Genomic DNA, 57,671 nt, shown 5'->3' on the forward strand with positions numbered 1-57,671 from the left:
ATGCACATTGAAGGTGATATGTTTAAATTAAGAAATCAAATTGGTGAAATTCAATTTACAGATTATTCATTTGCTTTGAGAAGCACTCTGAACTATTATATAAAAAAACAAACTTCTTATGAAAGTATCTGATTTTATAGCTGCTTTTTTGGTAAAAAAAGGAATTAAAAGTGTTTTTGAGTTATCAGGCGGTATGATAACGCATATACTCGATTCATTGAATCAAAAAACAGATATCAATATCATTACCATGCACCATGAACAAGCTGCCGCATTTGCAGCAGAAGGTTATGCGAGAGTAACTGGATTACCAGGAATAGCTCTAGCAACATCTGGTCCAGGTGCCACTAACTTGCTAACAGGGATTGGAAGCTGTTTTTTTGATTCAACTCCAGCTATTTTTATTACCGGACAAGTCAATAGACACGAATTAAAAGGAGATAGAGGAATACGACAATTGGGATTTCAAGAAACTGATATCGTTTCTATGGCAACACCCATTACTAAAGCATGTTTTCAGGTCATCGATCCTAATGATATTCCAACAATTTTTGAAAGAGCTTTTAGAATAGCATTAGAAGGAAGACCTGGACCTGTTCTCATTGATATTCCTATGGATGTTCAACGCATTCAAATAGAGCCTGAATATTTTCAAACTGAAAAAGAGGAATGTTCAGAAATAGATTCCATTGTTTTAGGAAATTTAATTGAAGAAATAAAGAAAGCCAAACGCCCCCTAATTTTGGCTGGCAGAGGAATTAAAGCCAGTAATAGCCAAAACCTTTTTGATCAATTTATAGAGAAAACCCAAGTCCCAGTAATTACAACACTTTTGGGATTGGATGTCATCAATTATGATGATGTTCTACGTGTTGGATTTATTGGAAGTTATGGTAACCGATGGGCAAATATTGCTTTTGGAGAATCTGATTTGTTGATTGTTTTGGGAAGTAGGTTAGATATTAGACAAACTGGCGCTGATACTAAATTTATAGAAGACAGAAAAATTTATCATATTGATTGCGAAAAAGCTGAAATAAATAATAGGGTAAAAGGATGTGAAGCGATTGTAACAAATTTAAATGTGTTCTTTGATAAATTTGGAAAAGCTGCTTCAAAAAGTTCTTTTGCTTTACCTGATGCTTGGATGAATCATATTCGTGATTTAAAAACAAAAAGTCCAGACATCAAAGAACTAAGCCCAAAAGGAATTAATCCAAATATTTTTATGCATTCGCTTTCTAGCCAATCACAAAAGGCAAAAGCTTATTTAGCTGACGTGGGCAGCCATCAAATGTGGGCAGCACAATCATTAGAAATCGGAAAAGATCAACATTTTTTAACATCTGGTGGAATGGGAGCCATGGGTTTTTCTTTACCGGCAAGCATAGGTGCGTGTATTGCATTGGATAAAAAACCTGTCGTGGTTCTTATAGGAGATGGTTGTATGCAACTTAATATTCAAGAATTGCAGACGATTGTACGAAACAAACTTCCTATTAAGATAGTTGTTTTAAATAATAGAACATTAGGTATGATTAGACAATTTCAAGATAGCTATTTTGAATCTCGCTATCAATCTACTTATTGGGGTTATGATGCTCCTGATTTTGAAAAAGTTGCCATTGCGTATGGAATTGACGCAAAAACTATCGAAAATCCTGATGAAATCACAAATGCAGTTGATTGGTTATGGAATCATGAAAACGAAAATAAACCACAGTTATTACAGGTCTTGATAGACCCACATACCAATACTTATCCCAAAATTGCTTTTGGAAGACCAATTACTGAGATGGAACCTTTTGCAAAACCAATTGCAATGGAGTCCACTTAATTTTTTACTTTAATCACTAAATTTAAATTTTATATGTTACAAAACATAACAAATCCCATTCTTCTCAATAGCTTAAGAGAAATTGCCAAAAAGAAATCGACACAAATAATTGTTGCTGGAGAAAATTATATTCCTGTAACAGGAAAAGTTTTAGATGAAGAGGATATATTAATGGGGGTAGATGCCGCATTAGATGGTTGGTTAACAGCAGGTCGTTTTGCTAACAAATTCGAAGACGATTTTGCAAAATATTTTGGTGCCACTAAGGCTTTATTGGTAAATTCAGGCTCATCAGCAAATTTGGTTGCTTTTTATGCTTTGACTTCTCCAAAATTAGGCGAACGTGCTATCAAACCTGGTGATGAAGTAATTACCGTTGCTGCCGGATTCCCTACTACAATAAATCCAATTATTCAGTTTGGGGCGATTCCTGTGTTTATAGATATTGATATCGCAACTCATAATGTGAAAGTAGAACTTTTAGAAGCAGCAGTAAGCTCAAAAACAAAAGCGATTATGATAGCCCATTCATTAGGAAATCCTTTTGATTTGGATGAAGTAATGCGTGTGGCTAAAAAATACAATCTCTGGGTGGTAGAAGATGATTGTGACTCTCTTGGGGCTACTTATAAAGGACAAAAAACAGGCACTTTTGGCGATATTTCCACTTTTTCATTTTATCCTGCACATCATATTACTATGGGCGAAGGAGGAGCGGTATTAATAAATAATCCTGAATTATCTAAACTAGCCGAAAGTTTTAGAGACTGGGGTCGTGATTGTTATTGTGAACCTGGAAAAGACAATACCTGTGGATGTCGTTTTGGACAACAACTTGGAACCTTGCCCTATGGTTACGATCATAAATACACTTATACACACATTGGTTTCAACCTAAAAGTGACCGATATGCAAGCTGCTTTTGGAGTATCTCAAATCAAAAAAATAGATGGATTTGTACAAAGAAGACGTGAAAATTATGCTGCTTTATATGAACGAATGAAAGAGTTTCAAGAAGTCTTTATTCTACCAGAACCAACTCCAAATTCTGACCCCTCGTGGTTTGGATTTCTATTGACACTAAGAGAAGGGAATGCTGCCGACCGCCATATGTTAGTGCAACATCTTGAGGAGAAAAAAATTGGTACTCGTTTGTTGTTTGGAGGTAACTTATTGCGCCAACCGGCTTACGCCAATATTAAACACAGAGTAGTTGGCGATTTGACTAATACAGATATTATTATGAATCAGTCTTTTTGGTTGGGAGTATGGCCAGGATTAAATGAGTCACATTACGATTATATAGCCGATGTAATTAGAGAATATTTGAACTCATAATTTAAGAAAAATGCTAAGAATAGAGAATAAATTAGAAATAGTATTTATTACATACAATAGATCTAAATTATTAGGAAATACTTTAACTCAATTTTTAAGTTCTCCATTTAAAGATTGTAAATTAACAATCCTAAACAACTGCTCTACGGATAATACTATTGAAATTTACAAAGCATTTAGTACTAAATTTTCAAACTTAAATCTTGTTACTAATAAATACAATATTGGCGCTAATGCTAATATAATGAGAGCTGTAGAAGTCGTTGAATTAGATTATATTTGGATAGTTTGCGATGATGACTCTTTTAATTTTTATGATTGTGATGATGTTATTGATTGCATAATTAATGAAAAAGCCGAGTTGATTAATATGGGAGCGCATGATGATTATGTTTGGTCTTTTGGTGGTAGAAATGAATTAGTCAAAAATTTGCACCAAGAAGGCTATCCTTTTTTTAAAGCATCTTCATTTGTTCCTAATAATTTATTTAAAATAGAAGCTTTTTTACCCTTCATAATTAGCGGATACAAAAACATTCCCAATATGTATCCACACATGCCTTTTTTACTTTCTTTTTATTCGTCTAACAAAAATATTTATATTGCAAATAAACGAATTGTTATAGCATATACAGGAACACAAGACTATAATCAAAAAGATTCTACTCAGGGCTGGCTAAACACATCTAAATTATTAAACAACAGATTGGATGTTAATAAATGTTTTTTTGACCAAAGAAAACATAAAAATTATTTCAACCAAATTGAGATATTATTGGCCTGTTCTTTTAAATCATTTTATGGCAAGTATCACTATAAAACTATTCCTGGCATTTTTAAAATAGTATCACCTTCCCAAAAAATAATTTATATAATTTTGGTAATACCTTACATTATTATTCGGTTTTTAGTTTCAACTATCAAAAAAAGTAAACCTTGAAACCAATTTTTAAATTTTGGTTTATAACATCTCACCTAATACAGAAAAGTAAAATCTAAATTAATTACAATAATCAAATGGACCTCAACCAAGAAATCCAAAACGCCTTCGAAATCATACAACAAGGCGGCATTATCCTCTACCCGACTGAAACCGTTTGGGGAATAGGCTGCGATGCCACAAACCCAGAAGCTGTCGCTAAAATCTATACGCTCAAACCTTTCCGCCCTGTCTGACTACAACTAGGACACTCAAACAACGAGCTGAAACCCAATTTATGATTCGCCTGATGAATGGCGATAAAAAAATAACTATCCCATTTATAACAAATAAAAAAAGAAACACTATTTTTGTAATATAAACACTTAATCATGAATACTGTAAACTTAAATTTACATCAGATATTAAAAACAGATTTCAAACTATCCGATGCAAAAGCGAAAGAATTTGTTGATGCTATAAGGGAAGAAGTTCACAATGATATTAAATATGAAAACTCAGATTTTAAAAGTACTGTTAAAGAAGACTTTCTGAAATTGGAATTAAAATTTGAACAAGTAAATACCAAAATAGAATCTGTAAAAGTGGAAATAAAAGAAAGCAAAAATGACATGCTTAAATGGTTTGTCGGAATGTTTTTTGCATTGGCATTAATGATTATGGGATTGTATCTAAAAAAATAATTTTCAAAATAAAACTTAAAAAGTTTGAGATAAGGTTTCTTCCTTAGCTCAAACTTTTTTTTTAAGAAATTAATAAAGATACTAAGTCTTAAATTTAATTTGCTCCAAATATTTAGAATACAAATAAATATCTTCGTACCACATAAAAAATTATAATGGACATCAACCCAGAAATCCAAAACGCATTTGAAATAATTCAACAAGGCGGCATTATCCTCTACCCGACTGATACCGTTTGGGGAATAGGCTGCGATGCCACAAATCCTGAGGCTGTTGCCAAAATCTATACGCTCAAACAACGAGCCGAAACCCAAAGTATGATAGTTCTGATGAATGGCGAAAAAATGATGTACAACGTTTTCAAAGAAATTCCAGAAGTGGCTTGGCAAATTATCGATTTATCCGAGAAACCAACGACATTAATTCTTGATAAACCCCGAAATGTGGCTGCCAACTTAATTGCTTCCGATAATACTCTAGGAATTAGAATCGTCAAAGAACCCTTTTGCTTTAAATTGATGGAGAAAATGAAAAAACCACTGGTTTCGACTTCTGCAAATATCTCTGGTCAGCCTACTCCTATTGCTTTTAAAGATATTAATCCCGAAATTATAAAAGGTGTGGACTATGTTGTAAATTTGCACCGTGATAAAATTGGAGGAAAACCGTCTACGATTATAAAAATAACGAACGATTCTCAGGTAAAAGTGATTCGGAAGTAAAAAAGATAGCCACGAATTCACAAATTTTATTCAAAACAAATTGAAATAAATTCGTGAATTCGTGGCAAAAAAGATACGAAAAAATGGCAGAAATACTATACAAAGAAGAAAGCTATCAAATAATGGGAATTTTATTTGAAGTTCACAGCAATTTAGGTGGTGGCTTTTCAGAAATTGTATACAAAGATGCTATAGAATATGAGTTTAAAAATTTGAATATTCCTTACGAAAGAGAAAAGGAATATTCTGTAAATTATAAAAACATTATTTTAAACCATAAGTTTTATGCCGATTTTGTTTTGTTTGATTCTATAATTTTAGAAATAAAATCAAGCGAAAACCTTCACCCAAAACATTATTCACAATGTTTAAACTATTTAAAAGTTTCAAACAACAGGTTGGCTATTTTAGCCAATTTTAATTCTATATCTTTAGAGCATAAACGCATAATTAGATAAATAAAATTCGTGAATTCGTGGCAAAAAAAATGAACTACAAAGAATCCTTAAATAATAAAATCTTCGAAGTAATATCTCAAGCTTCCCAAGAACTTAACATCGATAGTTATGTGATTGGTGGTTTTGTTCGGGATTATTTATTAGAACGAGATTTCAAAAAAGACATTGATATTGTTGCCGTGGGCAGCGGAATAGAACTCGCTTTGAAAGTTTCGGAATTGCTTCCCAAAAAACCAAATGTTCAGGTTTTTAAAACCTACGGAACCGCCATGTTGCGTTTTGAAGATACCGAAATCGAGTTTGTTGGTGCTAGAAAAGAGTCCTATCAGTTTGATAGTAGAAATCCATTAGTTGAAAATGGAACCCTTGAAGATGATCAAAATCGTCGGGATTTTACCATTAATGCTTTGGCAATTTCTTTAAAAAAAGAAACTTATGGAGAATTATCGGATCCTTTTAACGGATTAGAAGATTTGAAAAATAAAATTATCAGAACGCCACTTGACCCAGATATTACTTTTTCTGATGATCCTTTGCGAATGTTGAGAGGCATTCGATTTGCCAATCAATTGGGATTTCGAATTGAAGAAAGTTCTTTGCAATCCATCACAAAAAATGCTGAAAGAATCAAAATAATTTCAGGCGAAAGAATTGTGGATGAGTTAAATAAAATACTTTCGACCGACAAACCTTCAATTGGCTTTTTGCTATTGTATAAAACGGGACTTTTAGATATTATTCTTCCTGAATTAACGGCATTGAATCAAGTGGAGGAAATCGAAGGTCAAACACATAAAAATAATTTTTATCACACTTTAGAAGTCGTTGATAACATTTGCCCTAATACAGATGATGTTTGGTTACGCTGGTCTGCATTATTACACGACATTGGCAAAGCACCTACAAAACGCTTCAACAAAAAACAAGGTTGGACATTTCACGGGCATGAATTTCTAGGTGGAAAAATGGCAAAGAAAATATTCGAAAGATTGCATATGCCTCTGAATCACAAAATGAAATTTGTACAAAAAATGGTCATGATGAGTTCAAGACCCATAGTACTTTCGCAAGATTTAGTTACCGATTCTGCTGTGCGCCGTTTGGTTTTTGATGCAGGAGAGGATGTCGAAAGTTTGATGACTTTATGCGAAGCTGATATAACAACTAAAAACCCAACTAAATTCAAGAAATACCATCAAAATTTTGAGATAGTTCGAAAGAAAATAGTCGAAGTGGAAGAACGAGATCATGTTCGTAATTTCCAACCTCCAATTACCGGAGAAGAAATTATGGCTATTTTTGATTTAAAGCCCTCTCGTGAAATAGGAATTCTTAAAGAAGCTATAAAAGAGGCTATTTTAGAGGGTGAAATACCCAACGAATATCAGGCAGCTTATGATTTTGTTTTGGTAAAGGCCGAAAAAATAGGTTTGAAAAGAGTAACAAATTAGTATTTCATTATAATTTGTTTGATACTAAAATTTAAATTATGTACTAATTTTGCATTTCAATCTAAATGATGAGAAAATATTTTTTAAAATCAGCAAAAATTTCGCTAGTTCTTGTTTATCTGGTAATTTTTGCTGGTGCATTTGTTAGACTCACTGGATCAGGAATGGGTTGTCCTGATTGGCCTAAATGCTTTGGCTATTATATCCCTCCTACACAAGAAAAAGAATTATTTTTCGCAGCCGAAAAAGAATATTCTGAGGGTCAAGTGATTATAAAAGACCAAATGCTATTAGTATCCAAAAATGATTTTAAATCAACAGACAGCTTTGATAATAGCAATTGGGAAAAATATGCCAAACACGATTATGCTATTTTCAATGTCTGGCATACTTGGATTGAATATATCAATCGATTGTTTGGAGCCTTAGCCGGAATTGCCTGTTTTATTACATTCATACTCTCATTTGGCTATTTTAAAGAAAACAAAACTCTTGTAATTAATTCGTTTTTAATATGTGTATTAATGGGTTTTCAAGCATGGCTTGGTAAAACTGTAGTAGATTCGGTTTTAAACCCATTTAAAATAACAACACATATGTTAGCTGCATTATTGATTGTTGCCCTTCAATTGTATTTGATTTTCTCAATTTCAAAAACAATAACAAAATTGTTTTTTAATACTAAATTTCATAACATTCTATTGGTTGCTTCGACACTAACGCTAGTCCAAATTGTTTTAGGAACTAATGTTCGAGAGCATGTAGATACTATTTATGAAACTGGAGTCCCAAAAGTATTTTGGTTGCAAAACCCTAGTGTTTCGTTTTATATACACAGATCTTTTTCGATTGTCGTGCTATTAACTAATGTATATTTATTTTTTTGTAATAAGAAACTTGGATTAGGATTCAAAAAACTAAATTGGATATTATTGTTGATATTTATTGAAATTTTATCGGGAATCTTAATGTACTATTTTGATTTTCCATTTGGTTCACAAACCCTACATATCGTTATAGCAACGCTATTATTTGGTTTTCAATTCTATTTGATTTTAGAATCAAATAGAACAAAATCAGTAAAATAAATTATCTTTACCACTGACTATATTGTCACATTTTTTTGTTAACGCCTTAAATGTCTAAACTTGCAAAAGCAGATAAATTTTTAGATTTATCAGATTATGGAAGACCTATTGGGAAATGGTTTGCCAATCAACTAAAAAACACCCTGTTTACACCCATACATGTAACGCTGCTCTTTGGAATTGCTGGCCTGATTGCCATTTATTGTATTTTGCAAAATCATTACTTTTTAGCTAGTTTTTTTCTCATTTTAAAGTCGATTATCGATGCGGCAGATGGTGAATTAGCACGAATAAAAAATACTCCATCTTACACTGGAAGATATCTTGATAGTGTGTTCGATATCTTTCTTAATTTTATGTTTTTAATGACTATTTGTTATGTGTCAAAAACATCATTTTGGCTAACTCTAATTGCGTTTTTTTGTATCCAATTACAGGGCACTTTATACAATTATTATTATGTTATTTTAAGAAATAAGTCGGTAGGAGGAGATTCAACAAGTAAGATTTTTGAATACAAATCACCCAGAGCTTTACCTGGCGAAAGTCAAAAATCAGTCGATACGTTGTTCGAAATTTACACTGTTGTTTATGGTACATTTGACAAAATAATTCACACTTTTGACCATAACGCCTACAAGGTAAAAACTTTTCCAAACTGGTTTATGACATTCATTTCTATATATGGTTTGGGTTTTCAATTGTTGATTATTGCCATAATGCTACCCATGAATTGGATTGAATATATTATACCATTTTTCATTCTTTATACTTTCTTTGTTTTTGTATTAATTGGAATTAGAAAGGTATTTTTTAAGGTTTAAATCATCATAGATATAATCTATATATAAGTCATAAGATACTGAATTCCATATATTTTATATGTATTTATATAAAATTATAGTTTAATTTAAAATCTCATGAAAAAAATATAAATCACAAACTACTTTTTGCATAATTTAGTTGTTATATCAATTCAATATTTTAAAAAAATCGTTATCTTTTTAACATATCTTTTAAAAAAAAAGAATAAGTACTAATTAATTTTCTTCTATATTTATCTTCAATTAGCTTGTAGTTTTATGAAAACCGAAAAAGAAAAAATGATTGCTGGAGACTATTATTTAGGAGGTGATTCTACGTTAGTCAAAGACCGTCGAAAAGCAAAAAACTTACTCCACAGACTAAACGTCATTGAATATAGAATTACCAAAAAAGCAAAAGAAATTATCCGAGAATTAATTCCAAATGCTGGAAAAAATATTTACATAGAACCACCATTTTTTTGCGATTATGGCTATAACATTTTTTGTGGTGATAATGTATATTTTAATGTGAATTGTGTGGTTCTTGATAGTGCTAAAGTCACCATAGGCTCTAATGCTTTTTTTGCCCCTGGAGTTCAAATATATACCACATCTCACCCAATTGAAGCTGCCTTGAGACAAACACACGAAAATGCTTTACCCATTACCATTGGTAATGACTGCTGGATTGGTGGCAATGCTATCATTCTTCCTGGCATTACCATAGGAAACGGCTGTGTTATTGGTGCAGGTTCTGTGGTTACAAAAAATATTCCTGACAATTCGTTAGCAGTAGGAAATCCCGCTAAAATCATTCGAAAGTTAAATGATTGATTTTTTAAGTATAAATCTTTTCAACAAATATGAAATCTGTCCCAAAACTTCGGGATAAAATCTAAAATTATATTTTACCTTTGACTATTCAATAAAACACAAATTATGGTTTATAAATTTAGAGTAATTCTCGATACCGAAGAAGACATTTTTAGAGACATTGCAATACTTGCCAACGATACATTAGAAGATTTACACAATGCTATTTTCAATTCTTTTGGTTTTGATGGTATGGAAGTCGCTTCTTTCTTCACTTGTGATAATACTTGGAATCAAGAGGACGAGATTCCTATGTTTGATACCGGAGATATTCCTGGTGAGCAAAAAACGATGAGTGATTATTTACTCTCTGATATTCTAGATAAAGAAAATACCAAAATAATATATGTGTATGATTTTATCAGCATGTGGACTTTTCTGGTAGAACTGGCAGCAATTGAAGAAATAACTACAGGAAATACTTATCCAGAAATGCTGTTTTCTGTTGGTGAAATGCCAGCCGAAGCTATGGAAAAACATTTCATTGCCGATGACGAAGAGGAAGATTATAACGAATTTGAAGATGATTTAGACGAAGATGATCTAGACATGTTCGAAAGTGATGATAGCTTTGAAGATTTTGGATTCGAAGAGAACTGGAATTAAAAAAAGGGTTTAAAGGTTTAAGGTGGTTTAAAAGTTTAATATCGTTTATATGGCTACAATAACAAAATTCGAAGATTTAGAAATTTGGGAAGAGGTAAGAAGACTTTCAAAAGAAATAATTTTCATATCTAAAAACACTGAACTAAATAAATATTTTAAATTTAATGCTCAAATTAAAGACTCGTCAGGATCTGTAATGGATAACATCGCTGAAGGGTTTGAAAGGAATGGAAACGCTGAAATCCGCCAATTTCTATCCATAGCTAAAGGCTCAGCTGGAGAAACCCGTTCTCAATTATATAGAGTTTTCGACAATGAATATATTGATGAAGAAAAATTAAAATATTTAGTTACTGTGTATGAAAATTGAGTATTAAAATTCACAATTTCATCACTTACCTAAACAAAAAAGACTTCAGAGGTACAAAATTTATAGACCCACAAACCCCAAACTCTTAAACAAACTTAAACTTTTAAACAATTTTAAACGAAATTAAATAATCTTAAACCTTTAATGATAAACCTTTTCAACGCCCATATCGATACTTTATCCATTCATAGAGTAGGAAACAAAAGTCGCAACGAAGCACTTTTTTTATCGGAACAATCTTTTAATTTGAATGACGAAATCGTTCCGTTAATGAAAGAGTATTTCCTCAAACCTTTTAGAGAAAAGGAAGAAAACTATTTTCAATTTGCACATGAAGTTGATTTAGAATACAATGACATGTACACATTAGCTTCGCAACTATTTGAAAACCCAAGTTGTTTACACGAAGTTTCTAAAAAAATCACAACTCATTTATTCGAACAATCCAATCATCCACACATCAAAAATGGCGAGGTTTATATTGCCTATTTGACTAACATGAATATCGACAATACCATAGTTGATGCTATTGGGATTTTTAAAAGTGAGATTCAAACCGACTTTCTGCAATTTGAAGAAAAAGAATCTAACCTTGAAATGATACTTCAACAAGGTATTAATCTTAGCAAATTAGACAAAGGCTGCTTGATTTTTAATTACAAAAAAGAGGAAGGTTATAAAATATTAACTGTTGACAGTAATCGTTATGATGCAAGGTATTGGTTAGAACATTTCTTATCGGTTGATGCTTTTGAAGACGAAAATTTTATCACTAAAAAATATCTTAAATTCTGTCAAGGCTTTGCCAAAGATGTTGTTTTTCCTGCCGAAGACAAGAAAGAAGAAGTAATGTTTATGAATCGTAGTGTAAATTATTTTGCAAAAAATGACCAGTTTGAAGAAAGTAATTTCTTGAATGAAGTTTTAGATAATCCCGATTTAATTCCGGAATTTAAAAATTACAAAGTAGACAAAGGCGAGAAATACAGTATTGAAGATGTGACTACATTCCCAATTGCTAATGCAGCTGTTTCTGATGCCAGAAAGTCAATCAAAAACGTTATTAATTTAGATACCCATATTCAAATCAAGTTAGATTTTATTAACCCAGAAAGCGCCGAAAAATTTGTTGAAAAGGGTTGGGACGAAGAAAAACAAATGTATTACTACTTAGTCTATTTTAATAAAGAAGTAAAAAACTAGACTGTCAATAAAATAACTGATTTTATCAATCCTCAATCACCTAGGTAGTTGAGGATTTTTTATAAAAAACCATCTCGAGGGATAGCTCCAGGGGTATTAGCAAAATAAAAGCGACAGATTCACAGATTTTAAAAAATCTATTTTAATCTGTGAATCTGTGACAAAAAAACCGAAGTAGAGCTTTGAGGAACTAAACCTAAAAAAGATTAAAATATAAGTTTTATATTACATTTTAATAAAAATATTGCGTTTAAACGATAAAATGATTCGCTTTGACTGATTTTTACATAAATTTGTCTTCACTAAATGTCTATTATAAATAATCTGATTATGAACACAATAGCGATATCAAGGTTAATTTTTAGTAAAAAAATTATTTGTCAGCTATTTGGTCATAGATTCGTAACAACTAAAAACATCACAAAAAACATAAAAGAATTTAAATGTACAGTATGTAATCTTGAGTTAACAAACACAGAAAAAGGACAGAGAATATTTTTAACTCCTGAATTAAAAGATATCAATGAAACTCTAGCCAAATTTAACAAAAGACGAATGATAAAAACTCATTAGTAATACCCCAAATAACCTAACTATTTACATTTTATCCATTTTAAAAATAAAATTATGCTAATCCTACTAATCTCCTATTGTTGTTTACATTTAAAACAAAAATACAAAACATTAAAATCAAGTGCTAAATCAGAAACATTAGTATCTTAACTTAAGATTATAAAAGTTTATTTAAATATATTAATGTTTTTAAAATTTAATATAATATATTCAAAAGCAGCATTTAAAACCTCCCCCATTGTTTTAGCAGTTTTAAAGCTAACATCATTTGTATAATCAAATAATTCTAGCTTAAGTTTTTCTATATGCAATTCTGGAGCAATAGTATCATTACTCATGATTTTTAATAATTTCTGAATTCTATTACCTGCAGAATGGACTCTTTTGGCCAACGCGGCTCTTTCTTCATTTTTATATTGCTCTATAGAAGTGGCTTGTAATTTTTTTTTGACTAACTGAACCATTGGAAAATTCTCTTTAAAAAATTGTGGCCTATAAAATTTAAATTTTCCTTCATAACACTGTTGGTCAAAATCAATAGGTCGAATTCTAAAAACAACTTGGTCAAAATCATGAATTGGCAAAACAACATAATTATAAGCCCTCATATCTCCCAGAAGCCTAATCATGCAACGTTCATTAAACTTTACAAATTCTTTTGCAATTTGAGATTTTTCAGTTTCAGCACATTTTTCTAGCAATGTTTCCATAAATACGTCGCCAGGAATACCAATAATATGTTCTTCGATTAAGGTATCATCATGAACTAAAAAATTTATTTTGTCTGGAGATAAAATATGCTCTAGCTCAAGTCCATAAATTCTAGAAGCATCAGCTTTTTTGATATAAAAATGCACGTAATTATCATTGAGAATATTTCTAACTTTAATCCTAAAGGGTTTCGAGTTTCCAAAAGTACAATAATCAATGGCATCAATATTTAAGTATTTTATTATTTCTAAATTCCCATCTGAATGTAATAAAGAATAGACTTTTTTTAAATTCAAATCAATTTCGCTCCTCTCATGTTCATTATAAAAAACACGAGCCCATAAAGTATCTTTCTCGTTTTTATCATATACATTTATTGAACCAGAAAAACGCAACAAATCATCATAACAAACCGATACTTTAGAAATTCGATCATAACGTTCTAAATATTCGAAAAGAGATTGATTTATTGGGTAGGTGATTTTTTTTAGCTGAACTGAAGATTCACTCATTTTGAATATATTTAATGCAAATTTACGCTAAATTATAATTCAACTGTAACAAAAACAATGCTTGAACGTTCTATTAATAATAAAACCAATAAATAGAAAAAACCATATATCTTCCTCATTTATTGATTATTTAAAAAAAGAGATTTATTGTATATTTGTGAGGTATGAAATGTTTAAAAATATTTTCCCATTTTGCAATTATATGCTGCTCCTACTCAAACGCACTAGGGCAAATTACTGTAAAAGATGATAAATCAGCAGATGAGTTAGTTTCGATTTTAACTAACAATAGTCCCTGCATAATTGTTTCTCCCGCATCCGTTAAAGGAGACACATTTACACCTGGAAAAAATAGTTATGGTTATTTTAACAAATCAACTAGTGGCTTTCCTTTTTCGGAAGGTATTATACTTAATACCGATAGTGCAACAAACGCAATTGGTCCCTATAATTCGGGAGATAGTGGAGGAGGAAAACCTTCTTGGTCAGGAGATACCGATTTAAATTCAATTTTAGGAATTAGCACTGTAAACGCAACGGTATTAGAATTTGACTTTGTTCCATTAACGAATTACATTAGTTTCAACTATATATTTGCTTCAAATGAATACCAGCTCTATTTTCCTTGCTATTATTCTGATGGATTTGCTTTTTTAATTAAGGAGAATATTTCTGGATCTACTTATAAAAATTTGGCGGTTATACCTAATTCTTTCACACCTGTATCGTCAAAAAATATTCATCCAATTATAAATGATTATAGCGATAGTACCGGTTTTTACAAAGGTTGCCCTTCAATAGCTGAAAATTATTTTAATGGGTATAATACTAATATAAGTCCAATAAATTATAGTGGACAAACCAAAGTAATGAAAGCGACAACATCAGTTATTGCTAACCAAAGTTATCATATAAAATTAGTAATTGCAGATGATAGAAACATTCGTTTTGACTCAGCTATTTTTATTGAAGCAGGAAGTTTTGAACCAAAAATAGACTTGGGACCAGATCAATTATTAATTACAAATAACCCTGTGTGTTTTGGAGATCCTTTTGTATTGGATACAAAATTATCCCCAACTTACACATACAAATGGTTCAAAAATGGTGATACCACCCCAATACCTGGTGAAATATATCCTACCTTAAATGTAACTGATTCAGGAACCTATTCTGCTTCAGTAGATATTGGTTCTGGGTGTATTGCTACTGGTGAAATTAAAATTGAATTCGCCCCTCTAATAGTTTTGAATCCTATTAATGAAGGTAAATGCGATGAAGATGGGTCTGGAACTGCAACTTTTGATCTAACTAAAGTGGAAACGAAAATCAAAAACCTTGATCCCAAAATAAGTACTGTAACGTTTTATGAAACTCAGGCTGGAGCTGTATTATATGACCCTATTGTAAACCCAGGCTCTTTTGTTAAAACTTCAGTCACAGACCAAGAAATTTATTATGAAGTAAGAAGTATTTACGACTGTACTGCAGTATCGACCATAACGCTAACAACACAATCAAGTAATTTTATTCCTGGAATTGGTAAACCACCAATGGTAAACGATTTTTTGGGTAATGATAATTCAGTGGAATTAATTCCACCATCAACAGCTGGTCCTTATGAATTTTCATTAGACGGAATTAATTATCAAGCATCTAATGTATTTACTGGTCTCTCTATTGGAAATTACACAGCTTATATAAGAGATACTATTACCTGTGAATATAGTATTTATGAATTAACTATTCTCGATTATCCTAAATTTTTCACCCCAAATGAGGATGGATATAATGATAACTGGGAAATAAAAAACTTGGATTTATTTCCAAAAGCTATAGTTTCTATTTTTGACCGCTTTGGAAAATTAGTAGCACAAATAAATACTTTAAAAAATTCATGGGATGGTAAGCTAAATGGTATTAAATTACCCTCAGATGATTATTGGTTTTCCCTAAACTTTGGGGACGGAAAAATAGTAAAAGGTCACTTTACGTTGAAAAGATAATTTTTCATTTTTTTTAAAATGCTGTGTTCAACTCATAAGTGCAACAAACTTATTATTTAGAGTTTCAATTGGACTAAGGTAATTAAATTTTCTTATAGGTCTGTTATTAATTGATAATTCTACTTGTTTAATTCTTTCATTAGTTACATTTCGTAAATCAGTTTTCTTTGGAAAAAATCTTCTAATTACACCTATTCTATTTTCTACAGTTCCTTTTTCTTGCGAAGTATATGGTGTTGTAAAATAGGTTTTTAGATTAAATCTATTGGCGATTTCAGTATGTCCAGCAAACTCTTTTCCGTTGTCAAATGTGATTGATTTTAAATAACTCGAATTGAATATGGAGAGTCTTTCTATTATTTTCTGTGTGACTTCTAATGATGTTTTTCCCTGCAACTTATCTATCATGGTAATTAACGTAGTTCGGTCTGTAAGGACTAGTAATTCTGATTTGTGGTCTTTTCCCATCATTAAATCTGCTTCTAAATCTCCAATTCTTTTTCTTTGTTCAATAACTGCTGGTCTTTCACTTATATGCTGACGGTTTAGAATTGCTCCTCGTGTGTCTTTTATATTTCCTCTTTTTTGTCTCCTTTTACCATGTTTCAATTCTTGATAAAACGTCTTAAAAAGTTTATTTTCTAGCCTATTAGTATGTTTTGATTCCCATATCCACTTATATATTGTTTCATGGCTAACGGTAATCTTTCCTTCTAATTTCCAGCGCTTTGATATTAATTCTGGACTCCATTTATCCAGAGTCATTTTATCAAATATAGCTTGCTTTAAATCAGGAGTTAATAAAACCCTTTTGTGTTTTTCCTTATGACGATTACGAGTTTTTCGCTCTGCATTTGCAGCACAGTATTCGCCAGAACCTCTTCCTCTTTTGGGTATGGATCTTTTTAATTCCCTACCAATTGTACTACGGTGAACACCTAGCTGATCGGCTATCTTTGTTTGATTAAAACCAGCTTGTAATAGAGCTTCGATTTGGTATCTTTGCTCAACGGTTAGTTGTTTATATTTTTTCATGCAAGACAAATTTAGGCTTTTGACCTTAAACACTTGGGGGATAACTCCAAGTGTTTTTAATTTTATCTGTTGCACTTATAGCTTGAACTTACAAATAAAAAAAACCACTCAAAAGAATGGTTTTAGTTTATTATGAAAATACAGATTAGAATTTGAATCTTTTTCTATCCGTTTCTGTCAAATATATTTTACGCAAACGAATCGATTTTGGTGTAACCTCAACATATTCGTCTTTCTGAATGTATTCTAAAGCTTCTTCTAATGAGAAAATGATTGGAGGAATAATTCTAGCTTTTTCATCATTTCCAGACGAACGCACATTCGATTGTTTTTTCTCTTTAGTCACATTCACACACATATCATCTCCACGAGAGTTTTCTCCAATTACTTGACCTTCGTAAATTTCGGCATTTGGCTCAACAAAAAACTTACCACGATCTTGTAATTTATCGATAGAATACGGAATCGCTTTTCCTTTTTCCATAGAAATCAATGACCCTTTGTTACGTCCAGAAATCTCTCCTTTGTAAGGCTCATATCCTATAAAACGGTGTGCCATAATGGCTTCACCGGCAGTAGCAGTCAATAATTGATTACGCAATCCAATAATTCCACGAGATGGAATATTAAATTTCACAACCATACGTTCGCCTTTAGTTTCCATAGAAAGCATTTCACCTTTACGCAAAGTAACAAACTCAACTGCTCTTCCCGAAAGCGTTTCTGGTAAATCGATGGTTAATTCCTCAATTGGTTCGCATTTTTTACCATCAATTTCTTTGATGATAACTTGTGGTTGACCAATTTGCATTTCGTATCCTTCTCTTCTCATCGTTTCGATAAGAACCGACAAGTGCAATACGCCACGACCAAAAACCATAAACTTATCTGCAGAATCGGTTTCACCCAATTTCATGGCTAAATTTTTCTCTAATTCTTTTGTTAATCGATCTCTAATATGACGAGAAGTTACAAATTTACCTTCTTTTCCAAAGAAAGGTGAATCATTAATGGTAAACAACATACTCATGGTAGGTTCGTCGATATCAATGGTTTTTAAGGCTTCTGGATTTTCAAAATCGGCAATAGTATCTCCAATTTCAAACCCTTCAACTCCAATAATAGCACAAATATCACCTGCAATTACTTCTTGCACTTTTTTACGCCCAAGACCTTCAAAAGTGTGTAATTCTTTAATTCTAGATTTTGAAATAGCTCCATCTCTTTTTACCAAAGAAATTGGCATTCCTTCTTTCAAAACACCTCTTTCTAATCTTCCAATTGCGATACGGCCTGTAAATGCTGAGAAATCTAATGATGTAATCAACATTTGAGGCGTTCCTTCAGAAACTTTAGGGGCTGGAACATTTTCAATTACCATATCCAACAAGGCTTCCACATTATCAGTTATGTTATCCCAATGATCTGACATCCAGTTATTTTTAGCCGAACCGTAAACCGTTGGGAAATCCAATTGCCACTCTTCAGCACCTAATTCAAACATTAGGTCGAAAACTTTTTCATGTACTTCTTCTGGAGTACAGTTTTCTTTATCTACCTTATTAATTACCACGCAAGGTTTTAAACCTAAGTCAATCGCTTTTTGCAATACAAAACGCGTTTGAGGCATAGGCCCTTCAAAAGCATCTACTAATAAACAAACTCCATCAGCCATATTTAGCACTCTTTCAACTTCTCCACCAAAATCGGCGTGACCAGGAGTGTCAATAATGTTGATTTTGGTTCCTTTATAAACTACCGAAACATTTTTTGAAGTAATAGTAATACCTCTTTCGCGCTCAAGGTCATTATTATCAAGGATTAAGTCGCCTGTATTTTCGTTGTCACGAAATAATTGACAGTGATACATAATTTTATCAACCAAAGTGGTTTTACCGTGATCGACGTGAGCAATAATTGCAATGTTTCTAATAGCTTCCATCTGTTTTTTTTTGAAGTTGCAAAGGTACACTTTATTTTAATATAAAATATACATAGAATTTAATAGTTTACAGTATAATAACTTTAAAGAATTTTAACTTTAAAATGCTACAACATTAATTTTCTAACATATAATATTGAAATATTTATTTATATTTGAATAATGAAAAACAAGAATAATAAAGTACTATTTATATATATTTTCACATCACTGTTATTGGTGCTTATTTTTAATGCAATCCTTTTAAAATATACTATTAACCCAATTTTAATTTTAGTTAAAGACATTCTATTTGTTTTGGTAATCGCTTTGATTACAAAAATAATTTTAACCAATAAAGAAATTAGGTACAATAAAATTTTTAAAAGGCTTATTGACACCAATACTAAAATTAAAGAAATTAACGAACTAAATGATATTGTATCTAAAGCTACAAGTGATATAATTAGAGACTGGAGGATTCAAGAAGATAACATTATTTGGAGTAAGGGCGTTTTAGACGTTTTTGGATTCAATGAAAATCAAATTGGAAACAACTGTTCTTGGTGGTTTGAGAACATTCACCCTGAAGACAGTATTAAAATGTCAATAAGACTGTATTCCTTATTAGAACAAAAAACGGAACGATGGCAAGATCAATATCGATTTAAGTGTTCGGATGGAACCTATAAATTTGTTTTGGACAGAGGTTATATTATGAAAGATAAAAACGGAAAATCTATTAGGATGATAGCCGCCATTCAAGATATAACGAAACAAAAAGAAGAGGAACAAAGGCTTAAATTGCTTGAAACAGTAATTACCAATACCAGAAACTCAATAATTATTACAGAACCAAAATCATTTGAGGGCAACATACCAAAGATTGTTTATGCAAACCCTGCTTTTTTTAATATGACTGGTTACTCTACAGATCAAATAATAGGTAAATCTCCAAGTCTTTTTAATGGTCCTAATTCAGATGACAAAGAATATAAAAAACTAATTACTGCAATTGAAAGTGAAAAAGAATGCGAAGTAGAAACTATAAGCTACAATAAAAACAAAGAATCATATTGGGTTAACTTTTCTATGATTCCTGTAATTAATACAGATGAAGAATTAACACACTGGATTTCGATTCAAAGGGACATTACTGTTGAGAAAAAGCAAGAGGTTGAAAAAGAACAGCTAATTAGCGAACTAACAAGAAACAATAAAGATTTAAAACAATTTTCATACATTACTTCTCATAATCTTAGAGCCCCTTTGTCTAATTTAACTGGACTTCTAAATTTACTTGAAGATATTCAAATAGAAGACCCTGAATTGAAAGAAATATTAGATGGGTTTAATAAATCTACCCATCATTTAAATGAAACTATTAGCGATTTGGTAAAAGTAGTTGTAATCAAAGACAATCTTTCAATTCAAAAAGAAGACGTTAATTTAAATGACATCTTTGAGAATGTATTTAGCCAACTAGATTTTCTTATCGGAATTCATAAGCCAATTTTGAAAATTAATTTTGAAAAAGCAGCTATCATAAATACTAATAAAGCCTATCTTGAAAGTATTTTATTGAATTTATTAACGAATTCATTAAAATATAAATCAGACAAACACCCACTAAAAATAAATATTTCAACTAAAAAGGATGGGGAAGATACAGTTTTGACATTTCAGGATAATGGAATTGGAATTGATTTAGTTAGAAATGGAGAAAAGATTTTTGGACTTTACCAGAGATTTCACACTCATGTTGAAGGTAAAGGATTAGGATTATACTTAGTGAGATCTCAAGTAGAAACTATGGGAGGTAAAATATTTGTTGATAGCGAAGTCGACAAAGGAACTACTTATACAATTACATTTAATAACAAATAAAAAAAATGTTAGATAAAATTTTATGTATAGATGATGACGCAATAACTTTAATGTTATGCAAAATGATTATTGTAAAGAATTCATTTTCTAAAGAAATTGCGACCGCTTCTAACGGGGAAGATGCCTTAAATTACTTTAAAGCACTCCAAAAGAATCGTATTGAAGCACAGTCAACAATACTTCCGCAATTAATTTTTTTAGATTTAAACATGCCAATTATGGGAGGATGGGAATTTATAAATGTTTTTAGCACAGATGAATTTTCAGAATTCCATTCCATAAAAATTATAATTTTATCCTCAACCATTGACCCCTCTGATTTAGAAAAATCAAAAAAATACCCTATGGTTTTAGATTTTTTATCAAAGCCTATTTCAAAAGAAATGTTAGGATATATTAAATCTAAAATTTAATCATAAAAAAAGCCTCAAATACTTGAGGCTATTTTATGATTAAACACAAAACAATTACAATTTAGCAACGTGTTTTGTTAATTTAGATTTCAAATTAGAAGCTTTGTTATCATGAATGATATTCTTTTTTGCTAATTTATCAATCATCGAAATTACACTTGATAATTTAGATGTTGCATCAACTTTATCCGTAGCTATTCTTAATGCTTTAATTGCATTACGAGTAGTTTTATGTTGGTATCTATTTAAAACTCTTTTTTTCTCGTTGCTTCTAATTCTCTTTAAAGCTGACTTGTGATTTGCCATTTTCTTAAATGATTTTTTCTTAAATTATTTTTTTTGTAGTCCCTGGGGGAATCGAACCCCCCTTACCAGGATGAAAACCTGGCGTCCTAACCGATAGACGAAGGGACCAAACTTCTGTAATGCGGATGCAAAAATACAACTATTTTTTAGACGTACAATAGTAGAGGCAAAAAAAAAAATATTTTTTTAATATGCCTTTGCAAACAACACTCTTCCAATTGAAGAATTTCCAGTAAATACACAGTTTCCAGCTTGATTAACCCTGTCTAAGGGTGTGCATCTTATAGTAGCTTTTGTTAAATTCTTAATTTTTTCTTCAGTCTCTGGTGTTCCATCCCAATGAGCTGACAAAAATCCACCTTTACTTTCTAAAACTTCCTTAAACTCCTCAAAACTATTGACTTCCGTAATATGAGTGTCTCGATAAATCAATGCTCTATTGAATAAATCTTCTTGAATTTGATTTAATAAATTTTTAATATATGTAGCAATTCCATCCTTAACAACAGTGTCTTTTGTCAAATTATCTCTTCTAGCCACTTCAAAAGTTCCATTTTCAAGATCTTTTGGTCCAATTGCAATTCGAACCGGAACACCTTTTAACTCCCATTCAGCAAATTTAAATCCTGGTTTTTGCGTAGTTCTGTTATCGTATTTAACCGAAATATTTAATTTTTTAAACTCTTTTACCAGAAAATCTACCTCAGTTGTAATCTGCTCTAATTGCTCATCATTTTTGTAAATTGGCACAATTACAACTTGAATTGGAGCTAAATTTGGTGGTAGAACCAATCCTTGATCATCGGAATGTGTCATTACTAACGCACCCATTAATCGAGTAGAAACCCCCCATGAAGTTCCCCAAACATAATCTTGTTTTCCTTCAGAATTAGCAAATTTAACATCAAAGGCTTTCGCAAAATTCTGACCTAAAAAATGTGATGTTCCAGCCTGTAGCGCTTTACCATCTTGCATCAAAGCTTCAATACAAAACGTTTCTTCAGCTCCAGCAAAACGCTCTGATTCTGTTTTCAATCCCTTAATAACTGGAATTGCCATAAAATTCTCTGCAAAATCAGCGTATACATGCATCATTTTTTCAGATTCTTCGATAGCTTCTGATTTTGTTGCATGCGCCGTATGCCCTTCTTGCCATAAAAACTCTGCCGTTCTAAGAAACAAACGAGTACGCATTTCCCAACGAACCACATTAGCCCATTGGTTGATTAGCAAAGGTAAATCTCTGTAAGATTGCACCCAACCTTTATAAGTAGACCAAATTATAGCTTCACTTGTAGGACGAACTATCAACTCCTCTTCTAATTTAGCATTTGGGTCTACCATTAACTTTCCTGGATTATCAGGATCGTTTTTTAATCTATAATGAGTAACAATAGCACATTCTTTAGCAAAACCTTCTGCGTTTTTTTCCTCGGCTTCAAACATACTTTTGGGAACAAACAAAGGGAAATAAGCATTTTGATGTCCTGTTTCTTTAAACATTCGGTCTAATTCAGCTTGCATCTTTTCCCAAATTGCATATCCATAAGGCTTGATAACCATGCAGCCTCTAACTCCTGAATTTTCGGCTAAATCGGCTTTAACCACCAGCTCGTTATACCATTTTGAATAATCTTCTGCTCGTGTAGTAAGGTTCTTGCTCATATTGAATAGTTTGGCACAAATTTTGTTTTATCTTTTTTAACTAAATAGTTCCGCAAAACTAACTATTTTTGTAATGTGCAACAATAAAAAAACGCAGATATGAAAACTACTATTACTTTTTCCGCAAAAACAGCACTTTATTCCTATATTGGTGTATTAAGTATTTTAATTTCATCTTGTAGCTCATACCAAAACAGTTCCTATTATGATACTGACGGTATTTATGGAAATACCGAGGTTAGAAACATCGAAAAAAGAACTACTGAAAATGTAACCCAAAATACTTCGAATAATAAATACAAAGAATATTTCAATTCTTTGCAAAACGAAAATTTATCTAGTGGATTATTTAACGATGTACAAAATGATAATATTATTAATTCAAACAATGCTGATGCAAATCGTGAATACAACAACCCTAATACCACTATTATTTACGTAAATGATAACGGATGGAACAACTGGAATTCTGGTTGGGGAATGAACAACTGGTATGGCGGTTGGGGATGGAACAACGGATGGGGAATGAATAACTGGTACGGCGGTTGGGGATGGAATAATTGGAACAATGGATGGGGAGGAAATTTTGGTTGGGGATGGAACAACGGTTGGGGATGTAATAATTGGGGAAACCAATATTACTCCAACAATCAATATTCTTATGCAGTTGGCAGACGTGGATCTGCAAATACTAATGTTAGAAATGTAAACAGAAGCAATTCCCAAAACAACACTGTAAATAACAGATCAAATTATACCATTTCGAGTAGAAACGCTTCTAATAATGATTTAAACAGAACCGTTATAAGAAGAACCGAATCACAAATTCAAAATAATTCCACTTCGACGAATCGTACTAGAACCAATTCAGACACCAATACTACTCGTTCCGAAAGCACTACTCCTACTAGATCCTACACGCCTAGTTCCAATAATTCATCAAACAATTCGAGAAGTTCGAGTTCGTTTGACAGCGGTAGCCGATCATCTAACAGTGGTGGTGGATCTTTTGGCGGCGGAGGAGGAAGATCATCTGGTAGCGGAGGAAGAAGATAATATTGACTTAATTAAAATAAAGAAACAACCTTATTTAAATTGAAATGAAAAAACAACTTTTCTTATTGTTTGCAGGCTTTACATTTGGGTTTACACAAGCGCAAGATATTCCTGATGCCCTACGATATGCTCAAGACAACCTCAACGGAACGGCGCGTTTTAGAGCTATGGGAGGCGCTTTTGGAGCATTGGGAGGAGATCTGTCGGCTATAAATGTAAATCCTGCTGGTTCAGCAATATTCTCCAACAATCAAGTAAGTGCAACTCTTAGCAACTACAACATTCAAAATAACTCTAGTTATTTTGTAAATAAGACTACCAAAAAAAACAATTCTTTTGATTTGAATCAAGCCGGTGGTGTTTTCGTTTTTAAAAACAATGACCCAAAAAGTGATTGGAAAAAGATTTCATTGGCAGTAAACTACGAGAATACCAACAACCTAAACAATAGCTTGTTTTCGGCTGGAACTAATCCTAATAATTCTATAGACCAGTATTTCCTTTATTATGCCAATAGAGACGGCGGTGTATCTTCCTCTAATTTAGAATTACAAAACGGAGAAACCGACACAGAACTTTATGATTATTTGGGTTTGAATGAAGGTTTTGGTTCTCAACAAGCATTTTTAGGGTATTTTGGACAAGGATATATAATTAATAAAGCTTCCGATTATAATGAAGCTACAAATCGAAATTATGTTTCTCTGGTGCCTGAAGGTGGAAATTACTTTCAAGAAAACGAAATCACATCTACAGGATATAATGGCAAACTTTCCTTTAATACTGCAACGTCCTACCAAGACAAGTTGTATTTAGGGATAAACCTAAACGCTCATTTTACCGATTACAGACAAACATCTAGTTTTTATGAAGACAACGGTGCTCCTTTGACTTCAGAATATACCGTATCTAGATTGCGTTTTGAAAATGAATTATACACTTACGGAAATGGATTTTCGTTTCAATTGGGTGCTATTGTAAAAGCGACTAAAGAAATCCGTTTGGGTCTTGCTTATGAATCACCAACCTATTATAATTTGAATGATGAATTATCGCAAAAACTCCTTGTTGTAAGTGAGAATACTTCTGGAGAGCTTCCAACGGATGTTGTTGAGCCTCAATTCCCAAATGTTTATGCACCTTATAAACTACAAACACCCGGAAAAATCACAGGGAGCTTTGCCTATATTTTTGGAAAAACAGGTTTGCTTAGTATAGATTATGCTATAAAAGATTATTCGAACACCCAATTTAAACCCCAAAACGAATTCACTTCTGTCAATACTACAATGGCGAATAGCTTGGGGCAAACAGGCGAATTGCGTCTGGGTGGCGAATACAAAATAGAAAAATGGAGCCTAAGAGGTGGCTATCGTTTTGAACAAAGTCCATATAAAAACGGGACAACCGTTGGTGATTTAAAGGTATATTCTGGAGGATTGGGCTATAATTTTGGTTCGACAAAATTAGATGTATCGTATTCGACATCAAAAAGAAATTCCAATCAAGGTTTTTTCTCTCAAGGATTTACAGATGGGGCAACCATAAATACTACAAATAATAATCTATCACTAACTTTGTTGTTTGAATTATAATCCTCTCCCCCAGCCCTCTCCAAAGGAGAGGGAGCAGAAACTGGATATAAATATTGTAAATAGAAAGCCATTTCATTTATTGAAGTGGTTTTCCTTTTAGTGGATATTTTGAAATACTAAAAGTACTAAAATAGACCCGAGTGCAGTGGAAATCCTCCCGATTTTTCTTCGGGAGATTAAAACGAAAAGCGGGACTCAACACTCTAAAAAAATACAAAGGTTTATGCTTCTAAAAATAAAAATCGTAATTTTGCAAAATTCCCAATTTATAGGGATTATAAATCTATGAGAACCAAATCTTTAAAAAAGAATAAAATCAACGTCATCACCCTTGGATGTTCGAAAAATGTATACGATAGCGAAGTGTTAATGGGTCAACTTCGTGCCAGCGGAAAAGATGTTGTACATGAGCAAGAAGGAAATATTGTAGTAATTAACACCTGTGGTTTTATTGATAACGCTAAGGCCGAATCGGTAAATATGATTCTAGAATATGCTGATAAAAAAGAGAAAGGATTAGTAGATAAGGTTTTTGTTACGGGCTGTTTATCTGAAAGATACCGTCCTGATTTAGAAAAAGAAATTCCAAATGTGGATCAATATTTTGGCACCACAGAATTACCAGCTTTATTAAAAGCATTGGGAGCCGATTATAAGCACGAATTATTAGGCGAACGCATAACTACCACTCCAAAAAATTATGCTTATTTAAAAATTGCCGAAGGTTGTGACAGACCTTGTAGTTTTTGCGCCATTCCATTGATGCGTGGAAAACATGTTTCACAAACCATCGAAAAATTGGTAAAAGAAGCTGAAGGTTTGGCTAAAAATGGTGTAAAAGAATTGATTTTGATTGCACAAGATTTGACTTATTATGGCTTAGATATTTACAAAAAGAGAAATCTAGGCGAATTACTCGAAGCTTTGGTAAAAGTGGAAGGAATCGAATGGATTCGTTTGCACTACGCCTTCCCTACTGGTTTTCCTATGGATGTTTTAGAAATCATGAAACGGGAACCTAAGATTTGTAATTATATTGATATTCCGTTGCAACACATTTCAGATTCTATTTTGAAATCGATGAAACGGGGTACTACAAAAGCAAAAACAACAAAATTGCTGAAAGAATTTCGTGAAGCAGTTCCAGGTATGACTATAAGAACTACTTTAATCGTGGGTTATCCTGGCGAAACGCAGGAAGATTTTGAGATTATGAGAGATTGGGTTCAAGAAATGAAATTTGAACGGTTGGGTTGCTTTACCTACTCCCACGAAGAAAACACAACAGCATTTGACTTAATCGATGATGTTCCTGAAGATGTAAAACAAGCAAGAGCCAACGAAATCATGGAAATTCAATCACAGATTTCATGGGATTTGAACCAAGAGAAAATTGGCAAAACTTTCCGTTGCATCATTGACAGAAAAGAAGGAGCCCATTTTGTAGGCAGAACAGAATTTGACAGTCCCGATGTAGATAATGAAGTTTTGATTGACGCATCGAAACACTATGTAAAAACAGGCGAATTTGTAATGATAAAAGTTACTGACGCTACTGAATTTGATTTATTTGCAGAACCAGTTTAATAAATAATATGAAAACATCAAACTTAATAGTCGCTTTTTCTTTTGTTTTATTTTCAATCAATTCTCTTCATGCTCAGTTTGGCAATAACGGATTCGGAAACGGAATGAACAGACAAAATAATGGCATGAACCAAATGAGTCAGCCCACTCCAGATGATAAACCTGAAGAAGTTCCTGTTGAAAAAACTGTTGGCATAATAATGGAGAGAATGAAAACAGAAGTGAATTTAGACGAACTTCAAGTTATTGCGATTTCAATTGTGCTTAAAGAAAGTATAATTGAACAAGGAAAATTATTGAAACAGAAATTTAGCCAAGAAGACCAAATAAAAAATTTTGAAGCCTTAAGCGAAACTACCGATAGAAAAATAGGTGAATTTTTAAACAAAGATCAAAAAGAAAAATACATTCTTTTTAAAGAAGAGATTAAAAATCCTAAAAAATCAAATTCTAAAAGAAAAAAGAAATAATTTTTTAATTTAATATTTTAAAAATCTTTGGTTATGATGTTATCTAAAAAAATTAATTACATTTTAATACTGAATTTAATTCTAATTTCTTGCTCAACAAATCCGTATAAAAAAAGTGAGAAAGTATATGACGAAAAATTAAGTACAATTAAGGAAACCATATCTGTCAAAGAAGCAACTTCATTACAAAAAGTAGAAATACCAGAAACAAATCGCGATTCTTTATATTTAAAACAATTATTGATTTATAAAGATTCAATATCAAAAACTGGCGGTATTCCTTTGCAAGAAGGAATCAGTACGGAATGGATTGGCACTGTAAATTTCAATCTTAGAAAACCCAATTTTATCATCATTCACCACACCGCTCAAGATTCGTTACAACAAACTATAAAAACATTTACTAAAAACGAAAGCAAGGTAAGTGCTCATTATGTTATTTCTAAAGATGGTAAAATAGTTCACATGCTAAACGATTATCTCCGTGCTTGGCATGCAGGAATTTCATCCTGGGGAAAAAACACTGATATCAATTCATGTTCTATTGGGATTGAAATAGATAATAATGGTAATGAAGCCTTTTCAGAATTACAAATTAATACTTTATTGGCATTATTAACTAAATTAAAGAAAGACTACAATATTCCGGTAGAAAATATAATAGGACATTCAGATATTGCACCGACACGAAAACAAGATCCTAGCGCCTTTTTTCCATGGAAAACATTAGCTTCAATGGGATTTGGGATATGGCCAGACGAAGTTTTAGAAAATGCACCTCCAACTTTCAGTATAGAACAAGGATTGCGTATTATTGGCTATAACACCACAAACCTGACGGCAGCCATTAAAGCTTTTAAATTACACTTTATACAAACTGAAGTTGATGCTTATTTAGACCCAAAAACTATAAATACGATTTATAACTTGTCTAAAAGACAATAATGTATCATTTTAATTTTGAATTTACCGACAACAATAAGTGGCTATTTGTCATTCTGAGCGCAGTAAGAATCACATAACGATAGCAACAGATGTGATTCTTCACTGCGCTCAGAATGACAAAACAACATAAATTTACTAGATAGAATTCTTTTTGTCAGGACAATTAGTTCCAAAAAAAAATCCCGCAAATTGCGGGACTTTTTGTATAAAAGTGTTTTGGATTCTTAGAAACCGTAAACTACAGCTAATGAAATTTGCGAAGCAGATTTTGCCGGAGCTCCGTCTGAATCTTCAAATAATATTTCATCAGAATTATTATCCATTCTAAACTCAGGAATAAAAGTTAATCCACCTGATTTTAGGTTAGCTGATAAAGTAAGAGCTGTTACTGAAGTATCAAAAGAATTCTTTTTAGATTTAAATGACTCAGCACGCAAACCTAAACCAAAATTACTAGATACAGCATAAGATGGATACAAAGCAAAACCAGTATATCCTGTATCTTCACCAACTCCAGCAAAATCAGCAGCATTTAACCCTAATTTGAATTTTTCTGAAATTTGGTAAGCAGCTGTTAAATCAATAATAGTTCCTTTAGATGAACCATCTAAGTAATTAATATAAGCAGTAAAACCCTCAAACGGAGTTAATGACAACTGAGCTCCAATGTTATTTAATCCTAAATCAGCATCTGCTTGATAAAGATTCCAGTCATTATTAAACAAACCTACCATCAAACCTACTTTGCTAGAGATAGCATAATTAGCTTTAATACCAGCATTTTGGAATGGTCCGTTGGTAAATAAATACGAAGTAGAGTAGTGTAAATTCCCTAATGGAGAAATCACTTCATATCCTACAAATGTAGCCATATATCCAGCCGTTAAAGTTAACTTGTCAGATGCAGCATAAGCAGCATACAAGTTTTGGATGTGGAAAGATTGACCTCCTACTTCTGGAATAGATTGCCCTGCTCCTCTAGGACCAAAAGAAACTTCACCTACAAAAGAGGTTTTACCTGTTTTTTTCTTCAACGCAATATCAATCATACCTAAAGAAACGGAGTTTTGATCTGTTGCGAAACTAGTAGGAATTTGAGCCAATTTAGAAAAATCATACTTGTAGTACAAATCAGCAGAACCAGAAATTTCTAGTGGTGTGTCTTGTGCAAACGTCACCGTTGTTGTAAGCGCTAAGGCTAAAATAGTAATTACTTTTTTCATGTTTAATTTAATTTAATTATTAATTGGGTTATTGATTTCTAAATTATATTACTATTATTTAGAAGTATCGAAATCAAAATTAACTTTTAGTTAGTATGAAATCTTTGTCTTTAATAATAGTTTTTAACAAATTTATTAACTTTTATTTAACCTAACCAGTTAAGAATTGTATTTTACGATAGAATTATCAATTTTCAAAAAACAGTAATAAAAAAAAATGCAATCCGTAATTTTAGATTGAAATATTCTTAAATTGATTTTCAAGAATTCATTAAAATTTCAAAAAAAGCAAAAAGGGATTCATTTTAATTTAAAAATGAATCCCTTTTTGCTAGAATAAACTAATTTCAATAATTAAAAAACTTAATTTAAGTCATTAAAACCACAGCATAATATAAAGGAAAACCAATGGTGATATTAAAAGGGAAAGTAACCGCTAGGGCCATTGGTAAATATAATCCCGGATTAGCTTTTGGTACTGCAATTTTCATCGCAGCTGGTACTGCAATATAAGAAGCACTCGCTGCAAGAATTGCGAAAATAAATCGATCCCCAATCTCCTGAGTAACAAATCCACTTAAGATTGCTACTAAACAACCATTTACTAAGGGAACTGCAATGGCGAATACTGATGTAAACCATCCGTTTTTTATAAAATCTGATAATTTTTTGCCACTTGTCATACCCATATCAAGTAAGAAAATCACAAGAAAACCTTTAAACAAATCAGTTGTAAAAGGTTTAATCCCTTCTGCTTGGCTGTCACTTGCAAGCATACCAATGATTAAACTCCCTATTATAAGCAGAACACTCCCATTTGTAAAAGAGTGCTTGATGATTTCAGAAATTTTTATATCATTATTCTTTTTGAAAAAAGATATCATAACCACACCAACGATTATCGCTGGAGCTTCCATTAATGCCATTATTGCAACCATGTGCCCATTAAATTCAACTTTTTGAAGCTCTAAAAAAGAAATAGCTGTAACAAAAGTAACTGCACTAACAGAACCGTAAGCTGCCGCAATAGCGCCTGCATTATCGATGCCCAGTTTCTTTTTTATTATAAAAAAAGTATAAAAAGGAATAACAATTGCAGTCGCTACCCCAAAAAATACTGACCAAAAAACCTCCATATTAAAAGAACTGTGCGCTAACTCTTGACCTCCTTTAAATCCAATAGAAAACAAGAGATAAAGGGAGATAAATTTTGAGGAGTTTTCTGGAATTTTTAAATCACTTTTTACTTTTACAGCTATAATTCCTAAAAGAAAAAACAGTAATGCTGGGCTCGTCAAATTATCCATTAATAATGATGTATTCATAATTCTTCTTTATTAGTTACTATTAATTTTCTTATATTCAAAATGTTCTTCTTGAGCTCTGTATAATCGATCATTTATGGTTATGCCGAGTTGCTTTTCGGGAAATTTTTCAGCAAAAATTATATCAAAATGCATAGCATCTAGTTTATGCATAGCTGCATATAAATTTTTTGCGGCTTCTTCTAGATTTTCAACTGCTGATAATTCAATGTATTTATTAGTAGAAAGATATTCGTCATTATTTTTAAACAAGAGAAATCCAACATTTAAATTAATGTTATCTTTTATAGTATTGGATATATTATTTGAAACTATAAATTTTGTCTTAGGAGAATAATGTTTATTAATCATCCCAGGAGCATCTGGTGAGGCAGATGCAGTGTTTTTAATTTCTAAATTTCCAATGCATTTTTCAATTTCCTCTTTAGAAATTGCACCAACTCTATACAAAACCGGTTTGTCATTTACAAAGCCAATAATTGTTGATTCAATTCCTTTATCACAAGATCCTCCTTCTAAAATATAAGGAATTTTATCCCCTAGTTGTTTTTTGACATGATCAGAAGTTGTCGGACTGATATACCCAAAAGGATTAGCACTAGGAGCCGCAAGAGGAAAATCTAATGATTCTAACAAAGCTAAAGCTATTGGATGCGAAGGAACTCTCACACCAACGGTAGGTTTTCCGCTAGTTACTTTATCCGAAATATTTGATTTTTTTTCCAAAACCAAAGTTAATGCTCCAGGCCAAAATCGATTGGCTAATTCATAGGCGATTGGTGGAATATTAAACGCAATTGTATCTAAATAATCTATCGATTTTATATGCACTATCAGCGGATTAAATAAAGGACGTTGCTTGATTTCAAATACTTGCATAACAGCATTTTCATTAAATGCATTGGCAGCCAACCCATATACCGTTTCTGTTGGAATAGCTACTACACTTCCTTTTCTTAGTAAGTCAGCAGCTATATTAATTTCGTTAGTCATAAATTTTATGGATTACAATAATCACAATACATTGGATCCTCTGTTTTTTTACCTTTGGGAAACATAATTTCAGAAACATAATCACATTTCATACAAGAATATAGATTTGATTTTATCGACTTTGTTTCACTTCCACATAAGCTACAGTTCAAACCTAATACTACTGATGTTGCACTAAATCCTGGTGTAGAACATTTTGGACAAAGTGAATTGAGTTTATCTAATAATTTAAAAGCTGTATCTTTAATAACTTTCATTCGGGTAGGATTGTACATTGCCCGCATATCTGTTTCAACATAAATTGAAGTTGCTTTTAAAGTTAATTCAATATAATATTGTTTAAGGGCATCCCAACTCTGAATTCCTTTTCTAATTTCAGAAAAATTATTTTCAGTATCTTTTAAAATTAAGGCGTGTGATGGAAAATTAATTTTATTAGCAAAATCTACAAGCTTATCAAAAGTGTAAATTATTGACCCATTAAAATTTGTTTCTAAACTAATCTCTCTGGCTGTAATCTCTAAATCATTTTTTTTATCAATAAATAGTAAAATCTCTTCATCTGCATTGGCAAAAAAGATACTCGGATGTGATCCGAAAGAACCTTCGCTAGCAATTCCTATATCACAATTAGTACAATTCATTGCCGTAAGACATTTGGCTCTAACCGTTTCTATTGAAGATGAAGTACGTTCTATTTCACCTGAAAAAGTCCCAAAATAATCAGTGTCAAAATTTTCTGGAACAAAACAATGAACACCAATACCATCTTGTAAAACTGGTGCTATTACACTTTCTTTTCCATGCATAGTAGCAATTACTATTTTTCTACCTTCAAACATCAAATTATGATATTTAAACTAAAGTGATTTGGATAATACTATCTATTTTTATTTTCTTGACGTTTTTATCAGCATCTTTTAAAATCAGTTTAACATCTTCGATAGATTGTTTTAGATAGTCAACTCTTTTTTTTGAATGGGAAAAGTCATTCCCATTTCGAATTTGATTACTAAAAGACTCTAATTGATGATAATTTATTTTATTATTCAATAAAGACATCAGTAATTTCAGGGCTTCTTCAGGCAAAAATTCCCCTTCTATTAATTGAAATTTGTGTTTAGTAGTATCTATCATAGTTTCTAAATTTATTTTTGCAAATATAGAATGAGTTATTTATAAATTATTATTTATATTTGTTATACTAATCATAAAAAATATTTATGAACTATACGTTACATCAATTACAAATATTTTTAAAAGTTGCAGAAGTAAAAAGCATTACAAAAGCATCTGAGGAGCTAAATTTAACCCAACCTGCGGTTTCAATTCAAATAAAAAATCTTCAAAATCAATTTGATATACCGCTAACAGAAGTTATAGGAAAACAACTTTATGTCACTGATTTTGGCTTGGAAATTGTTGAAATTGCTAAGAATATTCTAAACGAAGTTCAAAAAATCAACTATTTAACAATGTCATTTAAAGGGATTCTATCCGGAAAATTAAACCTTTCTGTCGTTTCAACAGGAAAATATGTAATACCCTATTTTTTATCCGACTTTTTGAAAATAAACCCAGGAATAGATTTAAATATGGACGTGACCAATAAATTGAAAGTGATTAAAAGTCTAGAAAAGAATGAAGTTGATTTTGCTTTAGTTTCAGTACTACCAAAAAAAATAACGCTGAATTCAGAAATTTTATTAGACAACAAATTATATTTAATAGGCAACAAAGAAGTAATTATCCCTAATAAACCTTATGGGAAATCTATCTTTAATACCATCCCTTTAATTTATAGAGAAGAAGGTTCTGCGACACGATTAATAATGGAGCAATTTTTCGAAAGAAATGAAATTAAAGCACCAATGAAAATGCAACTTACTTCTAATGAAGCAGTAAAGCAAGCTGTCATAGCAGGTTTGGGATACTCAATCATGCCCTTGATTGGGTCAAATAATGAATTAAAAAACAAGGAACTGCAAATAATTCCAGTTTTTGGTTTTCCTATTACTTCAGATTGGAGATTAGTATGGCTTAAGAACAAATCCCTAAGTCCCGTTGCGCAAGCTTATTTAGATTACATAAAAAAAGAAAAAGAAGTAATTGTCCAAAACCATTTTTCGTGGATTTACACTTTATAATATTCTAAAAAACAATAAATAATCAATAAAAATGCATGCCTTAAATTTCATAATAAAACTGAAATAAATATTAAGTAGCTCATGAATCATTAAAATAATTTGTGATAATACAAAAAATAAAATTATCAATGCAAAGAAACAAGTTTCACGCTCAATCGATAGCTATAATTATACGATAAAATCAGAATCTTCTTTTTTTACGATTCTTACGATTTAACAAATGTCGTTTTTCTAACTATTTTCCTAAAAAAGTAGATGTTAATATTATTTTAAATTTAATCCAATCGCTTTGATTTCATTTCATAAATCCTAATTTTGTTTTAATGAAATTAACTGCTCAATTAGTATTATTATTTTTTATAGCCTTTCTTGTTACTCCAACTATTGTTAGTGTAATTGAGAAAAATGCAGATCTGTCATTATTTTATAGTTTTTCAGAAGAAGAAAAAACAAATAAAGATATTAAAGCCATATTTAATATTGAAGTAGCCACTACTCCAGACAATATATATCCATTGAATCATAGTTTAATACTCTCCGAGAATTTATCCAAACACGATATAATTTCCTCCAAAATATTTATTCCCCCACCCGAACAAGTTTAATACATCGTCGATTTTAATTTTTAAAAATCAAATTTTTACGTTTTTTCAAAATGTGACAAAAAATCTTTGTATTCAATTTTTAGTACGGTATTATGACAAAAAAACTCAATATTTTCGCCAGCCTTAAATCTGATTTTGCGTCAGGTTTAGTGGTTTTTTTGGTAGCTTTGCCACTCTGTTTAGGCATTGCAATGGCCTCAGGAGCCCCTTTATTTTCAGGTATTATTTCCGGCGTTATTGGCGGAATAGTGGTGGGTTATTTAAGTAAATCACACCTAAGTGTCTCAGGCCCGGCGGCAGGTTTGACAGCGATTGTATTAACTGCCATTACCGATTTGGGAGCTTTTGACCTCTTTTTGACAGCGGTATTTATTGCCGGACTAATTCAGTTGGCTTTGGGATTTATTAAAGCCGGAAGTATTTCGAACTATTTCCCAACCAATGTAATTGAGGGAATGTTGGCCGGTATTGGAATCATTATTATTCTAAAACAGATGCCACACGCTTTTGGTTACGACAGCGATTTTGAAGGAGATCAAGCCTTTTTCCAACCTGACGGGGGAAACACAATAACTTCTTTATTAGGCATTGTTAATTATGTTCAATTGGGAGCAATAATTATTACCGCATTATCCTTGATTATTTTAATTGCTTGGGACAGGGTTCCTTTTCTAAAGAAATTGAAACTGATTCCAGGAGCGCTTATAGTGGTGATTTTGGGAGTACTCTTGAACGAAATCTTCACCACAGCAGAAAGTTCTTTAGCCATTTCAAAAGAGCATTTGGTTTCTTTACCAATTCCATCCACTCTAGAAGAGTTCAAACAAATCATTGTAACGCCCAAATTTTCGGGTATTATGAATCCACAGGTTTGGGTTATAGGGCTGACCATTGCCATAGTAGCCTCAATTGAAACGTTGTTGTGCATTGAAGCGGCAGACAGAATGGATATACACAAACGCTACACAGACACCAATGTAGAATTGAAAGCGCAAGGAATAGGAAACATTATCAGTTCTCTTTTTGGCGGTTTGCCAATGACGTCGGTGGTGGTTCGTACTTCGGCAAATAATAACGCAGGGGCAAAATCTAAAATGTCTGCTATAATCCATGGAATATTATTGTTGTTAAGCGTATTGATTATTCCTGCAATATTAAATAAAATCCCCTTGGCAACATTGGCAGCAATCTTGTTATTAGTGGGGTACAAATTAGCCAAACCCGCAACACTAAAACACTTTTGGGAAAAAGGCAAATACCAATTTATTCCGTTTATTGCCACACTATCTGCCGTTGTTTTCTCAGATTTGCTAAAAGGGGTTGCATTAGGAATGATTATTAGCGTTATTTTTGTCTTAAAAGGAAACATGCAAAGAGCCTATAAATTTAGAAAAGAAGAGTATCATGATGGAGATGTCATACACATAGATTTAGCTCAAGAAGTATCTTTTTTAAATAAAGCGGCAATTAAATCAACACTAAACGATATTCCGGAAAACTCAAAAGTAATTATAGATGCAAAAGACACTGTCTATATAGCCCATGATATTTTGGATTTAATTCATGAATTTAAAACTACCCGAGCCAAAGATGATAATATAAAAGTGAAGCTTAGAGGATTTAAAGAAGCCTATCAATTAGAAAATAGTAAGGAAACCCCAAACAAAGTTACTTTTGAACATTATTATGATGTTGCAAAAAGAAAAACCATACAAAGAGAAACCCTTTCTGAGGATTTTCTAAAATGATTAAATATTGAAGAAATTAGTTTAACAAATTCTTAAAATTTAACAAAACAAAAAATGAGCGATTTTTATAAAAAAATATTAGATAATAACAAAAAATGGGTAGAAGCCTCTTTGGCTAATGATCCAAATTATTTTGCAGATTTAGCTAAAGGACAAACACCCCCATTATTATGGATTGGATGTTCAGACAGTAGAGTTCCAGCTAATGAAATTATTGGAGCCAAGCCAGGTGAAGTTTTCGTTCATAGAAATATTGCCAACATGGTAGTCCATACCGATATGAATATGTTGAGCGTATTAGACTATGCTGTAAATGTTTTGAAAGTAAAACATGTGCTTGTTTGTGGTCATTATGGCTGTGGCGGAATAAAGGCTGCAATGGGAAACGATTCCGTTGGTATCATTGACAACTGGATTAGACACATAAAAAATGTTTATCGATTACACGATGAGTACTTAAATTCAATTACTGATGAGACACAACGCTTCAATGCTTTTGTTGAAATTAACGTCAAAGAACAAGTTTTTGATTTAGCTAAAACATCCATTGTTCAAGCTGCTTGGAAAAGAGGACAAGATTTAACACTACATGGCTGGGTTTATGGCTTAAATTCAGGTTTTGTGACCGATTTAAATGTGAATATAAGTTCAGAAAAGGATTTAGACGAAGTTTATCGATTGAGATTCTAAAATAAAAATCGCCGTAAGGCGATTTTTTTATTTTTAAAATAATTCAAACAGAAAGTCGCCAAAAGTTAAAGAATCATTTTTACAGCAATAGATAATTATTTACTTAAAGAAAATGTAACCCCTACTACAAGAAATTGATGCCCTAGTAGTGAAATAAATTAATATAATTTTATAATGTTAAATGAAGTGTTAAAAATTTCTGAAAAATTTTAAATTCCTAATTAATCAAAATAAGGTAGCTGAAATTTTATTAACGTATTTTAATCAAAAAGTCCCAATTCTTAAATTTTGAATTGGGACTTTTTAACTAATAAATACTTCTGAATAATAATATTTATACTTGTTCTTTTTTATTTAGAACTGCACTCATTTCCATAGAAATTGCTGAACGTTCCATTTTTAACTTACCTGCCATAGTTTCAACAACAACAGTAGTTTCGGCAAGCTCGGCAACTTTTCCGTGAAGCCCACTTTTTGTGATGATTTTGTCACCTACTTTCAGGGTGCTTTCAAATTCTTTTTCTTGTTTAGCTTTCTTTTGTTGCGGTCTGATCATAAAGAAATAGATTACCACAAACATTAATAAAAAAGGTGCAAATTGATTTAATTGTTCCATTACTTGAGTTGTTTATTAAGTTATAATTGTTTTACATTAGTCCTCTACCCGCCTTAATAATTCTATTATCGGCTTGAAATTCTTTAACTATATTATCTAATATTCCATTGATAAAAATACTGCTTTTTGGCGTTGAGTATTCTTTGGCTAATTCTAAATATTCATTTAAGGTAACTTTAACAGGAATTGAGGGGAATTTTAAAAATTCACAAACTGCCATTTTAAGAACAATAGTGTCAATTTCCGCTATTCGGTCAATATCCCAATTGGTTGTTTTATTAGCATACTCTTTTGAAAATTCTTTTTCGTTTAAGATTGTTTTTCTAAACAAGTCTTGAACGAAATCTTTATCTTCGTTATCTTTGAATAATTTAGGCACTTTAAAACCTCTGTCATCAATTGATTTAATTGCTCTTAATTGTTTGATTATGTGAGTATTTACAATTGGTATGTCGTCAACCCAAGTAAGTTTGTAATCTTCAAGATAATCATACAATTTTTCGTTAGTTACAATTACTTCTGAAAATAATTCAATCAAAAACTCCTTATCTTCTTCAAATGAATTGGTAGTAGTACTCATATATTTTTCATACAACTTACTCTTTTTTATATCTGACAGCAGTAATAAAATATAATCATCGTTTAATGTCCAATTATTGATTTTACGATTTTCTAAAGCAATACTTAGCGAATTATTATCAGAAAGGATTCTAAAAATAGAATTCTTTATAAACTTCTCGTTAGGCCTAAGTTCCTGTGCTGTAGCAAGATGTTTTTGACTTGATTTTTGTAAAAAAATAGTTTCTTTTTTACATATTTCTATCAAAGAGGAAAGCATTATTAGGTATAAATCTAGAATAGAATCAATACTGTAAAAAAGGAATTTTTCTTCTTTTTCCAAATCAACCGAACCTTTTTGATGCATTGCATAAATAGATTGCATTACCTTAACACGAATATGTCTTCTGTTTATCACTTTGTAAGAACTTTTAATATTTGAGTTTGCAAAAATAGGGATTTCATTTTTTAAATTATAATAAAACTCCAAAAATGCTATTTATTTTTTTTGTAATAAGCTTATCTTTGGAACCATATTCGCACAACTATTTTAAGCGCAAATTTTTAAAATGAAAGAATTAGGATATCTAAATAAATACTTCATTAAATACAAATACAGTTTCTTACTTGGAATTGTAATTACTATTATCGCACAGATTTTTTCGCTCTTTACTCCGAAAATTATAAGTAAATCTTTCAAAATAATAGAAGATTATATAGCAAACAAATCGATGCCAATAAGCTATATTAAACAGGAATTAATTTCGAATATTGTATTGATTATCGTTACCACAATTATTGCAGGATTTCTTTCGTTTTTAATGCGTCAAACATTAATTGTAATGTCTCGCAATATTGAATTTGATTTAAAAAATGAAGTTTTTAAACAATACGAAAACCTTTCACAGAATTTTTATAAACAAAATCGAACTGGAGATTTAATGAGCCGAATCAGTGAAGATGTTTCTAAAGTAAGAATGTATGTTGGCCCAGCAGTAATGTACACCATAAACACCATTATACGATTTGCTATTGTTATACTATACATGTTTAACGTTTCTCCTGAATTAACCCTATACACATTACTACCATTACCTATTTTATCTTACGTTATATTTAAATTAAGCACTAAGATTAACAAAAGAAGTACAATATTCCAACAATATTTATCCAAAATTTCTAGTTTTACCCAAGAAATTTTTTCAGGGATTAGAGTTATTAAAGCCTATTCCTTAGAAGACCAACACCAAAAAAACTTAATTAATTTAGCACACGAGAGTAAAGAAAAGAGCATGAATTTGGCTAAATTACAAGCACTATTCGGACCTTTAATGATTGCTTTAATTGGGATTAGCAATTTAGTGGTTATCTACTTTGGGGGTCAAATGTATATTAATGGAACTATAAAAAGTATTGGAATCATTGCTGAATTTATTTTATATGTGAATATGCTAACTTGGCCTGTAGCTTCACTGGGATGGATTTCTTCGATGGTTCAAGAGGCCGAAGCTTCTCAAAAACGTATCAATGAATTTCTTAAAATTGAACCTGAAATACAAAATAATAATTTTGAAAAATCAATTATAGAAGGCAGTATTTCTTTTGAAAATGTTAATTTCACTTATGAAGACACCAAAATTCAAGCTTTGAAAAATGTTAGTTTTGATGTTAAAAAAGGAGAGACTTTAGCCATTTTAGGAAAAACAGGCTCTGGAAAATCAACTATAATTTCCTTAATATCTCGGATGTATGATGTTACTTCTGGCAAAATCACTATTGATGGTGTAGCAATTAGTACTCAAAACTTATATGATTTAAGAAACAATATTGGTATTGTACCGCAAGATGCTTTTTTGTTTTCGGATACGATACAAAATAATATTAAGTTTGGTAAAGAGAATGCTACACAAAATGAAGTAGAATTAGCTGCAAAAAGTGCAATGGTACATGATAACATTATCAACTTTAATAAGCAATACGAAACCATCCTCGGCGAAAGAGGTATTACACTTTCTGGAGGACAAAAACAAAGAGTTTCTATTGCAAGAGCAATTATAAAAAACCCTCCTATTTTACTTTTTGACGATTGCCTTTCAGCAGTTGATACTGAAACCGAAGAAGCAATTTTGAATAATTTATTTGAAATTTGCAAAGACAAAACAACTATTATTGTAAGTCATCGCGTTTCATCAGCAAAAAACGCAGACAAAATTATCATTTTAGAAGATGGTGAAATAATTCAACAAGGCACTCATAATCAATTAATAAATAAAGATGGATATTATGCATCTTTATATTTGAAACAACTTTCTGAAAAAGAATTGCAATAATTCTTGCGTAATAAATATATTTTTTAGATTTTTGATTACCAGTTATAAAAACTAAATCGATATAGATACCATGAGAGAAAATGACATGTTAGAAAAAGAAGAGATATTTTCTAAAGTATTACGAGCAGGAAGAAGGACTTATTTTTTTGATGTAAGAGCAACCAAAGCAGACGATTACTATATTACCATTACCGAAAGCAAAAAATTCACTGAGGCTGATGGTTCATTTCACTTTAAAAAACATAAAATATTTTTATATAAAGAAGATTTTACCGCTTTCGGGGAAATTTTAGAAGAAATGACATCTTATGTGCTCAATCACAAAGGTGAAGAAGTAATATCAGAAAGACATCAAAAAGATTTCAAAAAAGAATATCCTGAAGAAAATCACGACGAGACTGAAACTCCCTCGACATCAAGTTTTACTGATATTGAATTTGATGATATTTAATTTAAATACTATAAACCAAAATAACTAACCAACCTAAAAGTCTGAAAATCGAAAGATTATCAGACTTTTTTTATTATAAAGAATTTACCTCTTATCTAAATAATCAATGTTTAAATTTTAATCTATTTTTATTATGACAACTACAATTGTTTCTTCAAAATGGCTTTTCGAACATATAAATGACCCAGATCTCATTATTCTTGAAGCTAGATTAGACAAAAACCAATCGAATTTAGAAAACCAATTTCAAGATATTCAAATTTGTGGTGCTCGAATATTTGATATAAAAAATACATTTAGCGATACCTCAAATCCATTACCTAATACTTTCCCTTCGGTAGTTCAATTCAATTTTGAATGTCAAAAATTAGGGATAAATAAAACTAGCAAAATTATTGTTTATGACACAATAGGAATCTACTCCAGTCCAAGAGTATGGTGGATGTTTAAAGCAATGGGGCATTACAATATCGCTGTTCTAGATGGCGGATTACCACAATGGATAAAAGAGGGGTTTCCTATTGAACCATGTAAAGAAGTTAGCTATAGTATAGGCAATTTTGATGGTAAACTTAATCCTGAAATGATAAGGAATAAAGAGCAAATTTTTGAAAACATAAATACCAAAGAAGCCATATTGATTGATGCAAGATCACCAGAACGTTTTCATGCAACGATTCGAGAAACAAGAGTTGGAATTAGAAACGGACATATTCCAGGTTCTATAAACATCCCTTTCGAAACTCTTATAAACAATGGAAAATACAAATCTAAAGAAGAATTAATCAAACTAATACACCTGAAAAATCAACCATTATATTTCACTTGTGGCTCAGGAATTACTGCCTGTATTGTACTACTGGCATGCGAATTAATTTCAGAAAATTCAAAAGCTATCTACGATGGTTCCTGGACTGAATGGGGACATGCAACGGATTTACCTATAGACCAATAAAAATCCCAAACTTTGAGGTTTGGGATTATGAAATTTCTTAAATCTAATTAGGCTCTATTTTACATCCATTAGTTCAACATCAAAAATTAAGGTAGCATTTGGTGGTATTGCTCCGCCAGCACCACGAGATCCATACCCTAAATCAGACGGAATAACAAAACGAGCCTTGTCGCCTACTTTTAATAAAGCAATCCCTTCGTCCCAACCTTCAATCACTTGTCCAATTCCTAATTTAAATTCGATTGGTTTTTTTCTTGGATACGAAGAATCAAACACTTTTCCGTTTTCTAATGAACCTTCGTAATGTACCGAAACTGTTTTGCCTGCTTCCGCTTGTTTACCCTCTCCTTTTTGTATGAATTGGAAACGCAATCCACTATCCGTTTTTTCAAAACCAGCAGCTAATTTTTCCATTTTTGCTTCAGATTCAGCTCTTAGAATTGCATCTCGTTTAAGACGAGCCCCTTTTAAACCAATAAAAGATTCAATGGCATTAAAGTTTTTGGCTTCCTCACCTACTCTAATTATTTCTAGCGTTTCTAATTTATCGCCTTGTTCTACTGCATCTACAATATCTTGACCATCAATTACATGACCAAAAACGGTGTGTTTATTGTCTAACCAATCTGTCGGAATATGAGTGATGAAAAACTGAGAACCATTAGAACCCGGTCCTGAATTTGCCATTGATAAAATTCCTGGTCGGTCATGCTTCAAAGAAGGATGAAATTCATCATCAAATTTGTACCCAGGATCACCTGTTCCAGTTCCTTGAGGACAACCCCCTTGAATCATAAAATCAGGTATTACTCTGTGAAAATCTAATCCATCATAAAATTTAGTTCCCTGAGGTTTTACTTTATTTTCCATGTTTCCCTCTGCCAATGCGACAAAATTGCCAACAGTTCCAGGAGTTAAATCATGTGTTAACTTTACTAAAATAGCCCCTTTTGAGGTATTAAACTTAGCGTATATTCCGTTTTCCATTATTATTATTTTTTATTGAGATGCAAATTTAATATATAATTTACAGAATGAAGAACCTAAAATTGGATTTTTGAATTAAATCAAAATTAAATGGTATGAATTCTATTTATAACAAAGTTGACAATGCAAAAATGATTGAAAGAATCAATGCTTTAAATCCAGAAAACAAAGCGGTTTGGGGCATAAATTACTTGCCTTCAAGAATTAGTTTTATATCAATACCAATATCTTCTGCAATTTTACTTTTAACCAAACTTGGTATAGCTATTCCATAATCTTTAGCCTTAACAGTCAGATTGCTCGTTGCTATTATTTTTCCAGCATTAGAAACAAGGGATATTTTGGTTTTTACTTTTTTTGTCACTCCATGTATGGTCAATTCACCTTCTAAATCATAATCTGTTTTTTTAGACGACAATTTTGATGCAACAAAATTTGCTATTTTGCCTTTAAAGGTAGCTTTAGGAAATTTAGAAGATTCCATATAATTTTCATTAAAATGTTCTTCCATTAACGGCGCTTTGAATTTGAATGCTTTGATTAAAGCCAATACAGCAAAATCTCCTGTTGACTGATCTAATATAGCCGAAACTGTTGTGTTTTTTGCAGCTACCTCTTCGAAGGCAGGCATCGAAGCTTCAAACTTAATTTCTCCTGAACGGGTCATCATTTTTTGCGAAAAGCCCAGTTGTGCAACAAAAAACATGATTACTAATGTGATGATCTTTTTCATTATATTACTTTTTTAATTAATATATCCTTGAAAAGCCCAAAGTTTAATCAAATCTATTGTTGTTTGAGGCATTCTTCCTGATTTAGGCATAACCTCGCAGGATTTACCTTCAATTCTACAAATTAAATCCCCATTTTCTATAGCATCTTTTACCTCTGCATAGCTTTCTAAACTAGGAAATTGTGAGCCATGACAACCGGTACAAGTAGATCGAATTATTGGTTCCACATCTTTTGTATAGGTTGGATTCGCTACTACTTGCGAAATTTCCTGATAGGTGCTTGATTCACAAGAATTAAAAACAGAACCCAAGACAATTATAAGGGCTAACAAAACTACCAAAATTATTTTTTTCATAACTAATTACTTTTAATTTAAAATACTCTATACAAATTAAAACCAAAATAAATAGGACCTCCTGACCAATCGCCTGCGGGTTTTGACAAAAAGCCTACATCATTTAAGGCTTGACTGTTGGAGAAAACCAATTGAAAAACGTGACCGCCAGTTTCAATATCTAAACCAAGAGTAAGTGGATTTTGAAATGCAGAACTATTGCCCTCCACTTTATTCAATCGAGCAGCATATTCTAGGTTGATGCTCATTCTTTTGGCGATTTTATAACGCGCTCCTGAACCTATAAAAAACTCGTTTTTTTCTTCCACACCAAATTCGTATAAATTTTTGTGAATATAAATGGGATTCAATTGAACAGAAAAAGATTCGGAAAATTTTCTAGAAACCAATAATTGTGTTGAAAAGGATAATCGATTATTGAATTCTAAACCTGGCAATAAATCTTTATCTAATTTACTATTGATATCCATAGTATTATAGCCCACAATTGTTACCGGAAATCCATTTTTTAATTGATTGGCTAATTTGTATTTGGCCGTTAATTCATAAATTTTATCTAAAGTGTGTCTTGAAGCACCCAATGACAACCAATCGGTTACACCATAAATACCACCAAGTTCTGTGTTGGCATCATCCAATCCAAAAAAATTATCAAAACCATTGGTTAAATCCCCAAATCGGTGTGAAACAATCATGTACCACTCCCCTTTTGAGGTTAATTTTGTCGATTGCATATTACATATTTGCAATCCTTTGAATGCCGAAGTCTCAATTTCCTTGGTGTCTGATTTCTCACTAGTCAATTGATTTAATAAATCATCTTGTGCGGAAGCAAATCCAACGGTAAAAAACAAAATTGTAAAACATAAAAAATTTTTCATTCTCTTTTAATTTTAATTTAAATTACTTTTAATTATCAGTATTATTGAGCTTTAAAGCATTGATCCAATTTTATTTCGCCCATTAAATCATCATAACCTACAAGCCTCCCTTTTAATGTTATACTTTGATTTTCTTTTATTGTGGCATCAGCATCCTTCAAATTACATATTATTGAATTATCCAAAATCACTTCTTTTCCATTAATTGAAGTAACTGTTCCAGCTATAGCAATAGCTTTGTCGAGATATTTTTTGTTACAGCCTTCAACATTTGCAGCATACTCATCAATTAAATTTTTTGAATTCATACAAAATGCTGAATCTTCACTGGACAAATCTCGAGCTCCACCATGCAAAACATAATTAAATCCAATTACAGCAACAATAACAATTACTACAACTGATAGGCTAATGATTATTTTTTTTTTTGTCATTTAATACAATTTTAAGTAAGAGTTGTAATTCTAGATTCAAACGTTTGTAAATATAACTTATTATAATTATCGAAAATAAACTGAAGTAAATTTTAACTTTAATTAACTACAAAACCAATAAACCAAAATCTCTCAAAGTATTGACCGGTTTTGAATACCAAAACAATTCGAAATCATTAAAATGAATTTCAAAATCAGATTTTACTTCCTGAAATGAATAGATTTTTGAATTTGAAACCGATATTTTCTGGAGTATTTGAACCAACCATTCTCCCTCATTTTTCGCTGTTTGAATGGTAAAGCTTTCCTTTTTGTCGTGAAAAGTCAAAGTCATCATTTCCCAACTGTTTCCTTTTTTGGACTTTGTAAAATATTCTAAAGTTGGCATTCCTCCTAGCCAAACTATTTTGGCTGTCGGTTTAATATTAAAATCTAAATCTTTAAGCAAGGCTTCAGAGATAAAATCAGGATGAATTTTGGTTTTTGGAATCTTAAAATCGAACCATTCTTGCAATTCGTAGTCAAAACAAATTCCGTGCATAAAATTGAATAAGGATTTTTTTAAACCATAACTAAATTGATTATGATCTATTCCTGTTTCATCAACGAAGTTTATATCGTTATTAGCAAAAGTCCCAACAACTTCGGTTTCTTTCACCACGCCAAATTTCTCTGGATACATTCCCACAGGACTGTGTGCTGTCATCGCAAATTGATGCCAGAAACCCGATTGCAAAACCCCAACTTCAAACAATTGTCGCACCATTTCGAGGCTATCTACAGTTTCCTGAACCGTTTGCGTGGGATAACCATACATCAAATAAGCATGAACCATGATGTTGGCTTCGGTAAAATTGCGAGTCACTTTAGCCACTTGTTCGACCGTTACGCCTTTGTCTATCAATTGTAATAATCGGTCTGAGGCTACTTCGAGTCCTCCCGAAACGGCAATACATCCGGAAGCTTTGAGCAATAAACATAAATCTCTAGTAAAACTTTTTTCGAAACGAATGTTCGTCCACCACGTAACTGATAATTTCCTGCGCAGAATTTCTAGTGCCAACGCTTTCATTAAGGCTGGAGGTGCTGCTTCATCTACAAAATGAAAACCATTTTCACCCGTTTGCGCTATCATCTCTTCCATTCGATCACACAAAATATTGGCGGCGATGGGCTCGTAAACCTTAATATAATCTAACGAAATATCGCAAAAAGTACATTTTCCCCAATAGCAACCGTGTGCCATCGTGAGTTTGTTCCATCGACCATCGCTCCACATTCGGTGCATGGGATTGACTATCTCAATAACCGAAATGTATTTGTCTAATAGCAAATCTGAATAATCGGGTGTGCCAACTTGAGATTGTTTGTAATCGGATTTTAATGAATTGTTTTTATAAACTACTTTGCCGTTTTCAAGAAGGAAAGTTCTTTTAAATTGCCCTTCGACAAGCTCAGGGTGACAAACTGCATTTACGAGTAACTCCACTGGTAATTCGCCGTCATCTAAAGTAATGAAATCGAAAAACTCAAATACACGAGTGTCTGAAAGCGAACGCAATTCGGTATTAGGAAAACCACCACCCATGGCAATTTTGATATTTGGGTGGTGTTTCTTTACCCATTGAGCCGAACGAAAAGCCGCATATAAATTCCCCGGGAAAGGTACTGAAATCAGGAATAATTTGGGTTGAATGGTTTCGATTTTTTCTTTTAGAATCGATATTAAAATTACATCAATATAAGTTGGTTCTTGTTGCAGAGCTTCATACAATTCGTCGAATGAATTAGCAGAGCGACCCAATCGTTCTGCGTAGCGACTGAAACCAAAATTAGCATCGACACATTCTACAATAAAATCGGAAATGTCTTCGAGGTATAAAGTCGCTAGATGTTTGGCTTTGTCTTGCGTTCCCATCGTTCCGAAAGCCCAATCCAATTCCTCCAATTGTGCAAAACGAGAAGCTTCAGGCAAATAATCTTCCTGACAAATTTGTAATGCCAATGTTGGGTTTTTCCCCTGAAGAAATGCAATAACACTATCTATGGTTTTAATGTATTCGTCTTGGAGAGCGAGAATTCTTTGGGTGTTTATTGTTAAAATGGAACGCATCTCGACTGCGCTCGAGGTGACACCTTCATTGTTACAAAACAAATTTTCAAGTCCTTCTTTAGAAAATAATTTCAAAATCACTTCAATGCCTAAATCAGCTTGAGTTGTCTGAATGTTTTTGGTATTCAGAAACCCTTTGATATAAGCGGTTGCTGGATACGGTGTATTCAGTTGAGTAAAGGGTGGTGTGATGAGGAATACTTTGCTTTTCAAAGGAATTGTTTTGTGCAAAAGTAGGTTATTTTCGAAAATAATTTGAAACCCTCACCAACAACTTAACACATATATAATTCCATTGCAATCAAACTTCTAGAAACTTTATAAATTTTTTCTATAAATAAAATAGGTACTACTTGATTAGTTCTAAAAAGTTATATTTGCCACCAAGAAAAAAAATAATGAAAATAATTCTTACCGGAGCAACAGGCGTTTTAGGTTCTCATATTATGTATGAGATTTTGGAACTTTTCATAAAAAAACCCAATGTTGATAATAAGTTGTATCTTCTAGTCAGAAAAAACAAAACCACATCGGCTAATGAACGAATTAACACTTTACTATCAAGTGATTACACTCCAAATAATATTAATAAAATTGGATTAAACCGACTTAATGAATTCATTACTATTATTGATTTTGATTTAAAAACTGCTCAAGAATCTTTTTTAAAAGAACTAAAAGGAGCCTACCTCATACACTCGGCAGGTTATGTAAATCTCTCTACTGACATCGAATTAAAAGAAAAGATTTTTAATGAAAATGTACAACTTACAAAGTCTCTTTTTTCCATATTACATACCTATCTAAAAAAATTTATTTATATAGGAACCGCTTTTTCCTCGGGAGCACGAAAAGGATTGATTGACAATAATTTTCATAATTTAGATTTTACACCAGAGCACCGCAACGAATATGAATATGCTAAGTTTCACTCTGAAAACTTTATTGCTACTGAATGTAAAGCAATAGGCCTACCATTTCAAATATTACGACCAAGTGTAATCGGTGGCAAAATGCTTGGAAATGAAAACAATTTTTTTATACCAAAATACATGGTTTTTTATCTTTTGGCTAAATTCTTCTATTTTACAGCCAAACGAAAAGGAAAACAAGAATATGTACGTTTTATAATTAATTACCAATCAAGTTTAAATATAATCCCTGTAGATTATGTTGCCAAAGTTGTTGCACAAACTTTTGAAAGAAATGATATAGAACAACTAAATATTGTAAACTTCAAGAGTTTTAATATGAAAGAAGGTTTGGAGTTGATTATGAAAGAAGTAGAATACCCGAATTTTTCTTTTTTAGAAAGTAAATTAAATTTTGAATATGAGAATTCAATCGAAAAAATATATTATGAAAGCATTGGAAAGCATTTAAAGCCCTATTTTATTTCAGATGCAAACGAATATGACACCACTTTATTGAATTCAATTCTCGAAATTCCAAAGCTCGACAATACCTCTTTTACAAATATGATTCGATATGCTATTGCTAATAATTTTCAAGATAGTAAAGTGTGATATTCGAGGCTATATCAAAACTCCTCCTCTTTCTTCCGAATCATTAAAAGTGCCGCAAAAGAAATCAAAGCAGCTGCCGATAAATAAAAACCAACATAGGCAAGTCCGTGATTTTTGGCTAGCCAAATAGCAATTAACGGAGCGAAAGCAGCCCCAATGATTCCTGCAAAATTAAACGTAAGCGAAGCACCAGAATAACGCACTTCTGTTGGGAATAATTCAGAAAGAAAGGTTCCCAAAGGCCCGTAAGTTAATCCCATCAGGGTCATTCCTAAACACAAAAATAGTGTGATTAATGTTGCGTTTCCAGAACCCAAAAGTAAAGAAAAGGTAAATCCAAACAAGGCAATAGCAACCGAAAAAACAATTAGCACTAATCTTCGACCAAATCTATCGGCTAAAAGTGCTGAAATAGGGATGGATATTCCAAAGAAAAAAACGGAAAAAAGTTGCATAATAAGAAGGTCACGTCGTGCATAACCTAAGTCGGTTCCGGCCCAACTCAAAGAAAAAACAGTCAATAAATAGAAAGTCAAAAAGGTAGTTACAGCGGCTAGAGTTCCAAAAACGAGTTCTCGGCGGTAAGACTTCAACAAGGTTAGCAAAGGAATTTGCACTTTTTGATTCGTTTCCAAAGAAGATAGAAAAGCAGGAGTTTCTGTAATTTTCAATCGAATGTAAAATCCAACCATAACTAATACAGCACTGGCTATAAAAGGAATTCTCCAACCATAATCAAAAAATTGCTCGTTTGTCATGTTGTCACTCAACAAAAGGAATGTTCCTCCAGAAAGCAACAAACCAATGGGCGCTCCCAGTTGTGGAAACATACCGTACCAGGCTCTTTTTCCTGGAGGTGCGTTTTCAATGGCCAATAAAACGGCTCCTCCCCATTCGCCACCAAGTCCTAATCCTTGACCAAACCTACAAACCATTAACAATATAGGGGCAACAATCCCTATGCTGGCATAAGTGGGAAGAAATCCAATAGCAACGGTTGAAACCCCCATCGTCAATAAGGCAGCCACTAATGTTGCTTTTCTTCCTATTTTATCCCCATAATGGCCAAAAACTGCAGAGCCTATAGGGCGAGCAAAAAATGCAATCGAGAAAGTCGCCAATGACTCAATTGTTGAAATAGTAGAATCAGATCCTGGGAAAAACAGTTGTGGAAAAACCAATACAGCGGCATTGGCAAAAATATAAAAATCGAAAAACTCAATGGTGGTGCCAATTAAACTACCAAAAAGAACATGTTTTAAAGAATTTACTTTATTCGGACTTGAATTTTCTTTCATTTGAATGTTATAATATTTTCGATAAAAATGAGGTTATTATTTGAAAGTAGCAAATATTTAGTTCCAATAATTTTTGGTATTTTTACTCCAAATTAATCTCACTATGCCAACAGACGCTATCAGCTATCAAAAATCCGGTTATTTCTCGCCTTTGATGAATGATTATTTAGACCAAAAATCTAATACAAAGTCTCTCTACAATCGGTTTCCAATTCTTGAAAATTTTGAAGCGCAAGTTCAGGAAAAAAAAGCAAATTATACCCATGAAAATAGAGCAATATTAGTATCGGTAATAGAATCACAATATGCCAAAATAAATCCTTCTACTGCTACTTTAAACAATATTAAACTTTTAAACAACTCCAATACATTCACCGTTACCACTGGTCATCAATTGAATTTATTCACAGGACCATTATATTTTTTGTATAAAATTATTTCGACTATAAATTTAACGAAGGAATTAAAATCGAAATACCCCAGCTTTAATTTCGTTCCCATTTATTGGATGGCGACCGAAGATCATGATTTTGAGGAAATCAATTATTTCAATTTAAAAGGTCGAAAATTTCGATGGAACACCAACAGCTCTGGAGCAGTAGGTCGCTTATCTACTAATGGATTAGACGCTTTTTTTGAAGTCTATTCTAAAGAAATTGGTTCAGGCAAAAATGCCGAGACAATCAAAACGCTTTTTAAGGAATCATATTTAAAACATTCCAATTTAGCCGATGCCACTCGTTTTCTTGCCAATGCACTTTTTGGTGAATATGGATTGGTGATTCTTGATGCTGATAATGCCGATTTGAAACGAACTTTTATACCTTACATCAAAGAAGAATTACTACAGCAAACAGCCTATAAAAAGGTAATAGAAACCACCCGAAAATTATCAAATTACAATATTCAAGTGAATCCTCGAGAGATTAATTTATTCTATTTAGAAAACAATTTAAGGGAACGTATCTTATTTGATCCCTATAGCAATAGGGACGGAAAATATAAAGTAAACAATACGACTATCGAATTTTCAGAAAGTGAAATTTTATCGGTACTAGAAAATCATCCCGAAAAATTTAGCCCCAACGTAATTATGCGATCGTTGTATCAAGAAGTTATCTTACCCAATTTGTGCTACATAGGAGGTGGTGGCGAAATTGGTTATTGGTTAGAATTGAAATCTTTTTTTGATGCTGTAAAAGTATCATTTCCTATTCTTTTAGTTCGGAACTCGGCTCTATTGGTCACTGAAAAGCAAACCAAAAAAGCAGATAAATTAGAACTGACTTGGAAAGATTTGTTCTCCAAACAAAAGGATTTGGTTAATACCAAAACAGAGCAATTATCAGAGTTCCCAATCGATTTTACATCTCAAAAAGAACTTTTGCAAAAACAATTCGAAAGACTTCATGAAATAGCCAATCAGACCGATAAATCTTTTATTGGAGCCGTAGAAGCGCAAGAAGCCAAACAAATAAAAGGATTGGTAAATCTCGAAAAACGACTATTAAAAGCCCAAAAACGCAAGCATTCCGAAGAACTGGAAAGAATTACCGATTTGCAAAACGAATTGTTTCCAAATCAAAGTTTACAGGAACGCCAAGCCAATTTTTCGGAATTTTATAGGGAAAATGGTGAAAAGTTGATCACTACATTGATAGATCAACTGAAACCATTAGGAAATAATTTTAATATTATTACACTTTCTTAAACTAAAACATCAAATAATCACCAATAAATTGACGATTCGATAAAATGAATCCATAAAAAAGTCTATTTTTGCACCCAATTTAAAAAAAATAAAAAATGGCAACAAATAGAACTTTTACAATGATTAAACCGGATGCGGTTGCAAACGGACACATCGGAAATATATTGGCAATGATTACTAATAGTGGTTTCAAAATCATTTCATTGAAATTAACTCAATTAACAGTGGCTGATGCTCAAGCATTTTATGCTGTTCACGCCGCAAGACCATTTTATGGTGAGCTAGTTGAATTTATGTCAAGAGGGCCAATAGTTGCTGCTATTTTAGAAAAAGAAAACGCTGTTGAAGATTTTAGAACTTTGATAGGTGCTACAAATCCTGCCGAAGCTGCTGAAGGAACAATTCGTAAAGCTTACGCAACTTCTATTGGAGAAAACGCAGTTCACGGTTCTGATAGTGATGAGAATGCAGCTATCGAAGGTGCTTTTCATTTTGCAGGAAGAGAGCAATTCTAGTTTTCAGAAGGCAGATTTCAGATTTAAGATTAAAAATCTACATAACACAAATCCCGTTTAAACCCGACGCTTCGGGAGAAACGGGATTTTTTATTTCTGAAATGCATCTGTAATCTGCTACCTGAAATCTAATCATCTCAAAACAACATCTTTCACTACATCACGCCTTAATTCTTCATTAATCATGGCGATAATTTTTGATTTTCCGTGACTTAATTCCTCTCTAAGTACAGCTGATGAAAGTTGAACATAAAGTGTATTCCCTTTCAAAACCACATTTTTAGTATAATGATTTACTCCATTACCCATTAGGTTTTTCCAAGCTTCTTTCACATCAATTTGATCCATCCCAGGCTGTAACTTATTTACCTGAATGATTTCTTTCAAAACATCTCCTATAGTACTTTGATTATTTAATCTTTTTGCCATCATTCAAAATATTAATTGGTCCTGTTTTTTTATAATGGTATTCGTTTTTTTCATCGTTCCTAAGCACTAATTTTTCCTTTGTTAGCAATATTATTTCCTCTTTCCATTTTGCATAGCTTGTAGCATACGCTATAAACACTGCCTTATTAATATAAACCAAACTTATATTTTCGAATGTATCATTAACCAAAAAAGTGCCATTTAATTGAGGCGAAACTTTCTTTCGAATACCTTTATTATTAGCTTTTAATTCAAAAAAATCAAAACTATCGTTTACTTTATAAAGCTTTTCTTTACCTGTATTTAAAACTACTTTTTCAATTTCCCAATATCCATTTATAAAAGCAATTTCTTCGGGTTTAATTTCTTTTTGGCAACCAACAAAAAACAAGCAAATAAAAACTATTTTTAAACTATTTTTCATGAATTTATTATTTAGAAAAAGAATGCAAATCTTTATTGAATTAGAATTATATAATACTGAAGTGATACAAAAGTAATCATATTCAAAATAAGAAAACTACAAATCACAAAACCCTTTAAACTATTTATACTATTTTTGGTCTTATTCGACATGAAATCTAAGAAAACGAAAAACATCCTTTTATATCTAAGCGTACTGCTTCTATTTATTTGTTGTAGCTCAGAAAAACAAAATACCATCCCAGAAGAAACCATTTATTTTCCACCTGTTTCAAGTACAAATTGGGAAACAAAAACAATAGCAAGTTTAAATTGGAATGCAACTGCCGTTCAACCGCTATTAGATTATTTAGAGCTCAAAAACACAAAAGGATTCATCATTTTAGTCAATGGTCGAATAGTTATGGAAAATTATTTCAATGGACATTCGGCAACGGACACTTGGGAATGGAATAGTGCTGGTAAAACTTTATGTGCTACAACTATTGGTATTGCAGAACAAGAAGGCTTATTAGATAAGAACAAGCCAGCATCTGATTATTTAGGAAAAGGATGGGCAAATATGCCTTTAGAAAAAGAAAATTTAATTACCGTTAGAAATTTATTAACCATGACTTCGGGCATTGACGATACAAAACAATTTGTCATAAAATCAAATCTTACTTATATAGCAGATGCAGGGTCAAGGTGGGCTTATGGAAATGTATTTCAAAAATTGATGGATGTTGTTACAACAGTAAGTAAAACTTCTTTTGAAACCTATTTTAACGAAAAAATTAAAATGAAAATTGGTATGGATGGGTTTTGGAATTTTGGAACCATTTATAGTATTTACCATAGCAACACAAGAAGTATGGCAAGATTTGGACTATTTGCTTTAAACAACGGCAAATGGAACAAAGAACAAATTATTAACGAAACTTATTTTAAAGAAAGTACATCAACCTCACAAATTATAAATCCAAGTTATGGATATTTGTGGTGGCTAAATGGAAAATCACATTATATGATACCAAGCGATCAAACAGTTTTTAATGGAGCATTGGTAAAAAATGCACCATCAGATATGTATGCTGCCATGGGGGCAAAAGACCAACGGATTTATATAATTCCAAGCAATAAAATGGTAGTTATTCGAATGGGAGAAGTTGCTGATCCAAATAATCCCACTTTTGGATTGTCGGATTTTGATGAAGAATTATGGACGAAAATTAGTGCTTTGTATTAATACTGTTTTTTTGACTTTCACTTATTTAAAAAAACTATCTACAAATTCGTGTTTATTAAACACCTGCAAATCCTCTATTCCTTCTCCAACGCCAATATATCGCACAGGTATTTGAAATTGATCAGAAATTCCAATAACTACACCACCTTTTGCAGTTCCATCCAATTTCGTAATAGCTAACGAGGTCACTTCAGTAGCTGCTGTAAATTGTTTGGCTTGTTCAAAAGCGTTTTGACCTGTAGATCCGTCAAGAACTAATAACACATCATGTGGAGCATCGACCACAACTTTTTGCATTACTCGTTTTACTTTTGTTAATTCATTCATCAAATTAACTTTATTATGCAAACGGCCAGCGGTATCAATAATAACAATATCAGCATCTTGTGCCAATGCAGATTGTAAAGTATCAAAGGCAACAGAAGCTGGGTCGCTCCCCATATTTTGTCTAACGATAGGGACTCCTACTCTATCGGCCCAAATTTGTAATTGGTCTATTGCAGCTGCACGAAATGTATCCGCAGCCCCAAGAACAACTTTATGTCCTGATTTTTTGAATTGATAAGCTAGTTTACCTATTGTAGTTGTTTTACCAACTCCATTAACACCAACCACCATTATAACATAAGGTTTATTTGCAATGTTTTGAACAAATTCTGTTGCTTCACCAGAATTGGATTCCGATAATAAACCCGCAATTTCTTCACGCAGAATTCGATTAAGTTCATCAGTTCCTAAATATTTGTCTTCCGAAACACGTTTTTCTATTCGAGTAATAATTTTCAAAGTTGTATTTACTCCAACATCCGAAGAAACAAGAATTTCTTCTAAATTATCTAAAACATCATCATCAACTTTTGATTTCCCTGCAACAGCTTTGGTTAACTTAGAAAAAAATGAAGTTTTTGATTTCTCCAGTCCCTTGTCTAAGGTTTGCTTTTCTTGTTCGCTTATTTTTTCTTCTTTTTTATCTGAAGAAAATAATTTTTTAAAAAAACTCATAACTATTAAGAAATTAGAAGTTAGAGATTAGAGGTTAGAAACCGCAAACTCTACTATCATTCACACAAAATTAAAATTACAATCGGTAAATATAGAAAATAAAAAAGCTACTTCCGAATGAAAGTAGCTTTTGTATATAATACAAATATGATTATTTCTTTTTCAAGAACTCATCTACGGCTTCAGGAGTCATAATAGATTCTACGAATGTATATGCACCCGATTTTGGAGATTTCACCATTTTGATGGCTTTTGATAATCTCTTAGAAGATGTTTGTAACGATGCTACGGTTTTCTTTGCCATGATTCAAATGTTATTTAATTTCTTTATGAACAGTTACACGCTTCAAAACAGGATTGAATTTTTTAATCTCTAATCTATCAGGAGTGTTCTTTTTGTTTTTTGTTGTAATGTATCTTGAAGTTCCTGCAACACCGGTTGTTTTGTGTTCAGTACATTCTAAAATTACTTGTATTCTGTTTCCTTTTGCTCTCTTTGCCATATTGATATATATTTTGAAAGGATTATTTAATAAATCCTAATGACTGTGCTTTTTTCAAAACTGCAGCAATTCCATTTTTGTTAATTGTTTTTACCGTAGAAGCTGCTACTCTCAGAGTAATCCATCTATCTTCTTCAGGAAGATAAAAACGCTTTTTAACTAAGTTTACAGAAAACTTTCTCTTAGTTTTATTCATTGCGTGAGAAACGTTATTTCCTACCATCGCTCTTTTACCTGTAAGGTCACAAACTCTAGACATTATTGTTGTTTTTATCGTTATTCAAAATCAGGGTGCAAAGAAAAGAAAAATAAACGGATGAAGCAAAAAATATTTACAGATTTTTTAAAATTTCTTTTCGTAACATTTGTAAGCTCTGAATTACAGTTCTATCTATCACTTTTTCACGAGGTTGACCAAAATTAAATTCTTCAACAATCACTTCATTGGGCGTTGCCAATGCTATAAAAACTGTTCCAACTTCAGCCTGGGCTTCCCCTTTTGTTGGACCTGCATTCCCGGTTGTTGCAATTGCGTAATCGGTTTTCATCATACTCTTTACATTGATTGCCATTTGTTTAGCAACTTCAGCACTTACCACAGAATAGGTCTGAATTAACGACTCTGAAAGTCCCAAAACTTTAATTTTAGTCTCTGTTGAATAAGACACTACACCGCCCTTAAAATAGTGAGAAGCCCCATTAACAGACGATAGCAACTGTGCAACTTTGCCTCCAGTACAACTTTCTGCGGTTGAAATGGTCTTGTTTTGCTGTTTAAGTAATTTCCCTACAACAATTTCTATTGTTTCACCATCTTCATAACCTACAATAAT

Annotated in this window: 59 protein-coding genes and 1 tRNA gene (1 of these 60 running past the window's edge); 33 read left to right on the forward strand and 27 right to left on the reverse strand. The window is 32.0% G+C overall.

Annotation, left to right across the window (positions count from 1 at the left end; genetic code table 11):
• Positions 1–118: 118 nt before the first annotated feature.
• From ACKVOD_RS00115 to ACKVOD_RS00180, 14 genes are all read left to right on the forward strand, one after another.
• A complete protein-coding gene (locus ACKVOD_RS00115) occupies positions 119–1,837 on the forward strand; it encodes a thiamine pyrophosphate-binding protein (RefSeq protein ID WP_409207448.1) in 1,719 nt (572 codons plus the stop codon).
• Positions 1,838–1,870: 33 nt separating this feature from the next.
• Entirely contained in the window at positions 1,871–3,175 is a 1,305-nt protein-coding gene (gene rfbH, locus ACKVOD_RS00120; RefSeq protein WP_409207449.1) for a lipopolysaccharide biosynthesis protein RfbH, read from the forward strand.
• 10 nt (positions 3,176–3,185) lie between these two features.
• Positions 3,186–4,115 (forward strand): glycosyltransferase family 2 protein, encoded by a 930-nt coding sequence (locus ACKVOD_RS00125; protein ID WP_409207450.1) that lies wholly within the window; start codon positions 3,186–3,188, stop codon positions 4,113–4,115.
• Between the two features lie 77 nt (positions 4,116–4,192).
• On the forward strand, positions 4,193–4,351 hold the full coding sequence (locus ACKVOD_RS00130; RefSeq protein ID WP_409207451.1) for an L-threonylcarbamoyladenylate synthase: 159 nt from the start codon (positions 4,193–4,195) through the stop codon (positions 4,349–4,351).
• A gap of 135 nt (positions 4,352–4,486) precedes the next feature.
• The gene (locus ACKVOD_RS00135; protein ID WP_409207452.1) at positions 4,487–4,798 is read left to right on the forward strand and encodes a hypothetical protein; all 312 of its coding nucleotides are present in this window, start codon (positions 4,487–4,489) and stop codon (positions 4,796–4,798) included.
• Positions 4,799–4,953: 155 nt separating this feature from the next.
• The gene (locus tag ACKVOD_RS00140; protein WP_409207453.1) at positions 4,954–5,520 is read left to right on the forward strand and encodes an L-threonylcarbamoyladenylate synthase; all 567 of its coding nucleotides are present in this window, start codon (positions 4,954–4,956) and stop codon (positions 5,518–5,520) included.
• Positions 5,521–5,603: 83 nt separating this feature from the next.
• Complete coding sequence (locus tag ACKVOD_RS00145) at positions 5,604–5,978, forward strand: GxxExxY protein (RefSeq protein WP_409207454.1); 375 nt, start codon at positions 5,604–5,606, stop codon at positions 5,976–5,978.
• Between the two features lie 29 nt (positions 5,979–6,007).
• Positions 6,008–7,429, forward strand: coding sequence for a CCA tRNA nucleotidyltransferase (locus ACKVOD_RS00150; RefSeq protein WP_409207455.1), 1,422 nt, complete (start codon positions 6,008–6,010; stop codon positions 7,427–7,429).
• Between the two features lie 68 nt (positions 7,430–7,497).
• Positions 7,498–8,517 carry a COX15/CtaA family protein gene (locus tag ACKVOD_RS00155; RefSeq protein WP_409207517.1) on the forward strand — a complete coding sequence of 340 codons (1,020 nt, stop codon included), beginning with the start codon at positions 7,498–7,500 and terminating at the stop codon, positions 8,515–8,517.
• Between the two features lie 50 nt (positions 8,518–8,567).
• Positions 8,568–9,341: a CDP-alcohol phosphatidyltransferase family protein gene (locus ACKVOD_RS00160; RefSeq protein ID WP_409207456.1), complete on the forward strand. Its 774-nt coding sequence runs from the start codon at positions 8,568–8,570 to the stop codon at positions 9,339–9,341.
• A 258-nt stretch (positions 9,342–9,599) separates the two neighbouring features.
• Positions 9,600–10,157, forward strand: a complete 558-nt coding sequence (locus ACKVOD_RS00165) for a sugar O-acetyltransferase (RefSeq protein WP_409207457.1) — start codon at positions 9,600–9,602, stop codon at positions 10,155–10,157.
• Between the two features lie 105 nt (positions 10,158–10,262).
• Entirely contained in the window at positions 10,263–10,802 is a 540-nt protein-coding gene (locus tag ACKVOD_RS00170; RefSeq protein WP_409207458.1) for an IS1096 element passenger TnpR family protein, read from the forward strand.
• Between the two features lie 49 nt (positions 10,803–10,851).
• Entirely contained in the window at positions 10,852–11,172 is a 321-nt protein-coding gene (locus ACKVOD_RS00175; protein ID WP_409207459.1) for a four helix bundle protein, read from the forward strand.
• A 144-nt stretch (positions 11,173–11,316) separates the two neighbouring features.
• The gene (locus tag ACKVOD_RS00180) at positions 11,317–12,375 is read left to right on the forward strand and encodes a nucleoid-associated protein (protein ID WP_409207460.1); all 1,059 of its coding nucleotides are present in this window, start codon (positions 11,317–11,319) and stop codon (positions 12,373–12,375) included.
• Between the two features lie 740 nt (positions 12,376–13,115).
• Here ACKVOD_RS00180 and ACKVOD_RS00185 read toward each other — a convergent pair.
• Positions 13,116–14,171, reverse strand: a complete 1,056-nt coding sequence (locus ACKVOD_RS00185) for a hypothetical protein (protein WP_409207461.1) — start codon at positions 14,169–14,171, stop codon at positions 13,116–13,118.
• A 164-nt stretch (positions 14,172–14,335) separates the two neighbouring features.
• On the opposite strand from ACKVOD_RS00185, the gene ACKVOD_RS00190 reads away from it, so the two are divergent.
• Entirely contained in the window at positions 14,336–16,177 is a 1,842-nt protein-coding gene (locus ACKVOD_RS00190) for a choice-of-anchor L domain-containing protein (protein WP_409207462.1), read from the forward strand.
• A gap of 27 nt (positions 16,178–16,204) precedes the next feature.
• Here the strand turns inward: ACKVOD_RS00190 and ACKVOD_RS00195 are convergent, their stop codons facing one another.
• Both ACKVOD_RS00195 and typA read right to left on the reverse strand, forming a co-directional pair.
• Positions 16,205–17,212 (reverse strand): IS30 family transposase, encoded by a 1,008-nt coding sequence (locus tag ACKVOD_RS00195; RefSeq protein ID WP_409207463.1) that lies wholly within the window; start codon positions 17,210–17,212, stop codon positions 16,205–16,207.
• Positions 17,213–17,357: 145 nt separating this feature from the next.
• Positions 17,358–19,154 carry a translational GTPase TypA gene (gene typA / locus ACKVOD_RS00200; RefSeq protein ID WP_409207464.1) on the reverse strand — a complete coding sequence of 599 codons (1,797 nt, stop codon included), beginning with the start codon at positions 19,152–19,154 and terminating at the stop codon, positions 17,358–17,360.
• Positions 19,155–19,316: 162 nt separating this feature from the next.
• On the opposite strand from typA, the gene ACKVOD_RS00205 reads away from it, so the two are divergent.
• Together ACKVOD_RS00205 and ACKVOD_RS00210 are read left to right on the forward strand one after the other, a co-directional pair.
• Positions 19,317–21,020 carry a PAS domain-containing protein gene (locus tag ACKVOD_RS00205; RefSeq protein WP_409207465.1) on the forward strand — a complete coding sequence of 568 codons (1,704 nt, stop codon included), beginning with the start codon at positions 19,317–19,319 and terminating at the stop codon, positions 21,018–21,020.
• Positions 21,021–21,025: 5 nt separating this feature from the next.
• A complete protein-coding gene (locus ACKVOD_RS00210) occupies positions 21,026–21,433 on the forward strand; it encodes a response regulator (protein ID WP_409207466.1) in 408 nt (135 codons plus the stop codon).
• Between the two features lie 54 nt (positions 21,434–21,487).
• Here ACKVOD_RS00210 and rpsT read toward each other — a convergent pair whose 3' ends face one another.
• From rpsT to proS, 3 genes are all read right to left on the reverse strand, one after another.
• Complete coding sequence (gene rpsT, locus ACKVOD_RS00215; RefSeq protein ID WP_268847336.1) at positions 21,488–21,739, reverse strand: 30S ribosomal protein S20; 252 nt, start codon at positions 21,737–21,739, stop codon at positions 21,488–21,490.
• A 36-nt stretch (positions 21,740–21,775) separates the two neighbouring features.
• Positions 21,776–21,847: transfer RNA gene (locus ACKVOD_RS00220), tRNA-Glu, on the reverse strand.
• Positions 21,848–21,925: 78 nt separating this feature from the next.
• Positions 21,926–23,404 (reverse strand): proline--tRNA ligase, encoded by a 1,479-nt coding sequence (gene proS / locus ACKVOD_RS00225; protein ID WP_409207467.1) that lies wholly within the window; start codon positions 23,402–23,404, stop codon positions 21,926–21,928.
• A gap of 99 nt (positions 23,405–23,503) precedes the next feature.
• Between proS and ACKVOD_RS00230 the strand changes: the two genes are divergently transcribed.
• From ACKVOD_RS00230 to ACKVOD_RS00250, 5 genes are all read left to right on the forward strand, one after another.
• Positions 23,504–24,460 (forward strand): hypothetical protein, encoded by a 957-nt coding sequence (locus ACKVOD_RS00230; RefSeq protein ID WP_409207468.1) that lies wholly within the window; start codon positions 23,504–23,506, stop codon positions 24,458–24,460.
• 44 nt (positions 24,461–24,504) lie between these two features.
• Positions 24,505–26,055: an OmpP1/FadL family transporter gene (locus ACKVOD_RS00235; protein ID WP_409207469.1), complete on the forward strand. Its 1,551-nt coding sequence runs from the start codon at positions 24,505–24,507 to the stop codon at positions 26,053–26,055.
• A 285-nt stretch (positions 26,056–26,340) separates the two neighbouring features.
• The gene (gene rimO, locus ACKVOD_RS00240) at positions 26,341–27,642 is read left to right on the forward strand and encodes a 30S ribosomal protein S12 methylthiotransferase RimO (protein WP_409207470.1); all 1,302 of its coding nucleotides are present in this window, start codon (positions 26,341–26,343) and stop codon (positions 27,640–27,642) included.
• 8 nt (positions 27,643–27,650) lie between these two features.
• The gene (locus ACKVOD_RS00245) at positions 27,651–28,112 is read left to right on the forward strand and encodes a hypothetical protein (protein ID WP_409207471.1); all 462 of its coding nucleotides are present in this window, start codon (positions 27,651–27,653) and stop codon (positions 28,110–28,112) included.
• Between the two features lie 36 nt (positions 28,113–28,148).
• A complete protein-coding gene (locus ACKVOD_RS00250) occupies positions 28,149–29,057 on the forward strand; it encodes an N-acetylmuramoyl-L-alanine amidase (protein WP_409207518.1) in 909 nt (302 codons plus the stop codon).
• Positions 29,058–29,281: 224 nt separating this feature from the next.
• Here the strand turns inward: ACKVOD_RS00250 and ACKVOD_RS00255 are convergent, their stop codons facing one another.
• The 5 genes from ACKVOD_RS00255 to ACKVOD_RS00275 all read right to left on the reverse strand — a co-directional run bounded on the left by ACKVOD_RS00255 (position 29,282) and on the right by ACKVOD_RS00275 (position 33,735).
• Positions 29,282–30,280, reverse strand: coding sequence for an outer membrane beta-barrel protein (locus ACKVOD_RS00255; protein WP_409207472.1), 999 nt, complete (start codon positions 30,278–30,280; stop codon positions 29,282–29,284).
• 368 nt (positions 30,281–30,648) lie between these two features.
• On the reverse strand, positions 30,649–31,605 hold the full coding sequence (locus ACKVOD_RS00260) for a sodium-dependent bicarbonate transport family permease (protein WP_409207473.1): 957 nt from the start codon (positions 31,603–31,605) through the stop codon (positions 30,649–30,651).
• A gap of 12 nt (positions 31,606–31,617) precedes the next feature.
• Positions 31,618–32,598, reverse strand: a complete 981-nt coding sequence (locus ACKVOD_RS00265; RefSeq protein ID WP_409207474.1) for an L-threonylcarbamoyladenylate synthase — start codon at positions 32,596–32,598, stop codon at positions 31,618–31,620.
• A gap of 5 nt (positions 32,599–32,603) precedes the next feature.
• Complete coding sequence (locus tag ACKVOD_RS00270; protein WP_409207475.1) at positions 32,604–33,440, reverse strand: DUF6671 family protein; 837 nt, start codon at positions 33,438–33,440, stop codon at positions 32,604–32,606.
• 13 nt (positions 33,441–33,453) lie between these two features.
• On the reverse strand, positions 33,454–33,735 hold the full coding sequence (locus ACKVOD_RS00275) for a hypothetical protein (protein WP_409207476.1): 282 nt from the start codon (positions 33,733–33,735) through the stop codon (positions 33,454–33,456).
• Positions 33,736–33,821: 86 nt separating this feature from the next.
• On the opposite strand from ACKVOD_RS00275, the gene ACKVOD_RS00280 reads away from it, so the two are divergent.
• The 4 genes from ACKVOD_RS00280 (at position 33,822) to can (ending at position 37,788) form a co-directional block, all read left to right on the forward strand.
• Complete coding sequence (locus ACKVOD_RS00280) at positions 33,822–34,745, forward strand: LysR family transcriptional regulator (RefSeq protein WP_409207477.1); 924 nt, start codon at positions 33,822–33,824, stop codon at positions 34,743–34,745.
• A 323-nt stretch (positions 34,746–35,068) separates the two neighbouring features.
• Positions 35,069–35,350 (forward strand): hypothetical protein, encoded by a 282-nt coding sequence (locus ACKVOD_RS00285; RefSeq protein WP_409207478.1) that lies wholly within the window; start codon positions 35,069–35,071, stop codon positions 35,348–35,350.
• 92 nt (positions 35,351–35,442) lie between these two features.
• Positions 35,443–37,098: a SulP family inorganic anion transporter gene (locus ACKVOD_RS00290; protein ID WP_409207479.1), complete on the forward strand. Its 1,656-nt coding sequence runs from the start codon at positions 35,443–35,445 to the stop codon at positions 37,096–37,098.
• A 54-nt stretch (positions 37,099–37,152) separates the two neighbouring features.
• The gene (gene can, locus ACKVOD_RS00295) at positions 37,153–37,788 is read left to right on the forward strand and encodes a carbonate dehydratase (protein WP_409207480.1); all 636 of its coding nucleotides are present in this window, start codon (positions 37,153–37,155) and stop codon (positions 37,786–37,788) included.
• 334 nt (positions 37,789–38,122) lie between these two features.
• On the opposite strand, the gene yajC is transcribed toward can, so the two are convergent.
• On the reverse strand, positions 38,123–38,404 hold the full coding sequence (yajC, locus tag ACKVOD_RS00300; protein ID WP_409207481.1) for a preprotein translocase subunit YajC: 282 nt from the start codon (positions 38,402–38,404) through the stop codon (positions 38,123–38,125).
• Positions 38,405–38,435: 31 nt separating this feature from the next.
• Complete coding sequence (nusB, locus tag ACKVOD_RS00305; protein ID WP_409207519.1) at positions 38,436–39,347, reverse strand: transcription antitermination factor NusB; 912 nt, start codon at positions 39,345–39,347, stop codon at positions 38,436–38,438.
• Between the two features lie 184 nt (positions 39,348–39,531).
• Between nusB and ACKVOD_RS00310 the strand changes: the two genes are divergently transcribed.
• The 3 genes from ACKVOD_RS00310 (at position 39,532) to ACKVOD_RS00320 (ending at position 42,698) form a co-directional block, all read left to right on the forward strand.
• Complete coding sequence (locus ACKVOD_RS00310) at positions 39,532–41,292, forward strand: ABC transporter ATP-binding protein (protein WP_409207482.1); 1,761 nt, start codon at positions 39,532–39,534, stop codon at positions 41,290–41,292.
• 70 nt (positions 41,293–41,362) lie between these two features.
• Positions 41,363–41,743 (forward strand): PUR family DNA/RNA-binding protein, encoded by a 381-nt coding sequence (locus ACKVOD_RS00315; RefSeq protein WP_409207483.1) that lies wholly within the window; start codon positions 41,363–41,365, stop codon positions 41,741–41,743.
• A gap of 133 nt (positions 41,744–41,876) precedes the next feature.
• Positions 41,877–42,698, forward strand: a complete 822-nt coding sequence (locus ACKVOD_RS00320; RefSeq protein WP_409207484.1) for a sulfurtransferase — start codon at positions 41,877–41,879, stop codon at positions 42,696–42,698.
• A 54-nt stretch (positions 42,699–42,752) separates the two neighbouring features.
• On the opposite strand, the gene ACKVOD_RS00325 is transcribed toward ACKVOD_RS00320, so the two are convergent.
• From ACKVOD_RS00325 to ACKVOD_RS00350, 6 genes are all read right to left on the reverse strand, one after another.
• Positions 42,753–43,685: a peptidylprolyl isomerase gene (locus ACKVOD_RS00325; protein ID WP_409207485.1), complete on the reverse strand. Its 933-nt coding sequence runs from the start codon at positions 43,683–43,685 to the stop codon at positions 42,753–42,755.
• A gap of 187 nt (positions 43,686–43,872) precedes the next feature.
• Positions 43,873–44,418 (reverse strand): YceI family protein, encoded by a 546-nt coding sequence (locus tag ACKVOD_RS00330; RefSeq protein WP_409207486.1) that lies wholly within the window; start codon positions 44,416–44,418, stop codon positions 43,873–43,875.
• Between the two features lie 12 nt (positions 44,419–44,430).
• Positions 44,431–44,775 (reverse strand): hypothetical protein, encoded by a 345-nt coding sequence (locus ACKVOD_RS00335; RefSeq protein WP_409207487.1) that lies wholly within the window; start codon positions 44,773–44,775, stop codon positions 44,431–44,433.
• 17 nt (positions 44,776–44,792) lie between these two features.
• The gene (locus ACKVOD_RS00340) at positions 44,793–45,656 is read right to left on the reverse strand and encodes a DUF5777 family beta-barrel protein (protein WP_409207488.1); all 864 of its coding nucleotides are present in this window, start codon (positions 45,654–45,656) and stop codon (positions 44,793–44,795) included.
• Positions 45,657–45,697: 41 nt separating this feature from the next.
• Positions 45,698–46,090, reverse strand: a complete 393-nt coding sequence (locus tag ACKVOD_RS00345) for an OB-fold protein (protein WP_409207489.1) — start codon at positions 46,088–46,090, stop codon at positions 45,698–45,700.
• 106 nt (positions 46,091–46,196) lie between these two features.
• Positions 46,197–48,416, reverse strand: coding sequence for a B12-binding domain-containing radical SAM protein (locus ACKVOD_RS00350; RefSeq protein WP_409207490.1), 2,220 nt, complete (start codon positions 48,414–48,416; stop codon positions 46,197–46,199).
• Between the two features lie 185 nt (positions 48,417–48,601).
• On the opposite strand from ACKVOD_RS00350, the gene ACKVOD_RS00355 reads away from it, so the two are divergent.
• A complete protein-coding gene (locus ACKVOD_RS00355; RefSeq protein ID WP_409207491.1) occupies positions 48,602–49,729 on the forward strand; it encodes an SDR family oxidoreductase in 1,128 nt (375 codons plus the stop codon).
• Between the two features lie 14 nt (positions 49,730–49,743).
• Here ACKVOD_RS00355 and ACKVOD_RS00360 read toward each other — a convergent pair whose 3' ends face one another.
• Positions 49,744–51,027 (reverse strand): MFS transporter, encoded by a 1,284-nt coding sequence (locus ACKVOD_RS00360; protein WP_409207492.1) that lies wholly within the window; start codon positions 51,025–51,027, stop codon positions 49,744–49,746.
• A gap of 103 nt (positions 51,028–51,130) precedes the next feature.
• On the opposite strand from ACKVOD_RS00360, the gene bshC reads away from it, so the two are divergent.
• A complete protein-coding gene (gene bshC / locus ACKVOD_RS00365) occupies positions 51,131–52,738 on the forward strand; it encodes a bacillithiol biosynthesis cysteine-adding enzyme BshC (protein WP_409207493.1) in 1,608 nt (535 codons plus the stop codon).
• Between the two features lie 95 nt (positions 52,739–52,833).
• Positions 52,834–53,253, forward strand: coding sequence for a nucleoside-diphosphate kinase (locus ACKVOD_RS00370; protein WP_409207494.1), 420 nt, complete (start codon positions 52,834–52,836; stop codon positions 53,251–53,253).
• Between the two features lie 132 nt (positions 53,254–53,385).
• Here ACKVOD_RS00370 and ACKVOD_RS00375 read toward each other — a convergent pair whose 3' ends face one another.
• Together ACKVOD_RS00375 and ACKVOD_RS00380 are read right to left on the reverse strand one after the other, a co-directional pair.
• Positions 53,386–53,682, reverse strand: coding sequence for a DUF721 domain-containing protein (locus tag ACKVOD_RS00375; protein ID WP_409207495.1), 297 nt, complete (start codon positions 53,680–53,682; stop codon positions 53,386–53,388).
• Positions 53,663–54,106, reverse strand: coding sequence for a hypothetical protein (locus ACKVOD_RS00380; protein ID WP_409207496.1), 444 nt, complete (start codon positions 54,104–54,106; stop codon positions 53,663–53,665). Before ACKVOD_RS00380 ends, ACKVOD_RS00375 begins: the two co-directional genes overlap by 20 nt.
• 150 nt (positions 54,107–54,256) lie before the next feature.
• On the opposite strand from ACKVOD_RS00380, the gene ACKVOD_RS00385 reads away from it, so the two are divergent.
• On the forward strand, positions 54,257–55,333 hold the full coding sequence (locus tag ACKVOD_RS00385) for a serine hydrolase domain-containing protein (protein WP_409207497.1): 1,077 nt from the start codon (positions 54,257–54,259) through the stop codon (positions 55,331–55,333).
• A gap of 21 nt (positions 55,334–55,354) precedes the next feature.
• On the opposite strand, the gene ftsY is transcribed toward ACKVOD_RS00385, so the two are convergent.
• The 5 genes from ftsY to ACKVOD_RS00410 all read right to left on the reverse strand — a co-directional run.
• Positions 55,355–56,335 carry a signal recognition particle-docking protein FtsY gene (ftsY, locus tag ACKVOD_RS00390; protein ID WP_409207498.1) on the reverse strand — a complete coding sequence of 327 codons (981 nt, stop codon included), beginning with the start codon at positions 56,333–56,335 and terminating at the stop codon, positions 55,355–55,357.
• 151 nt (positions 56,336–56,486) lie between these two features.
• Positions 56,487–56,639, reverse strand: coding sequence for a DUF4295 domain-containing protein (locus ACKVOD_RS00395; RefSeq protein ID WP_409207499.1), 153 nt, complete (start codon positions 56,637–56,639; stop codon positions 56,487–56,489).
• 10 nt (positions 56,640–56,649) lie between these two features.
• The gene (gene rpmG / locus ACKVOD_RS00400) at positions 56,650–56,838 is read right to left on the reverse strand and encodes a 50S ribosomal protein L33 (protein WP_409207500.1); all 189 of its coding nucleotides are present in this window, start codon (positions 56,836–56,838) and stop codon (positions 56,650–56,652) included.
• 22 nt (positions 56,839–56,860) lie between these two features.
• On the reverse strand, positions 56,861–57,097 hold the full coding sequence (rpmB, locus tag ACKVOD_RS00405; RefSeq protein WP_409207501.1) for a 50S ribosomal protein L28: 237 nt from the start codon (positions 57,095–57,097) through the stop codon (positions 56,861–56,863).
• Between the two features lie 73 nt (positions 57,098–57,170).
• Positions 57,171–57,671 carry the end of a CinA family nicotinamide mononucleotide deamidase-related protein gene (locus ACKVOD_RS00410; protein WP_409207502.1) on the reverse strand. Its footprint extends 750 nt past the window's final position, so only the last 501 of its 1,251 coding nucleotides appear in the window; its start codon lies off the right edge, out of view; the stop codon is at positions 57,171–57,173.

This window comes from Flavobacterium sp., from assembly GCF_046155325.1.
GTDB lineage: Bacteria > Bacteroidota > Bacteroidia > Flavobacteriales > Flavobacteriaceae > Flavobacterium.

What these genes read in the sequence shown, in the direction of transcription:
- rfbH (WP_409207449.1), top strand. Translation starts at nt 1,871, where the DNA reads ATGTTACAAAACATAACAAATCCCATTCTTCTCAATAGCTTAAGAGAA.
- ACKVOD_RS00150 (WP_409207455.1), top strand. Translation starts at nt 6,008, where the DNA reads ATGAACTACAAAGAATCCTTAAATAATAAAATCTTCGAAGTAATATCT.
- ACKVOD_RS00250 (WP_409207518.1), top strand. Translation starts at nt 28,149, where the DNA reads ATGTTATCTAAAAAAATTAATTACATTTTAATACTGAATTTAATTCTA.
- ACKVOD_RS00380 (WP_409207496.1), bottom strand. Translation starts at nt 54,106, where the DNA reads ATGAAAAATAGTTTAAAAATAGTTTTTATTTGCTTGTTTTTTGTTGGT.
- ACKVOD_RS00130 (WP_409207451.1), top strand. Translation starts at nt 4,193, where the DNA reads ATGGACCTCAACCAAGAAATCCAAAACGCCTTCGAAATCATACAACAA.
- ACKVOD_RS00230 (WP_409207468.1), top strand. Translation starts at nt 23,504, where the DNA reads ATGAAAACTACTATTACTTTTTCCGCAAAAACAGCACTTTATTCCTAT.
- ACKVOD_RS00355 (WP_409207491.1), top strand. Translation starts at nt 48,602, where the DNA reads ATGAAAATAATTCTTACCGGAGCAACAGGCGTTTTAGGTTCTCATATT.
- ACKVOD_RS00245 (WP_409207471.1), top strand. Translation starts at nt 27,651, where the DNA reads ATGAAAACATCAAACTTAATAGTCGCTTTTTCTTTTGTTTTATTTTCA.
- ACKVOD_RS00330 (WP_409207486.1), bottom strand. Translation starts at nt 44,418, where the DNA reads ATGAAAAAGATCATCACATTAGTAATCATGTTTTTTGTTGCACAACTG.
- typA (WP_409207464.1), bottom strand. Translation starts at nt 19,154, where the DNA reads ATGGAAGCTATTAGAAACATTGCAATTATTGCTCACGTCGATCACGGT.
- ACKVOD_RS00180 (WP_409207460.1), top strand. Translation starts at nt 11,317, where the DNA reads ATGATAAACCTTTTCAACGCCCATATCGATACTTTATCCATTCATAGA.
- yajC (WP_409207481.1), bottom strand. Translation starts at nt 38,404, where the DNA reads ATGGAACAATTAAATCAATTTGCACCTTTTTTATTAATGTTTGTGGTA.
- rimO (WP_409207470.1), top strand. Translation starts at nt 26,341, where the DNA reads ATGAGAACCAAATCTTTAAAAAAGAATAAAATCAACGTCATCACCCTT.
- ACKVOD_RS00255 (WP_409207472.1), bottom strand. Translation starts at nt 30,280, where the DNA reads ATGAAAAAAGTAATTACTATTTTAGCCTTAGCGCTTACAACAACGGTG.
- ACKVOD_RS00290 (WP_409207479.1), top strand. Translation starts at nt 35,443, where the DNA reads ATGACAAAAAAACTCAATATTTTCGCCAGCCTTAAATCTGATTTTGCG.
- ACKVOD_RS00205 (WP_409207465.1), top strand. Translation starts at nt 19,317, where the DNA reads ATGAAAAACAAGAATAATAAAGTACTATTTATATATATTTTCACATCA.
- ACKVOD_RS00195 (WP_409207463.1), bottom strand. Translation starts at nt 17,212, where the DNA reads ATGAAAAAATATAAACAACTAACCGTTGAGCAAAGATACCAAATCGAA.
- ACKVOD_RS00340 (WP_409207488.1), bottom strand. Translation starts at nt 45,656, where the DNA reads ATGAAAAATTTTTTATGTTTTACAATTTTGTTTTTTACCGTTGGATTT.
- ACKVOD_RS00265 (WP_409207474.1), bottom strand. Translation starts at nt 32,598, where the DNA reads ATGACTAACGAAATTAATATAGCTGCTGACTTACTAAGAAAAGGAAGT.
- ACKVOD_RS00135 (WP_409207452.1), top strand. Translation starts at nt 4,487, where the DNA reads ATGAATACTGTAAACTTAAATTTACATCAGATATTAAAAACAGATTTC.
- ACKVOD_RS00115 (WP_409207448.1), top strand. Translation starts at nt 119, where the DNA reads ATGAAAGTATCTGATTTTATAGCTGCTTTTTTGGTAAAAAAAGGAATT.
- ACKVOD_RS00310 (WP_409207482.1), top strand. Translation starts at nt 39,532, where the DNA reads ATGAAAGAATTAGGATATCTAAATAAATACTTCATTAAATACAAATAC.
- bshC (WP_409207493.1), top strand. Translation starts at nt 51,131, where the DNA reads ATGCCAACAGACGCTATCAGCTATCAAAAATCCGGTTATTTCTCGCCT.
- rpmG (WP_409207500.1), bottom strand. Translation starts at nt 56,838, where the DNA reads ATGGCAAAGAGAGCAAAAGGAAACAGAATACAAGTAATTTTAGAATGT.
- ACKVOD_RS00280 (WP_409207477.1), top strand. Translation starts at nt 33,822, where the DNA reads ATGAACTATACGTTACATCAATTACAAATATTTTTAAAAGTTGCAGAA.
- ACKVOD_RS00335 (WP_409207487.1), bottom strand. Translation starts at nt 44,775, where the DNA reads ATGAAAAAAATAATTTTGGTAGTTTTGTTAGCCCTTATAATTGTCTTG.
- ftsY (WP_409207498.1), bottom strand. Translation starts at nt 56,335, where the DNA reads ATGAGTTTTTTTAAAAAATTATTTTCTTCAGATAAAAAAGAAGAAAAA.
- ACKVOD_RS00175 (WP_409207459.1), top strand. Translation starts at nt 10,852, where the DNA reads ATGGCTACAATAACAAAATTCGAAGATTTAGAAATTTGGGAAGAGGTA.
- ACKVOD_RS00190 (WP_409207462.1), top strand. Translation starts at nt 14,336, where the DNA reads ATGAAATGTTTAAAAATATTTTCCCATTTTGCAATTATATGCTGCTCC.
- ACKVOD_RS00260 (WP_409207473.1), bottom strand. Translation starts at nt 31,605, where the DNA reads ATGAATACATCATTATTAATGGATAATTTGACGAGCCCAGCATTACTG.
- ACKVOD_RS00145 (WP_409207454.1), top strand. Translation starts at nt 5,604, where the DNA reads ATGGCAGAAATACTATACAAAGAAGAAAGCTATCAAATAATGGGAATT.
- ACKVOD_RS00185 (WP_409207461.1), bottom strand. Translation starts at nt 14,171, where the DNA reads ATGAGTGAATCTTCAGTTCAGCTAAAAAAAATCACCTACCCAATAAAT.
- ACKVOD_RS00315 (WP_409207483.1), top strand. Translation starts at nt 41,363, where the DNA reads ATGAGAGAAAATGACATGTTAGAAAAAGAAGAGATATTTTCTAAAGTA.
- ACKVOD_RS00235 (WP_409207469.1), top strand. Translation starts at nt 24,505, where the DNA reads ATGAAAAAACAACTTTTCTTATTGTTTGCAGGCTTTACATTTGGGTTT.
- rpsT (WP_268847336.1), bottom strand. Translation starts at nt 21,739, where the DNA reads ATGGCAAATCACAAGTCAGCTTTAAAGAGAATTAGAAGCAACGAGAAA.
- ACKVOD_RS00210 (WP_409207466.1), top strand. Translation starts at nt 21,026, where the DNA reads ATGTTAGATAAAATTTTATGTATAGATGATGACGCAATAACTTTAATG.
- ACKVOD_RS00155 (WP_409207517.1), top strand. Translation starts at nt 7,498, where the DNA reads ATGAGAAAATATTTTTTAAAATCAGCAAAAATTTCGCTAGTTCTTGTT.
- ACKVOD_RS00140 (WP_409207453.1), top strand. Translation starts at nt 4,954, where the DNA reads ATGGACATCAACCCAGAAATCCAAAACGCATTTGAAATAATTCAACAA.
- ACKVOD_RS00160 (WP_409207456.1), top strand. Translation starts at nt 8,568, where the DNA reads ATGTCTAAACTTGCAAAAGCAGATAAATTTTTAGATTTATCAGATTAT.
- ACKVOD_RS00170 (WP_409207458.1), top strand. Translation starts at nt 10,263, where the DNA reads ATGGTTTATAAATTTAGAGTAATTCTCGATACCGAAGAAGACATTTTT.
- ACKVOD_RS00275 (WP_409207476.1), bottom strand. Translation starts at nt 33,735, where the DNA reads ATGATAGATACTACTAAACACAAATTTCAATTAATAGAAGGGGAATTT.
- ACKVOD_RS00270 (WP_409207475.1), bottom strand. Translation starts at nt 33,440, where the DNA reads ATGTTTGAAGGTAGAAAAATAGTAATTGCTACTATGCATGGAAAAGAA.
- ACKVOD_RS00320 (WP_409207484.1), top strand. Translation starts at nt 41,877, where the DNA reads ATGACAACTACAATTGTTTCTTCAAAATGGCTTTTCGAACATATAAAT.
- ACKVOD_RS00395 (WP_409207499.1), bottom strand. Translation starts at nt 56,639, where the DNA reads ATGGCAAAGAAAACCGTAGCATCGTTACAAACATCTTCTAAGAGATTA.
- ACKVOD_RS00375 (WP_409207495.1), bottom strand. Translation starts at nt 53,682, where the DNA reads ATGGCAAAAAGATTAAATAATCAAAGTACTATAGGAGATGTTTTGAAA.
- rpmB (WP_409207501.1), bottom strand. Translation starts at nt 57,097, where the DNA reads ATGTCTAGAGTTTGTGACCTTACAGGTAAAAGAGCGATGGTAGGAAAT.
- ACKVOD_RS00125 (WP_409207450.1), top strand. Translation starts at nt 3,186, where the DNA reads ATGCTAAGAATAGAGAATAAATTAGAAATAGTATTTATTACATACAAT.
- ACKVOD_RS00360 (WP_409207492.1), bottom strand. Translation starts at nt 51,027, where the DNA reads ATGAAAGAAAATTCAAGTCCGAATAAAGTAAATTCTTTAAAACATGTT.
- ACKVOD_RS00165 (WP_409207457.1), top strand. Translation starts at nt 9,600, where the DNA reads ATGAAAACCGAAAAAGAAAAAATGATTGCTGGAGACTATTATTTAGGA.
- ACKVOD_RS00345 (WP_409207489.1), bottom strand. Translation starts at nt 46,090, where the DNA reads ATGACAAAAAAAAAAATAATCATTAGCCTATCAGTTGTAGTAATTGTT.
- ACKVOD_RS00325 (WP_409207485.1), bottom strand. Translation starts at nt 43,685, where the DNA reads ATGGAAAACGGAATATACGCTAAGTTTAATACCTCAAAAGGGGCTATT.
- nusB (WP_409207519.1), bottom strand. Translation starts at nt 39,347, where the DNA reads ATGCAATCTATTTATGCAATGCATCAAAAAGGTTCGGTTGATTTGGAA.
- proS (WP_409207467.1), bottom strand. Translation starts at nt 23,404, where the DNA reads ATGAGCAAGAACCTTACTACACGAGCAGAAGATTATTCAAAATGGTAT.
- ACKVOD_RS00385 (WP_409207497.1), top strand. Translation starts at nt 54,257, where the DNA reads ATGAAATCTAAGAAAACGAAAAACATCCTTTTATATCTAAGCGTACTG.
- ACKVOD_RS00370 (WP_409207494.1), top strand. Translation starts at nt 52,834, where the DNA reads ATGGCAACAAATAGAACTTTTACAATGATTAAACCGGATGCGGTTGCA.
- ACKVOD_RS00285 (WP_409207478.1), top strand. Translation starts at nt 35,069, where the DNA reads ATGAAATTAACTGCTCAATTAGTATTATTATTTTTTATAGCCTTTCTT.
- can (WP_409207480.1), top strand. Translation starts at nt 37,153, where the DNA reads ATGAGCGATTTTTATAAAAAAATATTAGATAATAACAAAAAATGGGTA.